A 57,671-nucleotide genomic window follows, 5' to 3' on the forward strand; every position below is an offset into this window, starting at 1 on the left:
AGCGTTCGTCCTGAGCCAGGATCAAACTCTCATCTTATGATGATGGCTTGAATAGCTCATCGATTGTTGTTACTTTTTGTTATAAAAGCGAATTGACTTCGCAAATATTGTTTGGGTTTGATATAAATATCAAACCGCCCTACACATATTTGGTTTGTCGAAACAATGTTCAGTTTTCAAAGGTCTACCTTGTCAGGAGATAACTACCTCGTGACAACTATATTAGAATAACATATCTAACGTTTAGTCGTCAAGAACTAATTTATCTTTTCTTTCAACGCACAACGCTCTGTGCTGTCGTGACAACGTTTATAAATATACCAACAATTGGCCAATGGGTCAAGCGTTTTTTGCATAAAATTTGAAAAAATCGATAAATAACCACTTTTGTAAAAAGACAGTCCCCCAACAAATAGCAAAACGGGCACCAGTCATCTAGCCCCAGTACCCGCTCCTTAAATTAACGATCATTATATCTTACTATCGACGCCTGCTGTGTTCTTGCCGTTAACTGGCTTAAGAAGTCATCCAGCAGCGTCATCATCGTCGTTTCATCCTTAGCATTCGTGACCGCAACCTTCGTCCGAGCCGCATGGGGAATTCCCTTCAGGTAATAAGCCACCTGATTGCAGAAATCCCGGGGACCTTCCTGTGGGCCACGGGCCACACATAATTCATGAAGGTGTGTCTTAGCCAGACTAATCTTATCCGCTGGTGTTGGTTCCGGTAGTAGTTCTCGTGTCTCCAGGTAATGATTGACGCGTTGCAGTAACCAGGGATTCCCCATCACTGCTCGACCAATCATCGCCGCATCGGCGCCAACCTCATGAATCATCTTCCAGGCATCCTCAGGCGTCCGGACATCCCCATTACCCATAAAGGGCACCGTCAACCGTTCGGCAACACGATGGAGAATCTCCCAGTCAGCGTGTCCTTGATACATCTGTTTACGGGTCCGACCGTGCATGGCAATCGCTGAGGCTCCCGCGGACTCTGCCGCCAAAGCATTTTCCACCGCATAGAGGTGGCGGTCATCCCAGCCCGTCCGCATCTTCACCGTAACCGGCTTATCAACCGCAGCGACGACCGCCGCCACCATATGATGCACCTTATCGGGATCCAGGAGCCATTTGGCCCCAGCCTCCGTATTGACGACCTTATTCACCGGGCACCCCATATTGATATCAATAATATCTGCAGCTGTCTGTTGATCAACATACTGGGCTGCTTGCACCAAGGTTTCCTCTGTTCCCCCGAATATCTGAATACTCATGGGGTGTTCATTAGCGGCCACGGCCATCATCTTCAGGGTCCGCTGATTCTGGTAGTGGATTCCTTGGCCCGAGATCATCTCACATTCAACCAGTCCGGCGCCAAATGACTTACAGATCTGGCGAAAGGCCACGTTCGTCACACCAGCCATGGGCGCAACGACAACCTGATTGGCAATCTCGACGTCCCCTATCTTCCAAGTCATCTTGTCAGCCTCCTACTTCTCTTGGGCGTGGGCTAAGATCGCTCTGAGATCATCTTCCGAATATTCATACTTGGTCCCACAGAAGTGACAAACCGCCTCGGCACCATGGTCCTCATCAATCATTTCCTGTAAGGCTTCCGGTTGAATTGAAGCGAGCGAAGCTGCGAACCGGTCCTTGGAGCAGTCACACTTAAAGCCGACAGGCATCTTCTGTAAAATCTTCACCGTCTCGTCCTTAAATAGCAGATTCAAGATATCTTCCGGTGTCTGGCCATCTAATAGAAGTTCCGAGACCATTGGCATTTCCTTGATACGCTTCTCCAAACGGGAAATCGCCTCGTCGGAAGCACCCGGCATGACCTGAATCATGAACCCACCGGCCACTTTAACCGTGTTGTTGGGTTGCACGAACACTGAAACCCCCACGGCACTCGGGATCTGTTCTGATTTAGCCAAGTAGTAGGTAAAGTCTTCACCTAATTCACCGGAAACCAAGGGCACTTGTCCTGTATAGGGTTGACCAAGACCCTGGTCCTTCGTCACCGTTAACATCCCTTGGACCCCCACGGCCTTACGTACGTCAATCTTATGCTTTTCATTTAACGGCAAACTGATGTGGGGGTACTGCAGGTAGCCCTTCACCGTGCCATCGGCATTCCCATCAGCCACAATGGCGCCAACTGGTCCATGACCATTGACCTTAACCGTTAACTTCTCGTCACCCTTCAAGAGCGACGTCGACAGTAACATAGTCCCAATCAGGGTCCGACCTAAAGCGGCGGTTGCTGATGACCACGTGTCGTGTCGTTGTTGGGCTTCCGCTACCGTCTCGGTCGCATCGACCACGTAGGCCCGAAACATCCCATTATCAATCAAACTTTTAATTAAGTAATCTGCCATTCTTAACGTCCTTTCATCTCCGCGACTGCTTCACGCACGCTCCGCGGGACCTTTTTCCATGCCCTACCTTACCAGAAACTGAGCCGTTTGCAAACAGAACCGACAAAAAAGGGCCGAGACCAACGTCTCAGACCCTTTCCTAACGCAATGACTATTCAGAATGGTCGGTATCATCTGGATCATCCGGTGCGGCAGAACTTGCCGGTGCTGCCTCAGGGGCATCACTCGACGCACTCGAAGCCAACTTAGCTTCCGTAGAAGCTTGACGTTCAGCCTCGCGTCGTTCTAATTCGCGCTTGGATTCTTCAAAAGTTGCCGCCTTTTCACTTGGAAATTCGGCGTCGCCGTCCTTATCCGGCATCTTCCCAGTGTTAAACAAGCTGAGAATTTGCTTTTCGTCCAGCGTTTCGTATTTCAGTAAGGCATCTGCAATAATCTTGTGTTCAACCTTGTGTTCTTCCAAGATCTTCCGGGCAGTCTCGTGGGCTTCCCCGATGATCCGGCGAACTTCACTATCAATTAAGTTAGCGGTATGTTCCGAGTAACTTGGTTGGTTATAGTAACCAGCACCTGCGAATGGTTGGCCGCCAGCACTTTCCAGTGCGACAGTCCCCACAGCATCACTCATCCCATATTGGGTAACCATGGAACGGGCAATTTGCGTTGCCTGCTCGAAGTCGTTGGAAGCTCCAGATGATTCGGAATGGAAGATTAACTCTTCAGCAGTCCGACCACCCATCAACCCAGCGATCTGTTCCATAGCATCCTTCTTGGACATCAGCATCTGGTCCTCACGTGGCAACATGATGGCGTAACCGCCCGCACGGCCTCGTGGAACGATGGTAACCTTGTGCACAACCCGCGCATCGTTTAGGACTAACCCAACGATGGTATGGCCAGCTTCATGGTAAGCCACAGTCTTCCGTTCTTCCGAACTGATGACCCGATCCTTCTTAGCAGGCCCGGCGATAACTCGGTCCTCGGCTTCATCTAAGTCAGAAGCGTCAACCTGTGTCTTATTCCGTCGTGCCGCCAATAAGGCAGCTTCGTTCAAGAGGTTTTCCAAGTCAGCCCCAACGAATCCAGGCGTTTGCTTGGCAATTTCCTTCAAATCAACATCGTTAGCCAAAGGCTTGTTCTTGGCGTGAACCTTCAAGATAGCTTCACGACCCTTGACGTCTGGACGGCCAACCAGAATCTTCCGGTCAAACCGACCTGGACGTAGCAAGGCAGGGTCCAAGACGTCGGAACGGTTGGTAGCGGCCATCACAATGACGCCTTCGCTTCCAGTAAACCCGTCCATTTCAACCAGTAATTGGTTCAACGTTTGTTCCCGTTCATCGTGGCCACCACCCATGCCGGCACCACGTTGACGACCAACCGCATCAATTTCATCAATGAAGATGATCGATGGTGCAGCCTTCTTGGCCTGTTCAAACAGATCCCGGACACGACTGGCCCCGACACCAACGAACATTTCCACGAAATCCGAACCGGAAATCGAGAAGAATGGTACCGAAGCTTCACCAGCAACGGCCTTAGCTAGCAACGTCTTACCAGTACCAGGAGGACCCTCCAGTAACACACCGGATGGAATCCGGGCACCTAACGCCACAAATTTACGTGGATTCTTCAAGAACTCGACAACTTCGACCAGTTCTTGTTTCTCTTCTTCCTCACCAGCAACGTCGGCAAAGCGAACCTTGTTCTCTTTGCTATCGGCTGGTTTGGCCTTGCTCTTCCCAAAGTTCATGACACGGCCATTGCCGCCGCCTTGGCCGGCTTGACCCATCATCATGTAGAAGAAGAAGAAAAAGATGACTAGTGGTGCAGCGTACACCAGCAAGTTAATCCAGAAGCCACTTGACTCTTCTGCTTTGGTATTGACTTTTACATTGTGGTTCTTGGCAACCTTATCAATCTCGGAAACCGTCGAATTATTCGTCAAAACTTGAGTGCTAAAGCCAGTCACAGCTGTGCTCTGTGAGCCGCCGAGACTGAAACCGGTATTGGTCGTCCGCTTTTGCGCGTTACGATATTCCCCGGTGATCTTGTAAACTCCTCCTGAAGGTTGAATGGAGAATTTCTTGATCTTATTTGCGTTCAAGTCCTTAACAAATTGACTCGATTGGATTTCTTGGGATTGTGAGCTGCTGTTATTACCATTAAACAGGTAAACAACACCGATGATCAACAAGAAGATCACAATGTAAAACAGACTATTTCTGAACAGTCCATTTCGTCGATTATTCATGTCGTGCCTCCTTACCCACAGTTCCCAGCATTACGATAGGAACAAATTTTAGAGCTTATGCCCCTTTAACTAAATAAGATGTTATCACAATTGACTATCGTTGACTAATTATTTATCTGAATAGACGGATGGCTTTAAAACACCGACATACGGAAGGTTACGATACTTTTCTTCGTAGTCCAAACCATAACCCACGACGAATTCACTTGGCACGTTAAATCCAACGTAATCTGCCTTGGCTTCAACGACCCGGCCACTTGGTTTGTCCATTAAGGTACAAACGCGAATTGAGTTCGCCTTGCGGTCCTTCAGCAGGTCTTCGAGATACTTCAATGTCCGTCCAGTATCAATGATATCTTCGACTAAGATGATATCGCGTCCGGCAACATCCGTGTCCAAGTCCTTCAATAAACGAATGGTTCCAGAAGAAGCGGTACCACCGTTATAACTGGAGACGTCGATGAAATCAATCGTGGCGTAGATGTCCATGTCCCGAATCACATCGGTCATAAACAAAATGGCCCCCTTTAAGACACAGATAATCAAAGGCGTCTTGTCCCGGTAATCCTCCTCAAGCTGCGTCCCTAAACGTCTGCAGGCTGCGGCAATGTCTTCCTCACTATAAAGGACTCTTTCGATATCGTTATTCATGCTGTTCCCCTTTCGCCTATTCATGTTTGATGACTACGTGGTAGTGATTGGTCCGTGGTTGTGCGGCAAGAACCGCCCACTTCACCCCAAGGACTGTCAAAACTTCGTCTCCTGCAGTGACCAAGACTCGCTGACGATCACGCTGATCGCGGGGAACCTTGGCATTGATGAGAATCCGCCGCACCGATTGATGATGACCATCAGCCAGTCGTAGCTGGTCAGATGACCGCCACGGGCGCACCTTTAAAGGTAATTGATCCGCCCGCAACGCCACCTGATCGGCCGGCGACAATTCTTGTTCAGCAGTCACGGTGAAGCAACCGATCTGCCAGCCGTCACCCAACGGTTGCCATTGGTTCAATACTACCATAAATCGCTGGTCTTCCAGCGAATTTTCACGCATTTTTTTAACCTGAGTAAACTGAAATTGTTGATAGCGTTTGCTAAATCGCCAACCGGCCCCAAATTCCACGATACCCGTAGGATGTTGTGGATTCGCCAACAGCTGTAAACACTGGTCCAGCATGGCGGCATTCGTCGCCACCGTGGGTGAAGCTCGCTTCAAAAGTCGGGCCAGTAACAGCCGTTGGTCGGCGATTGAAAAGCTTAACAAACGAGCACCATCCCCCACTAGTGGTTCGGTCTGCGTCAGAATTGTGGCTAACTGCCGATCCAAGACGTGATCCGTCACCTGGAGCGTCGCCGCTAGCTGGTCGGCATACGCAATCAGATGGCGATCAACCTGGGGGTTCTCCCGCCGTAGCAGGGGCATAATCTCATGACGGACGCGGTTACGACTCGCCTCCAACTCCTGATTTGTGACATCCTCGTACCAAGGAATGTGTTGCTCGCGGGCATAGGCTTTGAGTTCCGACTTGCGAAAGGGCAGGAGGGGATGAATCACCGCACCGCCGCGAAACGGCCGCTGAGGCGCCATCCCCGTCAGTTGATCCAATTGCCCCCCACGAATAAGCTTCAATAGAATCGTTTCCGCCTGTTCATCGGCCTGGTGGGCTGTTGCCACCCAATCCGCGGACTGGGCCGTCAGTTGGTCCCCGAAGAACGCATAGCGAAACTCGCGAGCCGCCGCTTCCGTGCCGTGATCCGGGTGCTGGTCAATCGTCCAGTCTGCCACCGTCACCGGAATTTGACGATCCGCACACCATTTTTTCAAAAAAGCTTCTTCTGTGCGGCTCTGCTCACGGAGGTGATGGTTGACATGAACCACGGACAGTTGGGGCCGTTCATTAGCCGGTAACCGCGTAAATAGGGTCAGTAACACCATCGAGTCCACCCCTGTCGACACCGCAATCAGGCCGTGTTGCTTGGGATCGGCCCAGCCCCACCGCTGACAGTTCTGTCGAAATCTCGTTTCTAACGTCACGTCTGTCGCCCCTTCGTTTCTGGTTAACAAAAAAGGCCGCAACAAGTGCGGTCCTTAGTGTTTACAGATTAGCTACGCCGGCCACCACGGCCACCACGTTTGCCTTCTGTGTTACGTTTGATAGTTGCCAGACGATCCTCGCTTTGCTTGAGGAAGCCTGACATCAAGTCGTCAAAACTTTCTTCATGGTTTTCCGAGTGATGTCCTGAGAAACGGCCATTTGCTGACCCTCTGTGGGGCCGGGAACCATTATTCTCGAATCGTCGACCATGACTGTGATTTTCACCACCGTGAGGGGCACTGCTACCGCGACGCGCATGATCACCATGTTCGTTGTGATCACGATGCGTGTTGTGGGCATGATGTTCCTGCTCGCCAGCTGGACGGTCAACGGCCTTTCGAATCGAAAGCCCAATCTTCCCATCGTCACCAACGGTCAGAACCTTCACCGTCACTTCATCACCGACTGATAAGACGTCATGGATATCCTTGACGTACCCATCTGAAATTTCACTAATGTGGACCAAACCGGTCTTGTGGTCGCCTAAATCAACAAATGCACCAAAGTTCGTAATTCCAGAGACCTTTCCGGAAACTTTAGCTCCAACCTCGATTGCCATAAACAAGAAGTTCCTCCTTAAAATAAGTGTTTTCAGTATAACACAATTCCACCCGCTCCCACACGCCAAACGCTAAAAAGAACCCTGGAGCGGCGATCTTTTTTATCGCTTAGAAAAGGGGCTAACTTAACCAGCCCAACAAAGGGTATGCGCTGTTCCCAATCAAAAACCGTCAGTTCTCAATGAACTGGCGGTTAGTCATCATCAATTATTTTGCGGTCACGTCACTGGCGTGGTCCCCAGGGAGACTGTAAATCGTCTCACCGGACTTCGAATAATAATACTTCGAGCGAATCAGCCGACCCAAATAATCTTGGTTGTTCAGCTGTTTAATCTGACCCTGCAGGTCTCGACTCTCAGCCTTCGTCGTCTTCAGCTTCGCTTCGCTAGTGCTCACCTCTTGGCGAACGTGATGCAAACTGGCATTGGTTCGCACCAGTTGCACCCCAAGGAAAATGGCAAAAACAGCAAAACAGGCGAGAATTCGCGTGGCCCGACGCATCCGCCGCTTCCCCAACCACTGTGTGTGTTTGGCAGAAGCCTGCTGGTGGTCTAACCGACGTGTATAGTCGTTCTCTAACCGTTCAATTTTTGCCGGCTTCGGTTTTACATCAGCCATTTCTGCTCACTCCTAAGTTTTCACCAGATAGTTTAACTTGAGTATAGCAAGTTTCGAATTGCCCGTCTAGAGCGTTTGGCATAATGTAAAACATTCGTCATATTTAATCGAAATTACTTCCGAAAATCCTGTGCGTAGTCTTCACTGACGATGGTGTACATCCGTTCAGCGTCGTCCTTCTTCGTCGTTTCCAACAACTCATTAACTTTGACCGTTAATGTTTTGTTACCGAACTTAATAACCAACTCATCATTTGTGGCCACATCAGTCGATGATTTAGCGACCTTACCGTTAATTTCAATCCGACCCTTGTCCGCAATTTCCTTGGCGACAGAGCGCCGTTTGATAATCCGTGAAACTTTCAAATATTTATCTAATCGCATAATTAATTTCCTCCGTGTCGCTTCAGTTGTTGCCATAATCTTAACATACTCTTGGCGTGGGGGATGGCTAACCACTCCCGAATACTCAGGAGATGCCACCAAATGGCCAATCCCAAGAAGAGTGCCACCCCGACCGGAATACCGATCAGGAGGCCGCCACCAGCCGCCAGGCGTCCCGTACCAATCGCGGGCCACCAACGTTCCAGAATGGTCATCGCGAGTCGCACGCCAAACACCATGATCGCCGTGATCCCGGCTAATTTGGGAAGAAACGCCCCGCGCCAAATTCCAGCTCGCAAGTCTCTCTCCGAGCCCCACCAGACGATACCCAGTATCACCAGCAGACTGATGACGGTGAGCCAACTGGCCCCAATGGCCCCCGACTCACGGACTAACCACCCGTTACCGATGATTTTAACTGCTAAACCAGCTAACAAGGCTACCACCGTCAGACGATACTGGTCTTGGCTTTGGAGCACACTGTTATAGGTCTGAATCAGCGTTGCTAAGACGATGCTTAGCATGTACACGGCCAGCATGGTTGACCCCTGCGTGTCGCCAAATAACAGACGGTTAATCCAGGGCATCAGTCCCATGAGACCGGCCGTAGCGGCCACGGCAATCATCATGGCAATTCGCATCATGGTCGTCGTCAGCCGTTTAAAGGTCTGGGGATGTTCTCGCCGGCGCGTGGCAGTCAGTGCAGGTAAGAGGGAGGTAGCAAAGGCCACCGCCACAACCAAACCCAGCTGAACCAGCGGTTGCGCCCGATCGTAGACCCCTTTCAGCGATTTGGCAGCATCGGCACTCATCCCACCGGCGACGAGTCCCTTCATCACCGTGAAGGAATCCACCAGTTGTAACAGCACTAACATAGCTGTCAGGAGGCACAGGGTGCCCCCCTCAACCAGTAGCCGCCGACCAACATGTGGGATCGGACGTCGTGGTTCCACGTCACGTTGTCGCCATTGGGGCAGAACCAACAACGCCGCTAATGCGGCAATGGTCCCCCCACTGAGGGCCCACGCCCCCATAGTATATACCGACCACTGTTGATGCGTGGCCCAGGCCGCCGCGGTCAGAATCACCACCACCCGAACGAGTTGTTCGACCACCTGAGATCGCGCGGTCGGCAGCATTTGAAACCGCCCCTGGTGGTAGCCACGGTTAACCGAGAGGGCTGGCATAAAGAGAAACATTGCCGCCACGACTCGAATCAAAGGGGCCAACTGCGGATCTCCCATCCCCCGAGCTAACGCCGTGGCCGCCAACATCAGAAAACCAAAGATGCCCAGCGCAACCACCCAGAGCCAACGTTCGACCTGACGTGCCACCTGTTGTTGACTTGCCAAGTCTGGCGCTTCAGCCACCAATTTAGAAATAAAAACCGGCAGGCCACTCAATGCAAAGGTCATCCCAATCCCATAGATCGGATAAACCTGCTGATAAACGTAGAACCCCGTATTGCCCACCATGTTCTGGAAGGGCACCCGATACACCGCACTCAAAAGCTTCGCGATAAACGCCGAAATTGAGAGAATGAGGGCCCCCTGCATGGCTGTATTCACATTGCGGTTGCCCATCACTGACCTCCTCAGTCGTCCGTTGCCTTCGCCTTATCGGCGGCTGGCTTCGTGGTCTTGAGAACAATGTCTCGTAAGGCCGCCATGAATTGTTGAACCTGTGGCAACCAGTCTGTCACCGTCATTTGTGGTTGAATAACCAACTTGATATGGAGCCGGTCGTCATTGACGGCCACGGTTGCCTTGAGCTTGGTGGCAGCAAGCGCCTTGAAGACGTCCTCACCACCTAAAATATTGGTGCCGCGCTTAGAGATCGTCACGAAGACATCCCCATTGACCCGCCGAATCTTATCGACCAGCGCCAGGTCTGCGGCTAATTTCAATTGACCAATCGTGAGAAGCTGACCAACTGCCGTTGGGTAATCCCCAAACCGGTCGATCAGATCGGCTTGAATCTCACTGACCTCGTCATCACTCTCCAGTTGGCGAATCCGTTTGTACATTTCAATCTTCTGTTGTTCGTCCGCGATGTAGTCACTTGGCAAGTACGCCTCGACACCCAACTCGACGGTGGTATCCGTCTTCGGCTGCGTCTTCTTACCCCGCTTCTTCGCCACGGCATCACTCAACATCTGGGTATAAAGGTCATACCCTACGGAATTAATGAATCCGTGTTGTTGCTTACCCAAGAGGTTCCCGGCTCCCCGAATGGAGAGATCACGCATGGCGATCTTGAACCCGGAACCTAGTTCGGTAAAGTCCTTGATGGCCTCCAACCGTTTTTCACTGACCTCGGTCAGCACCTTGTTGGGCTGGTAGGTGAAGTAGGCGTAAGCGACCCGATTACTCCGGCCGATCCGTCCCCGCAGTTGATACAGCTGAGAGAGCCCCATACGGTCCGCATTTTCGACGAACAGCGTGTTGGCATTCGGAATATCAATCCCAGTTTCAATGATGGTCGTCGTGACCAAGACATCGTAGTCCCCTCGTAGAAAGTCAAAGAGCACCCCTTCGAGCTGGGCTTCCGTCATCTTCCCATGAATATAGCCCACTTGGGCCTCAGGAACCAACGCCTGAATCTGACTGACGGTCTTCTCAATATCCTCCACCCGATTGTGCAGGTAGAAGACCTGACCGCCCCGCTGCATTTCGCGCCGAATCCCATCCTGAATGGCTCCCGCGTTCTGTTCCATCACATAGGTCTGGATGGGGAAACGGTTAGCCGGTGGCGTTTCGATCACCGACAGATCCCGCACACCCAACATTGACATGTGCAGCGTCCGGGGAATCGGGGTCGCCGTTAGCGTCAGGACATCGACGTTGGCCTTCAACTGCTTGAGGCGTTCCTTATGCTTCACGCCAAATCGTTGTTCCTCATCGACCAACACCAGACCCAGGTTCTTAAACTTCACGTCCTGGGAAAGTAACCGGTGCGTCCCGACCACGATGTCGAGTTGCCCGGCTTCCAGGTCGTCAATCGACTGGCGAATCTGTTTAGCCGTTCTGAAACGCGAGAACATCTCGACGTTAATCGGGTAGCCTTCGAAACGATTCATCATGGTGTCATAGTGTTGTTGGGCCAGAATGGTCGTTGGCACCAGGAAGGCCACCTGTTTACCCGCTTCAACCGCCTTAAAGGCAGCTCGTAAGGCTACTTCGGTCTTCCCATAACCAACATCCCCGACTAAGAGACGGTCCATCGGTCGGGGCTTCTCCATGTCATGTTTCACTTCCTCGATCGTCCGCAATTGATCGGGCGTCTCGGCATAGGGAAAGTCATTTTCAAAATCATGTTGTAGACTGTCATCCTTTGGAAAGGCAAAGCCCTTCTCGGCGGCACGCTTGGCGTAAAGATCCACCAACTCATCGGCAATGTCTTCGATCTTGGCGGCCACTTTACTCTTGGTTTTAGCCCATTCGGACCCACCGAGCTTGTTAATCCGGGGTTTCTTATCCTCAGATGACACATACTTCTGAATCAGATTTAACTGAGTAACCGGGATAAACAACTGCGCGTTGTCCTGGTAATCAATGGTCATGTAATCCTGATGAACCCCATCGACCGTCAACGTCTGCATCCCGATAAACTTCCCAATCCCGTGGTTGACGTGAACGACGTAATCCCCAGGCTTCAGGTCGGTATAACTCTTCAGCCGTTCGGCATTGGCCATCGTTTGACGACGGGCCCGCTTCTTCGTGACCTTCTGGAACATTTCAGCTTCCGTGATGACGACCAAGGAAGCTTCTGGTAATTCAAATCCAGTCCGTAAGCGTTCCGGCACTAACTGGGTCAGGCCACCTTGTAAATTGTCGGCCTTGGTTAACACCGATTGAATTTCAAAGTCATCTAAGGTCTGTTCAATCTTAGCGAGCCGTTCCTCGTCCTGAACTAGCAAGACAATCGTCTGTTTCTGCTTACGCCAGCGGTCAATCTCCGTCTTCATGACGGGGAGTTGGCCGAAGAACTGTTGCATAGCCCGAGTGGTAATGTTCGTTACCGCCTGGAACCGCAGACTCCCCATTCCCTTCTGAAATAGGGCCAGCATGACCTGTGCATGCCCGTCGTCTTTAACAATAGGTCGTAACTCCCCACCGAAGACCTGTTGCGAGAAGATTTGATGATGGGTCAGTTTATCCGTGGCCCAGTTGGCCTCGTCTTCCAGCAATTGCTGTTCGGCATCCTGAAGACGCGAATAGTCCCCAAACAACGCCAACCCATTATCCGGTAAGTAATCCAGCAGTTGGTGATGTTCCGGGAATAAATAGTCCGCGAATTCCATAAGTTGGGGATCAACCGATCCTTTGCGTAACCCATCGATCAGCGGTTTCACTTGATTAGTTAACGTTTCAGTGGCATCCGCATCCAGCTTAGCCACTTGACTGGCCAGCTCCGCGGTTAAGCGATCGGCACCGGCCGTTCGCTCATCTGCGGTGAGAATGAAGTCGGTGGCTGGCAAAATTTCGACAGCGTCCACGTTCTCAATACTCCGTTGGGTGGCAGGGTCAAAATACCGTAAGGAGTCAATCTCGGTGTCGAAGAAATCCAGCCGCACGGGATAGTCGGCGGCTAATGGATAGATATCGACAATCGACCCCCGTACGGCGAAGTCACCGGGACCAGCAACTAATTTCTGGTGGGCATAGCCCATGGCAAACAGCCGTTGTTGCAAGTCCTCGAGGTCGAACTCGCCGCCGACTTTGACACTAAAACGGGCCGCAGCAAAGTTACTTGGGGCCGGCAAGAATCGCCGTAGCCCTGACAGCGACGCCACAATCACGACTGGTCGGTCGCTCTGTAAGGCGCGTAGGGCATCGATCCGATCCGACCGGTATTCTGGTGAACTCGTGGCAACCTCGGCGGCCAGAAGTTCTTCGACAGGAAATTCATACAGCTCATCGTCCCGTAATAAATTGGCGAGATCTTCAACCAACTGCCCCGCATGATACAGGGTATCCGTCACGTAGACAATGGACCGCCGTTGCTCGTGTAGGAGACTGGCAATAAACAAGGTCTCTGCCGACCCATTCAGCCCGGTCACGAGTTGGCGCTGCCCGCGCCCGAGGGTCTGCCGCACCGTTGCATATTGCGTTGTCTGCGTCATAAATGCTTCTAAATTCACGGCTAATGTCCTCTTCCTAATTGTATTGATTCATTAACTGGGTAAACTCGGTACCCCCAATCCAGTCATCCAATGCGGCCACAGCCTGATCGGTTGCCTGGTTAAAAAGTGGGGCCTGTTCCGTGGTAAATTTCCCTAAAACATAATCTACCACAGAATGTTGTTGGGGATGGGCGATGCCCACCCGTAAACGCTTGAATTTCTCGCTAGAAACGTGGGCAATGATACTCTTGATCCCATTGTGCCCACCGGCTGACCCATGGTCTCTGAGGCGGATGCGACCAACTGGCAAGTCCATGTCATCTTGAATGACGAAGATATCTTCCAGGTCAATCTTGAAGTAGTCCATCAGGGGGTGAACTGCTCGACCAGATTCATTCATAAAGGTTGTGGGTTTAACGACCAATACCTTTTCACCGTTGACGAAGCCACTTCCAAAGCGGGCGTCGAACTTCCGAATCGTCATCGTGATCTGGTGTTCCTTGGCAAAGGCATCTGCCACCATAAAGCCGGTGTTATGCCGCGTTCCCGTGTACTGGGGGCCAATGTTGCCTAATCCAACGATCATTTTCATTTTTAACAATTACTCCCTTATATAAATCCTAATTTACTGGTTAGTGACGTCGCTCTCGCCGACCTATCTGGCAGGCCTCCTGGGGCTTCCCCAGGTGAAACAAAATGGCTGGACGGGATCCGGATCCCCGTTCAGCTGGCTCAGTCAATTTCACAAATCTAATCAACGCTCTAGAGTATAGCATAGTCCCACCACCCCTGCACTGATCCGGCCTACAAGCATTGCAATGGTGGCGTTTTCAAGCTAAAAAGTTCACAAATTTAAGGCCGTCACGTAGTCGCTACCTGGTGAACATGGTATACTAAGCACTGGGTATTACTGCGTACCTTGATGTCTAAAATTTATTAGGAGATGAAGGATTTGACTACTAAAAACCATCAAAAAGTCGTTCTCGTTGGTGACGGTGCCGTTGGATCATCATATGCTTACTCAATGATGAACCAAGGTTTAGCTGAAGAATTTGTAATTGTGGATGTTATTAAGGACCGTACTGAAGGAGACGCCTTAGACCTTGAAGATGCTCAAGTCTTCACGGCACCTAAGAAAGTCTACTCCGGTGACTACTCCGACTGTGGCGATGCTGATGTCGTTGTGATCACTGCCGGTGCCCCACAAAAGCCTGGCGAAACCCGTTTGGACCTGGTCAACAAGAACTTGAAGATCTTGTCTTCAATTGTTAAGCCAGTCGTTGATTCTGGCTTCGATGGTATCTTCGTGGTTGCTGCTAACCCAGTTGACATCTTAACTTACGCTACTTGGAAGTTCTCTGGTTTCCCTAAGGAAAAGGTTATTGGTTCCGGGACTTCTTTGGACACGTCTCGTTTACGCGTTGCTTTGGCTAAGAAGTTCAACGTCGACCCACGGAACGTGGACGCCTACATCATGGGTGAACACGGTGACTCCGAATTCGCCGCATACGACGAAGCAACGATCGGCACGAAGCCTTTGAAGGCCCTTGCTAAAGAACAAGGCATCACTGATGATGACTTGGCTAAGATCGAAGACGACACGCGGAACAAGGCTTACGAAATCATCAACAAGAAGGGTGCCACTTTCTACGGTGTTGCCACCTGCTTGATGCGGATTACGAAGGCTATCTTGCGTGACGAAAACGCCATTTTACCAATTGGCGCTGCCTTAGACGGCGAATATGGTTTGAACGACATCTTTATCGGTACCCCAGCTATCATCAATGGTAGTGGGTTAGCCGGTGTGATCGAAGTTCCCCTTTCCGACCGTGAAAAAGACTTAATGGCTAAATCTGCTGCAACCTTGAAGCAGGTTACCAAGGACGGCTTAGCTGCCCTGAAATAGTCAGCTAACTTTTTAAAATGAAGGGCCTGAGACAAAAGTCTCGGGTCCTTTTTGTGCTCCGAACGTCTATAGTCGAAACGTGTGACAAAAGGCAGTCAACTCCGCTTAACCCCGATAGACAAACAATCCAAGCCCGGGATTGTTCGTCTATCGACGTTAATGCTCATTGACTAAGCGCCTTTGGTCACACTCTTTTGTTGGGTAAATCACCTATCTAACAGTTAAACTCGTTATCCCCAGTGACGGTTAACTATATTCGCAGTCAATTAATTTTATAGAAAGCGTTAACAAATGGGCAACTACATTGTTATTTAAGGTTGTTTGAAGTAAGCTGGAGGTATGCTATTCTGTGAGCGAAAGGACGACGACTTTCCTGTCACTGACTTACTTAGGAGGTCACATTAATGAAAAAGAAGAAAGCCTTCACCATCGGGCTCGTGACCGCAATCGTCGCGGTCGGAGCCTTATATGTTGGGCGAGTTTATCACTATGCCAACGCACAAGTCTTCTTCAAAGATACCCAAATTGCTGGCGTTAACGTTGGGGGCAACACTGCCGCTCAGGCCGCTGCAAAACTGAAGTCGACCCTCAAAGATCAACAACTGACGTTAAAGGATGGCCACAAGACCGTGGCTTCCTTTAGAACTCAATCCGTCGATCTCAAGGTCACGTCACAACAGGCGCTGCGCAAACTGATCACGAAACAAAACGCCTGGGCTTGGCCGGTTCACATTACCACGGCCACGGCCGATACCATCAAATTAAATGCTAGCAACGCCAATGAACAGAGTGTTCGGACGCTAGCCAATACCATTACGACTAAAGCCAACCAGACACGGACAGCGTCAACAGACGCTTCGTTCACTTACCAAGATGGCGCCTACGTGGTGACCAAGCAGAAGACCGGTAACCAACTGGACGCAGCCAAGGTCGCGAAGTCCATTACGAATGCGATTGAGGTTGGCGACAGCACCGTCGACGTTTCCGGTGACTATCTGAAGCCTGCCGTCAGCACCACCGATACCAGCTTCAAGCAAGCCAAGACCAAGGCTGAGTCGATTGCCAAGCAAGATTACATCTACAAGCTAAGTGGTCACACCATTGCCATTCCGAATCAAACGTTGGCTTCGTGGCTGACATTTAAGAATGGTAAACTTAGTGCCGACAATCACGCCATGAAGGTTTACCTGACGAAGCTCAGTAAGAAGTACGGAACGATTTACAAGACCCGGAGTTTCAAGTCCACGAAACGTGGAACCGTTTCGGTAGCACCTGGACTGTACGGCTGGAGCATTAAGGTCAAGAGCGAGTTACCAAAGCTCAGCGCCTCGGTTCTAGCCGGTAAAGGCATGTCGCGAACCCCTGTGATTCAGGGGAGTGGTTACCACAATAGTGGAACCGACATCGGTGACTCCTACGTCGAAGTCGACAAGGTTAACCAACACATGTGGGTCTACAAGCACGGCAAGCTCGTCGTCTCGACCGATGTCGTCACTGGTCTGCCAACCACGGCACACCACACGCCAAGTGGTGTCTGGGTCATCTGGAGCAAGCAACGTAACACCACCCTTCGTGGTAAGAACGATAACGGCTCCAAGTATTCTTCCAAAGTGAAGTACTGGATGCCAATCGATGATACTGGTGTTGGGATTCATGACTCGTCATGGCAACCAACCTATGGCGGATCCTGGTACAAGACTCACGGATCACACGGCTGTGTGAACACGCCACCTTCCAAGATTAAGTCGGTCTTCGACAACGTGAGTGTCGGGACCCCCGTCATCGTCTTCTAATGAGATTTTTAATAAGTGGTTATGGGATTGGTAACGACCCCGTAACCACTTTTTTATGGCGACAAATCAGCCCCCAACTTGTTTTCAGTAAGTCCCGCCTTTTCGCTAATTTTCGGAAAATTAACCAAATTTGCCCCCACTTAATTGGGAAACTATGTTATTATGGGAAGAGATTATTAGAAGTTTCTAATTTTAGGAGGTCATCAGCCATGCTGTTAAAATCCCTAGTGAAACCGAAAGAACGCTTAGTTACGGTTCGCGAGGATGTCACCCTGGAACAAGCCCTCAAGATTTTGGAAGACTCGGGCTACCGATGTGTTCCAATCCTGGATGAGACCGGGCAAATCTTCCGCGGAAACATTTATAAGATGCACATTTACCGTCACAAGTCTCGTGGCGGAGACATGCAGCTGCCGGTGACGTCATTACTTAAGAATGCCACCAAGTTTATCTCGGTAAACGCCGCTTTCTTTAACGTCTTCTTCTCCATCAAGGACTTGCCATACATCGCAGTTCTCGATAACAAGAATGCCTTCTACGGCATCTTGACACATACGCGTCTGATGGACATGCTGTCCCAGTCGTGGAACGTTAACATTGGTAGCTACGTGTTGACGGTTGTTTCCGCCGGCGAACGTGGTGACTTAGCTGGAATGGCCAAGGTCATCACCAAGTACACGTCCATTGCTAGTGTCATTAGCCTGGACGCCCAGGAAGGCGAACTGGTTCACCGAACCATGTTCACCCTCCCCGCTGAAGTCAACGAAGAAAAACTCGACCGGATCGTCAAGGCGTTGGAACGAAAAGAATTCCACGTGCCTGAAATTGAAGATTTGCGCCACGAAGGTTAGAGTGTGACAGAAGGCGGTTAGTCGTCGAGCATTAAGGCTGATAAGCAGATAATCCCGTTTTTTGGATTATGTGCTTATCAGGTTTAAGCGGAGTCGACTGCCTTCTTGTGCACGTTTCGACACCGTAAATTCAAAGCGCCACCCAAAAGGTCGTGACCAAGTCACGGCCTTTTCTGATCCCCAAAATTCCGATAAAATCCGATAGACAAAAAAGGCCACGACAAAATTGTCGTGACCTTTCTAAAAGTCTCGCTATTGAGCTATGTAGTGGATCTTCTGGGTTTATTCTTTTTCTTGCGTGACTTATCCACCAGGCCAATACTCGTCGCTAAAGCGGTATCGACTGCTGCCATTGTTTTAACATCCAGGTGGGTCACTTGCTCCCTTAACCGTTGCTTATCAATCGTTCTAATTTGTTCAAGCAAAATGACGGAATCCCGCTCAATACCGGTTCGTTCCGCCGAGATACCGACATGAGTCGGCATCTTTGGTTTCTCGATCCGTGCGGTGATTGCCGCCACGATTACGGTCGGACTGTAATGGTTCCCCACGTTGTTTTGGATAATTAACACGGGGCGCATGCCACCCTGCTCCGAACCAACGACTGGTGATAGGTCGGCGAAGAAAACGTCACCGCGTTTAACTTCAACACGGGCCATGGGCCGCCATCCCCTATCCTCATAAATTAATTACTGTTTAACTTGTTGTGCGTTACGAAAGGTTGTTAACCGCCGTTCTGCTTCCTCTTCACATGGTGTAAATGCTCGGACGAGATCCCGGTTAATCAAAGCCATTGCCTGGTAGCCAACAATGAGTGCCAGCTTCCGGGCTGCCGCGGCGTGCATCGGAATCAATGCCTGTCGCCGAACCGTCTTGGAAATATGCAATCGGATCTGTGGACGTTTGATTTGTTGCGAACGGATCATGTTCACCCTCCTAGGTTGTTAACGTTCTTACCTCATACAGTTTACCACGAATCCCTTAACCTGGACACTATTAACCCGTCCAAATTAGTGAATGTATCGTCGTGGCAACCGGCTGGTAAAGCCGCAAGCAATCTCGTAATGAATTGTCCCACAATAGGTCGCCACGTCTTGCAATGTAATCTCCTGATCGCCATCTTTACCGATCAAAGTGACCTTTGTTCCTCGGGGACAATTGTGTGGTAACCGAACCATTAACTGGTCCATGCAAACCCGGCCAATGATTTCACAGATCTGGCCATCGACCAGCACATGAAAGCCTTGAAGACGGCGTTCGTAGCCATCAGCATAACCAATTGGTACCGTGCCAACCCATTCCGCCTCTTTAGCCGTGTAAGTGGCGCCGTAGCTAACCGATTCACCGGCCGCCAAGCGCTTGGTATAAACCAGCTCACTAGTCAGACTCAGGGCTGGTTGCAGGTGGAAAGGTTCTTGAATGGCCGTTCCTGAAGGATTCAAACCATAGCCCGCGACCCCATACCGCACGAGATTGTCGTTACAAGCCGCGTGCCAGAGGCTCGTCGCCGAGTTCGAGACGTGAACGTAGCGTGGGCGCCTTGGTAAAGCCTTGGTGAGCGTCTGCCATTTGGCAAATTGCTGCTTGAAGTACGTGTCATCCGGATCGTCGGCGGTTGAAAAGTGGGTAAAGACCCCTTCAAACGCAAAGGCCGTCGCGTGCTTTGTCAGGTAATCGACAGCTGCCACTAAGTCTGGGGCGTTGCGGAAGCCAATCCGCCCCATCCCGGTATCGAGTCCCAAGTGAACGCGTAATGGGTCTGGTGTTCCTGCTAACGTCAGATAAGCTTCAGCCTCAGTCAACCAGTCCATCGCGGCTACCGTGGCCGAGAGGTGTTCCTTAGCCATCAGTGGGGCATCGGCCGGATTAGTAACCCCCAAAATCAGAATGGGTTCATTGAATCCAGCGGCCCGTAATTCCAAAGCCTCGTCTAAAATGGCGACACAAAAGCCACGGGCCCCCGCGTCCTTGGCGGCCTGCGCCACCTGAACCGCACCGTGACCGTAACCATTAGCCTTAACCACCATAAACAAATCACACCCAGGGGCCAGACGTTCAACCTCCGCGTGAATGTTTTGGCGTAAAGCTTGTCGATCGATGACCAGCTGTGTTGGTCGATGTTCCCCAATTGCCATGACACTTACCCTCTTTCTAAGATGACTTCCGTCATTACCATGGTATCCGTATGCGAAATGGATACGTGGGCAATCCCCTCAAACGGTTGGCGTGTGACAATTGGTTGCCCTTGATCGTTGTCGCGAATTTCAATATCTTGAAAACCAACTGTGGACCCAATCCCGGTGCCCATGGCCTTGCTATATGACTCCTTAGCCGACCAGCGGCCACCAATAAACTCCACGGCCCGTCGTTGACTGAGTTGACGATAATCCGCCATTTCATTGGGCGTTAGCACCTTTTCTAAAAACTTCGGTTGCTTCGCCACGACTTGGGCGACGCGATCTAAATCTGTAATATCAATGCCGATCCCATAAATCATGACTTCTTCGCTCCTGTCTACTCTCAAGTCTGTCAATTGTCACACCACTGCTGGAATGTCTAGGTTATATTCTAGCACAGGGCAGACCGATTGACCCCCACAACTTGATCGGTTAAGGGAAAACGTAAACTAATTCAAAGAACTTCGTGTGACTTAAATCTAAAAAGAGCGGTAACGCTGAATGCGTTATCCCTCCTGATTATCATTTTAGCTTTAAACTCATACTGTCATTTAGTCCTGACGCTTGTACCAGTGGAAACTCAAGATCCCCAGCATCACTGCACCAATTGCCACCCACAGACTCGACTTCTTTTCGGTCGTCCGCGGTAACGTTGTCTGCTCGGACTGACGGTCCAGGTGACCCGTCGTGGTCGTCGAAGTCGTCTGATTATTAGCTGCATTATGAGTCTGGTCATGCGACTTGTTCAGAACACCCGCTGCCCCCTGACCACTTCCAAACTTCAGTAACTTGTCAGCAGTAGCGGCTGACTCTTTATTGGACTTAACTGGTAATTGTGGGTTCTTAACCGGGTTCTCAGGTTTCTTCTGCGGATTCTTATCAGTTGTCACAGTTCCACCACCATTCTCACCGCCATCAGCGGTAGCGCCATTACCACCGTCCGTGTTCGGATTGGTATCAGGATCAGTTGGTTCAGTCGGGGTGCCGGGGTTATCGGTTGACGACCCGGGGTTTTCCGGGGTCGTACCCGGATCCGTTGGCGTCGAGCCTGGGACTTTCTGCCAAACGTAGGTGTCAGCCTTCATTGCGCTCGTGTTTAACTGTGCGCTGGTGTATGTCTCCCCATTAGGCTTGTCCGCAGTTCCAGTCCCGACAGCTTGCCATAAGCCGGTATACATATCTGTAACTGGAATGTCAGGTAGTGCAACATTACCAGCGTCAGTTCCCTGAAACGTGTTGGGTCCGAGAACCAGTTCATGCAATCCCGTCGTGTTCTCTAAAGCTGAATTGGCTTGACCACTAGAGATCGTATCAAATCCTGACAGATCCAGTGAATTTAAGGATGCGTCATCAAAAAACATTTGGAGCATTTGGAGATCCGTCTTAGGGTGCCAGTTGCTTAAATCAAGAGTCGACAGAAGCGGGTCACCATAGAACATTCTGGTAAATTTTTGTGAGCCAGAGACGTCCCACCGACTAACATCAACGGTCTTCAGTAGCGGATCATTCTCGAAAGTCTGAACAAAAAGCGTCACTTTCCCGGTCTGAAGCCCTGCAACATCGAGTGAGCTCAAATTAGGCATATCCCCAAAAGTCGCCCTCAGGTTCTGCAGTTCAGGTGTCTGCCACTCACTGAGATCTAGGTTACTAATCGCTGTACCTTGAAAGAGACTGTCAGCGGACTTTAAGCTTGAGACATTCCAATCTGCCGCATCGACATCCGTTAAGGATGTATCCCAAGACAACATGTTCGACATATTCGTGGCTTTGTTAGTGCTCGACCCAAGCTTGAAGCTCGTAATGCTCATTGGACGGCTGGCTGAGCCTCCTAGCAAACTTGACAGATTAGTCACATGACTGAGATCCAAAGAACTCAGATCCAGGCTCTCCAATGAAGTATCACCGCTAAACATTTCTGACATGTTTTGTACATTAGAAGCATCTACGTTCTCCCAACCGTCGATTTCGGTGAGATTCGGCATTAGTGCAAACAATAAACTGCTATCTTCTGGAAGCACAGTTACTGAATTATCCGCAAAAACTAACTTTGTGGCACTTTGTATAAGCAACATGCCATCCATGACACCACCAGTAATTGTCACCACACCATTGCTATCTTCGGTCCATTTAGCCTTACCATTTGCACCACGTTTCGTGATCGTTGGAACGGTATCCCGCAACAAACTCATGCGAGACATCATCTTACGTGGCAAATTAGCCATGACTTTCTCCGTCGAATCTGTCAGTTTATCTGCATCTGTTGCCGACTTATCAGTCAACGACTCCAAATCAACCGGAACAACGCTCGATGTCACTGATTCATCTGTCTTCTTCGTTACCGGTGGTGTTACTTTTACCGGTTCAGTCTGGCCTTCTGTTTCCTTAGTTGTTTTCCCAGAGGTGACTGTTTCATCTGACGCACTTGGCTTGGTATCCGTCTCATCAGTCTTGGATTCTGTTTCAGGTGCTGGTGTCCCCTTTGACAGAACGGCTTGCTTGGCCGTCGGGTCGTCAGCCGTAGTCTGAGCTTTCGTGCTACTGTCAGTACCATTGCCCTGATCTGTCGTATCTGCATGGATGGTATCAACCTGTAACCCCATGCCGGCAACAACCCCAAGAATTGTCAATGTCGTTAACTTCTGTTTAGTTGTGATCCTCAACTTTTTTGTCATATGAATAGCCCTCTCAATGTGACATCCCTAGTCTTCTGAGTAAAGTATAATCGTGGCTAATCTCGAAGTCCACAGCTTAGCACAATTATTTTCATGTGAAATTATTCCGGCCATTATATGTCGGCCTCTAAGCTATTCCTACCAACCATCTAGTATTTTATTTGTTTTTTAGCCTGCCAACCACAGCTCAATAGTCAAAGCCGTCACACAAAAAGGACTGGTCACCCCAGTCCTTTCTCGCACTCTGTGAACTAATTCCTCCAAACATCCATTAGCTCACAACGGCCTCACGGAACCGTAACTGGGCAGCGATGATGCTCCGGGTTGGCATTTCAGCCGCTGGCAGGACTTGAATCTTGCCACCTTGCTTGGCCACTAATAGTGCCAAGTCATTGTATAAATTGTTCTCCCGGCTCAACGCCGTGGCAGTCGTCACCTCACCCGTCTCTAGCAGGTGACCCGGATGCTTAGCGCCAGCTTGTAGCCACAGGGTCCCTAGTTGGCCCTGAACCGCAGCTGTTGCCAATGCCCCAACGTCCTGAACCACCCGGTCACGTGAACGGGCCTTGGCATAGGCATCCTGACGAATCTGGGTCGCCTGCTCATGACGCAGGGCATTCACCTTCACCGCCAGTTCTGCCAGGGATTGATTGGCTGCCGCCAGATTGGTTCCTTGAACCAGACGAATCATCGGGTCCAGGTAGGCATTCTGGGAGAGCTTCCGGAAGTTCCCTTGGTCGGCAGCACCCGCCACCAGAATCAATGGCACTTGGTCCACATTTGAGAAATGCTGACTCACATAGTTATCAACGGCCATGAAGTAGTTCCGCTGATCCGCGGCCTTCCCCGCATCGACAGACCCGGTACCACTATAATGTGTCCCAACCCCAGCGGACCGTTGCCAGCGGCCACTGTCACGTAACTCGCTGCCCAACGCTTGTTTCAATGTTACTGGTGCGTCCACCGGTAAGTTCACTAACTCTGCGCGGCCGCCCCGAACTTGCGCGAACTCGAACCCTTCCCCATTGAGCAACAGAAGGTCATAATCCCCAGTCAAGTCCCGTGATTCCAAGATTGGCAAGACATTGGGCCGGGTGGTCACAGTAATGGTTGGCCCAATCGCCGTGTGTAACCAGTAGTGATAACTATCCGTGGCGCCCGCCATAATCACGAGCCCTTGAGCACCACCGTTGGTCAGCGGACCATGTTCGTATGGTTCAAATGCGTCCTCATAAGTCGACCACGCACGGTTAGGGGCGACTGCTATTAACTGTTTCTTCCCAGCTGAGAGTAAGCTATTGAACTGGGTCCGATCAATCGCGGGGACCCCGGTGATGGGTAAGGTCATGGTGACAAAAGGACCTGGCTTAGCGGCGAGCGTCAGTGCAGCGTGTAAGTCGAAGTGATTTGCCATAGTATGAAAACCTCCGTGGTTTTGTGAGTTGAGTTCTTTGCAATAAGTTATTTCATATTGTTTCGATAAGCTAATAATAGCACACAGAATAAACTAATGCAACTAGAATTGTGAATTTAATAACTAAATAACCCTATTACATAAATTATTAGCCGCTTTCAAAGGCCTGTCACCGGCCTTTATCAACCAACTATTAAGAAAATCTAAATCTCAAATCACGTAAAAAAAGCGTTAGCCGACCTGCCTAGTCGACTAACGCTTCCTTCTAATCAATTAACTTTTTAATTTAGTCTTTTTTCCGAATGGTAAACCCACGGCCACCCTCGGAACGCCGACCACCATTATTGCTGTGTCGGTTACGATCGCCGCCACCATGGTTACGTGAATCATGGCTACGAGAACCGTGACGGTCATGATCGCCACCACGACGGTCTTGACGTTGACGGTAGCCGCCACCACCATTACCGCTACGACGATAGTTACTGCCACCACGGTGGTAACCCCCACCGCCGTGACGCTTGCCGCCGCGCTTAGGTAATGGCCGTTCTGGCGTAATCTTAACTGGAACCTGGCTACTGTCATCCTTGGTCAAATCGTTTAACAACGCTGCAACCAAGTCTTCAGCATCAAATTCGTTTAAGAGGCCTTCAGCCGTCTTGGCAAACTTTTCAGTATCCGTTTTGTTCACAAGGTCAGTAACCTTGTCCTTAGCGGCACCTAATTGGCTAACCAATGCTTCTTCATCCGAAGGTGGCTTCAATGGAAGCATACGCACCTTCGTCAGTTTTTCGATTTCACGCAAGTAATCCATTTCGTTAGGCGTCACGAAAGTCATGGAAACCCCATGCTTCCCGGCACGACCGGTACGGCCGACACGGTGAACGTAACTATCTGGATCTTGTGGAATATCGTAGTTATACACGTGGGTCACGTCGTTAATATCGATACCACGAGCAGCGACGTCAGTCGCAACTAAGATATCTAACTTACCGTGACGGAATTGGTTCATGATTTGTGTCCGACGCTTTTGCGTCAAGTCACCATGAATTCCGGCGGCGTTGTAACCCCGGGCTTGTAACCCGCTAGAGATTTCATCCACCCGACGCTTAGTCCGAGTGAACACGATGGTCAAGTCTGGCGACTGAACATCGAAGAAACGCGTCATAACATCGAATTTTTCAAAGTCACGAGCGCGAACGTAGAATTGATCGATCAAGTCGGTCGTTAATTCCTTTGCCTTAATCTTCACGTGCTTAGGGTCTTTCATGAATTGAACCCCAACCCGTTTGATTTCGGGTGGCATCGTTGCGGAGAAGAGCATCGTTTGACGCGCTTCTGGCAATTGCTTGATGATGTCTTCAATATCGTCCAAGAAACCCATGTTTAACATTTCATCGGCTTCATCGAGGACTAACATTTGGACATGGTCCAACTTCAAGGTCCGACGCCGGATGTGGTCGAGTAAACGACCTGGCGTCCCCACAATAACTTGTGGGTGGTTCTTCAGGGATTTAATTTGGCGACGAATGTCCGCCCCACCGTAAACGACTTGGACGTTTGCCCGTTCGTTACGGCCTAATTTATAAATTTCTTCTTGGGTTTGAATGGCTAATTCCCGTGTTGGGGATACAACCAATGCTTGAACATTTGGATTGCTCTTATCAATCTTCTCTAAGATTGGTAAGGCAAATGCCGCAGTCTTCCCTGTCCCGGTTTGGGCTTGTCCAATAACGTCTTGACCAGCCAAAACCATGGGGATTGTCTCGGCTTGAATTGGGGTCGCTTCTTCATAACCTGCTGTCGTAACAGCCTTCAGTAGGTCTTCAGAAAGACCCAGTTCTTTAAACTTCAAAAATAATTTCCTCCTAATGGGTACATCGCCCTAGTGCCTCGCAAATCTTGGAAAAAATCCGTTTTCCGTGAGACGGTTTACGATTGGCTAGAGCGGAGTAAGTTCGTTTCTTCAAATAAGCAACTAAACCATCATACATCGTGCCTACAAAATAAGCAACTCCCACGACTCGTGGAAGTTGCCTTGTTATTGACTTATTCTTGTACCGGATCCTGTAAGGCCGCTAACACTTGCTCCAAATGAATCCCGTGAGATCCCTTTAATAAAATCTGATCGGCAGCAGTTAACGAACCCTGTAAGGTCGCTGAAAGCGATGCCAGGTCATCTGCGGCAAAATGAGTCACGGCGAGGCCTGGATAACGCTGTGCTAAGCGCTCCTGTAGGGCCACCATGTGGGGGCCAACCAGGTAAACGTGGCTGATCGCTTGCGGATCAACCGCATCCGCTAATCCAGCGTGCATGGCGTCGGATTGGTCACCCAGTTCGAGCATGTCACCCAGGACGACAACCCGTTGGCCGGTAACTGGCGTCTTCGAGAAGGCCGCCAATACCTGTTTAACCGCCGTCGGATTAGAGTTGTAGACATCACTCAAGATATCCTCACCATTGCTCCCCTTGAGCCATTCTGCCCGGTTCTCGGTCAGCGTGACGTTAGCCAAGGCCTTCTGGGCGTTTTCGGGACGAATCCGATAGACCGTGGCCACTGCCAACGCAGCCAAGGCGTTGTTGACATTGTAAGTCCCAATCATCGGAATCGTAAAGGTTGTGTCTGGCCACTCATTAGTGGTAAAGGTCGTTGCGGTTGACGTTCCGGCAACGTTAGTAGCAAAGAGATCGTTGTCTTCACCCTGGCCAAAGGTGACTTGGCTTTGACTTAAATCCGTGACCCGTTCACGTAACAGGGGTTCATCCCCGTTGTAAACTAAGGAGCCATCCTCGCTCAGCCCATGGGTAATCTCCATCTTAGCATCCGCAATCTTGTCACGGGTCCCGAAGAATTCGATATGGGCCTCACCAATCATGGTGATGATGGCCAGGTCTGGTGAGACCAATTTACTGAGGAAGTCAAGCTGTCCAGGACGGTCCATCCCCATCTCAACCACTAACATCTCAGTATTGGGTTCCATGGAAAGAACCGTCATGGGGACGCCAATCTCGTTGTTAAAATTGGCATGCGTCTTGGTGACATTGAACTGCGTTGCTAAGATACTGGCAACCATATCCTTAGTCGTCGTCTTCCCATTACTGCCAGTGATGGCAACAACTCGAGGGTTAATCTTCATCAGATAGTATTGCGCCAATGCCTGTAAGGCCTTCAATGAATCCGCAACCTGAATGATTGGAAAATCAGCGGGGGCTGTCGCTAAGTCACGAGCCCAGAGGGTTGCAACTGCGCCATGGTCAATCGCCGATTGAATAAACTGGTGACCATCGTTTTCACCTGTTAAGGGAATAAAGAGTCCCCCCGGTTGGAGGTGGCGACTATCGAACGCCACACTCGTGACGCTCACATTTTCCCATTCTTTATAATCATTGATTGCTCCCACTGCATGAGCAATTTCAGCAAGTTGCATCTTCATGTTATTAAGGCTCCTATATTCCGGGGACAATTGCACCATCCCCGCTTTAGTTTCGAGGGGTCGTCAGCCGCCTCGTTAATCCTGTTTTTGAAATTCTGAAATTCATTATACCATGGATCACTAAGTCCTCGCTTAAACCGACAAATAAAAACCACCGGAAACCTAACGTCCCAGTGGTTTATTCACGGTTAAATTAAATCCATCACGTCGCTAAAGACTTGGTTATCGTGGATACTGAGCGCCCATTCACGGGTGGTCAGATCGTAACGCAGACTAGCTACTTCTCGGGAGTCAGCGTAAACCTCTTCCTGAGAATACCAAGTCGCTTGCCGTTCAGGGTGGGTGATTGCCCGCACCGGAATCACGTAGATCCGATGACGTTCCACCAATTGGTCAAAGGCAATGATCATGCCATCCACCAGGCCCTGAATCAGCTGCAACAGAATTTCCTGAGGCACATCGCTGATGGCTAACGGACGAGCAAAGACCCACCGGTTATTGTGCATCGCCCGCAGGTGACGTTTGATGCTGACTTCCAACACGTGGTCAAAACTGTTGAGGTGCCGGTAGTAGGTCTTATAAAACCCATCGCGTAGCGTCAGATACACATAGTCGTTCTGCAACTTCGCGTAGAACGGCGTTCGGATGTGGGTGTCCATGTGAGCCAGATAGAGCAACTCGGCAATTTCATTAGGCAAGAGAAAATCTAAATCATCGCCATGCGTATAGTCGAGCCACTTGACGGGATGCTCATGCTTGCCCAGTAAATACCGACGAATCTGGGTCTGTCCAGTCAGCGTCTGGAGCCGTGTATGCGGATTAATTTCGGTATCACTGTCGGATTCTGCATTAAGCAAAAGGAGCTGATTGGGAATGGCGGGAACGCCGTTCAAAAAATCAGCTGGTGATATCCCTAACGAATAAATCATATTCGTTACGGGTTCTAAACTTAAGTAAACAAAATTTCCGCGCATACGCTTACACTCTTCCCCTGGTCTCATGTTAATTGTACTACGAAACGGCCAATTAGCCGCGACTATTTTTTACATTTTTTCGAGGCGGGCAATCCGATCGGCAATCGGGGGATGGGTGGCGAACAAGTCACCCATTTTCTTCTTATTCTTAAACGGATCGCCGATGTATAAGGCCGAACTATTTGGATCGGCTGCCTGCATCGGTTGGCTGTCATCAATCTTCCTCAAGGCGCCAATTAGGCCCTGAGGGTTCCGTGTGAGCTCGACACTCGACGCATCAGCCAGATACTCCCGATTACGCGACAAGGCCATCTGCGCGATACTAGCGGCCAATGGTGCCAAGATAATCAAGAGGATCGAGATGACAATACCGATGACGTTGCCACCGGAATCGCGATCGTCACTCCGCCGTCGACTGCCACCCCACCAGAACCAATTGTTGGCAAAGCTGACCAGCAGGCCAATCGCCGCAGAAAGGGCCAGGGCAATCGTTTGTAGCCTGATGTCGTAGTTCCGCACGTGAGAAATCTCATGCCCGATAACCCCTTCAAGTTCCTCACGGTCGAGTCGATCCATAATGCCTGTGGTCACAGCCACTGCAGCATGCTCTGGATCGTTACCCGTCGCAAAGGCATTGGGACTGGGATCATTAATAATGAAGACTCGTGGCATGGGCACCTTGCCCACCATTGCCATGTCTTCAATCATATGCCACAATTGTGGCGCCTGATCCACGCTGGTAATCTCCTTGGCATGGTTCATGCTCATGACCACATTGGTCGACTGGCTAATCATGATCGCCATGTAAACCCCGGCGACCACGGCGGCAATGACCGTGCCAGAAACCCAGTTCGACCAGAACACGTCGCCTAGCGCCGCTCCCAGTGCCAAGACGAGCAGGCCAAAACCAAACATGACGTACCATGTTCGTCGTTTGTTACTGGCAATTTGTTCATACAGCATGTTATCGCCTACTTACCTGTTATTTAAAATCGTCAAAGTTAACCTTAGGTGTTGTCTTTTCTTCTTCAGGGACTTGAAGATATTCGCTACCTTGGAAATTGTGAATTTTGGCAACAATGTTACTTGGGAATGATTGAATCTTAACCGTCATGCTGGCTACGGAACTGTTGTACAGTTGCCGGGAGTAAGCAATCTTGTTTTCAGTGTTCGTCAATTCTTCCATTAAGTTGGTGAATTGGGTGTTCGCCTTCAAGTCCGGATAGTTTTCGGAAAGCGCAAACAATGACCGCAACGTGGTCGACAGCTCGTTAGAAACTTCCATCGTCTTCTGGTGATCATCGGCCGGAACCGCCGTTAACTGATTCCGTAATTCGACAACCTTCTTCAGCGTCCCTTGTTCATAGTTGGCGTAGCCCTTGGTCGTTGAGACCAGGTTCGGAATCAAGTCATTCCGTCGTTTCAATTGCACGTCAATCTGACTCCATGACTCTTGTACGTAAGTCCGCGTCTTAACCAGTCCGTTGTAAGAACTCACATACCAAATTGCTAAAATTGCGATGACCACAATTAAAATTATCCAACCCATTCTAATCACTCCTTGTCCAGTTTCTGGTAAACTCATCATAACAAATGGTTTTGGCCGAGGCCAGTATGTCCGCCTGCCTTAACCAATAATTAGGAGGTTTCCCATGCAACACATTCTATTTGTTTGCCTTGGTAACATTTGCCGTTCTCCCATGGCCGAGGCCATCTTCAATGACTTGCTGGAACAACGTCATCTGACCCAAGAATTCAGTGTCGCTTCTGTGGCAACGAGCACCGAAGAAGAGGGCAATCCCCCACATCCGGGTGCACTAGCCGCTATGCGGGCTCACGGACTGGATGCCAGTGAGCATCGTTCGCGTCCGATCACCGACGAGGACTTCACCTGGGCCGATACCATCATTACCATGGACCATGCCAACGTCGCCAACCTTCAGCGTATGGCCCCAACCGCGGCTGATCAGGCTAAGGTTAAGCTCTGTCTGGATATCTTCCCTGACCGGCAAGGCGAAGCCATCGATGATCCTTGGTACACCCACAAGTTCGAATTAACCTATCAGGAATTAGCCACGGCACTCCCAGCATGGCTGGACGCCCTGGCCTAAAGTGAAGCGGACCCAGCCACCCAGGCTGTGGTCCGCTTGGTTCGTTCTAGGGCGTATTCATTAATAGCCAAGATACCTGACCGGAATAGTCGCCGGAAATGGCGCCACCCTCGACCTGCAACACCAGGCCCTGATTGGTTTCAGAAGAGAGATGCGTCATGGTCGTCACCCCATCATTCGTGTGACTAGCCACCGTTTGTGCGGCATCCAAGGACAAGAATTGACCGTCCTTAAAGTATTGCAAGTCGCCGTCCAGTGATTTACCATCAGCCCGCTTGAGTTGACTGGCTACGGCCTCCAAGTGCCAGCCGTTACCTTTCTCACGCGTGTCGGTAATCGTCAGGTCCAGCGGCTGGGCACAGGCTAGTCGCTGCATCGTTCCCGTTAACTTGCCTTTGAAGGTGACCTGAGGCGTCGCCGAGGTGAAGGCTAACTCTCCAATGTAAATGGTCATCGTTTTCGTCTGTGAGTTGTGCGTCGGATCGGGTCCGGTAGCGGTGACTGTCAGTGTATTGGTTTTCTTAGTAATAAAGGAAGCCGGGAGATCAACATCAATCACACCACGTTCGTCACTATCTTTGAGTGGTTCCTCAAGGGACTGGCCATTGATGCTCATCTGAAGATGCACGTCCGAATTATGCCAAGCGGGATCCCCAATTTGGACTTTACCGGTAATATGCGCTCCTTTACCTGGGTCGACGTACAAGCTGTTCGGTATGGCCAACTTCAGATCGAGGGTTGGATCAACCGTAAATTCCGGCGTCGAAGTCTCTGCCACGGCTTCCTTCCCCCGAAATTGACTTGTCAGTGGTGCTACCGACCCCGTGCCATCCTTAACCTTACCCGTAAAAGAAAACGTTGCCCCGGTTGACGTTGCCGACAAGCCTGCGGTAATCGGACGGGTCACTTCATTGTTTTTCAGATCCGCCTCATCAATAGTTGTGGGATGATCCGGATCACTTGCCAATGTCATCGATCCCGATGATAACGTAATATTCTTGGGAACCTTCAGATCCGCAATCACGTCGTTCCACTGTTCCTTACCGTTTAGGTATTTAACCTGGTAATTCAATTGAACCTGATCACGTTCACGAACCATTTGTGTCTTCGCAACATTAGTTCCCTGGGTGAGATCGGCCATGTGGGTATTTGCTGACACCTCAACTAAATCGGGGACTTGGTCGAACACAACCAAATTATTTTCCGAAAGGGAGCCCGTTGCACCAGTGAATCCCCACTGCGTCTCATGGGTACCATTGTCGACCTTGGACTTGTCCAATTCAACCGTTTGCTTCAGACCTGGGAGTGTGACTCCCGTCTTGGGATCTTTGTCATTAAACGTGTAGCTAATTTGCCCCTTACTTGTATCCGTGCCAACCTGTGGTTCATAACGTAACGTGAAGTGGTGCCACTGGTGGTCAGATAAGAATTGGAAATTGTTTCCTTGAATCAGGCCGTTATGGTTTAGGGACGTAAAATAAGCAGTATTCACTCCCCAGCCTAAGATTCCGCCTTCTCTCAGTTGTTTTTTCTGATAGCTATTGCGATCTCCGGGATAATTGGATGCGATATGAGGGAACTTAATCGGATGATCCGGGTCTTGAGAAACATCAAATGAATTCCACTTGCCGGCACCTCCAAAAGAAGTGTCGTTGTTGATGTACGAGTCGAACTCAACGGCCCAACTCTTCTGAATGGCCGAACTAGCTACCTGACCAGTATTTGAATCTTGGGGTTCGGTATCTGCTCCCCAAACACCTAATGTCTCTCCTAACGGTTTGTCTCCGGGCATTTGGGTCGTCGCACTGACACCCCTCTGATCGTTCTGTAGTACGAATGCCATGCCATCGCCCGTTGGCGCCTTCATGGGGTCAACATTGGTCATCCAACTTGCTGCGCCACCGAAGTATAGCCACATGGAAACCGTCTGTGGTTCATTCAGCTTAAAGGTATTTTTCGGTGTCGACCAAATACTGCCGACCTGACTCTCACTATTCGTCAGCCGAACCGCTTGTGTGTTATGTACCAGTGGGTTCTGACTATCAACGATCTTCGCATGATTATTCAAAGACGTTCCCGGTACAAAGTAATCTTGAAGTTGAATTCCCTGAGGCGTGGTTGCCAACGCATGGTGTAAGTCTTCCGTGTCTCCAGCAAACGCCTGCGTGCTTCGTCCCCAAAGCACACACCCCAATAAAAAGCTGATCATGACGAGCCCGATCGTCTTCATCTATCCCTAACCCCTTTCTCTCCCTAGTCACTCGAGAAAATACTGTCACAGTCTTCTAGCCAAGACCACGAAAGCGCTATTACTATTAAAATTATAGTTTCACTCATTTAATAATAACAGCATGTATTGTTTTAGGATAGTATAACACGATTGTCACCAATTACCAGTAAAAATGCTGATATAACAATATTTATGAGGGGTTATGTTGTGCCTAATTGCCCAATAATCACGCAGTAAGAATTCAAAAATTACCGATAATAAACAAAATAATCTCCATCAACTTTGGGCTCAGGGTGATCGCCACTAGCAAATGGATCATCTACGTCCATTTCATCAAGATCATTATAACTATAGCCATAGTATGTGTTAGCATTGATTTGTTTGTCAGCAATATCAGCTTTAGTCAAAATTGACTCTATTTTGTTATGCTTGACTGGAATGAGATATACCTTGAACTTTTCCCCCTTGATTCAAGCATATATCGCATAGACTGGGATGACCTTTCCCTTGAACGTATAATTAAACACATAGCGCTTGGTCTTGGGATTTTCCATAACTTGAATCGCATCTTCATCATCCATATCTCTGTCAAAACCCGAAGCAATTGTAGATTCATAGCTCATCATAGATTGCTCCATTCCCGCCTCTATTACTTCAGCGTGAGTGGAAACTCCTTTTGGCAGCGGATGTGAAACCTTATGTGGCTTGACGGGAGTGGTAGGTATCTCTGAGCCCGAGATAGCCGATGATAGAACAGAGGTCCCACTGGCCGTCCCAACGCCCACAAGAATGATAAAGACACCAATGCCAATTAATGTCACTTGACGCGGCTTGGCAATCCCGCGCCAAGTAACATATGCCCCTATTGCGATAATTACTGCTGCAATGAAATCCATTATCTTACTCCTCCTAAGTTCCCAGCTGGCCTGTAAAAAAGCGCTTGCATTTTTCTCGATGTCAAAATTGTTTTAGATGTAAATTGAAGCAATAATAAGGAACCCAATAATCTTAAGTATCCACATAAGCGTCTTATTATCATCTCCAACGAGGCCTGAAAATACAAAGACCACGAATGCTAACAAGAACTTCAAAATCATGACGACTGCGCCTCCAAAATCCCAATATTGTTTTCAAAGAACTATCTGTTATTTCTTAAATTCACAGTCGATTATAAATAACTAAAGAAACTAAGCGTTTGCAAAAAAGTTAGAACGGCCCCAACAGCACTAACGGCTACGAACGCACTTACCCCGTTTTTTTGATAAGAACTGTAAGCAAAATATCCCAATAATATCGACAAAAGCAAGTTTCCAATAATATCAATACCCACCATAACCATCGCTCCTTTCACACCAAATTTTTAGTACCAACAGAATTAGGTTCATACCCAAAGTCTAATAATGGCAAAATCAACAAACCTCGCCCCATATTTTGTAAACTTCTTGCAGTCCTAACTACCACTATATTACAGGCTTGAAAGTGTTTCAATAATAACTTTTTTTTAGGCTGAATATTCGATAAAGTCACCATTAGAAGCACTAAGAAGGAAGAGGAACACAAATGAACACATCAGAATACGGCCCATTAGGCGAGCGGATTCGGTCACGGCGGAAACAGCTCGGCATGACCCAAGAGGAACTTGCCGAACAAAGCAATCTGTCCGTAAACTACATTTCAAAAATCGAACGGACGCAGGACCAAAATATCAGTTTTGACGTTCTAGCCAAGATTGCCCACTCATTAAACATCACCATTGCGGAGCTCATTGGGAAACCACCAATTACCCCATCCAATGCGGATATCGAAACGGTTCAGGAACGTAAGCTGTTGACGCGGCTCCGGCAAATGGACCGCGAGTCTCGTGACAAGGCCATCGACGCCATTCTTCAATTGCTCGATCTCCAAACACCACAGCAAAACAATCGTGGGAGCCGTGCGGGCAGACCTTTGGGGCATGACAAAGGCAAAAAAGGCAACGCTCGTCAATAGTCACGTTCCCAACGTTAAAATACACAACAACGCAAAAAGCCAGCCCTTGCAGGCTGGCTTTTAACATACTTCTATTCATTTTAATTACCTGGAGCATCATTCAAGGACCAGTGAACTGTGGTCACGTAGGAGCCCTGAACGGCCCCCGCATTCGCTTTTAGCAAGATCCCATTATCGCTGTTCCAATCACCGGTCACGTTGACCTGATCGTTGTTAGAATCTGTCGTATGCGTATCAATCGTGGCTGAGCCTTGCGTCAGACTTTGTTGCCCATAGATTAAATCACCATCTAAGCTTCCACGAAGCCGACTAATAATCGGATCAGCTGTTGCGGTCAATTTCCATTTGCTCCCAGTCCCCCGAGTATCACTGACCTGAACACCCCAACTACTGTCAGCGGCATAAGTCATCGCAGAACCCGTCAGGTCCTTGGGATGGTCCACGTTAAACGTGGCACTAGGATTAGCGACCAGAGCCAACGTCCCATCCTTCAACGTCACCGTGTAGCCAACATCATTGGAGACAACGCCGTTATTGTCAGTGGCGTACATCACAAATTGATTATCACCCTTAAAAATGTTGGTGATGCTGGACACTGGAATCGTGTAGGTGAAGTCACCAGCAGGATCGGAATCACTCAACATCTGAGTCGGTAAATCAACCCCATTCATTTGTGGGTGCAACCTAATTTGACTGTTAGCTGTGGCAGTTCCAGTCAAATATTTAATATGGCCAGTTATCGTAATATCCTTCTTGGCATTAATGGTTTGACTTCCTGTCGTACCACCAGCATCAATGTTATCACCAGTTAAAGCCATAATCATAGAACCAACAGCTTTTTTAACCGTAAACCCGCTCACATCCGCAGTTGCCATGGCATTCGATCCGTTAAACGTACTATTGGTAGCGGCGACAGTTGCGTCCGAAGTCCCAGAAATTGCCACACCCTTCAGAGTAATATTAGCAGAACCATTTGGTGCCGTTGAGCCATCCTGTTCAGTATTTAAATTTTCAAGTGATTTGCTAAGCGTCTGACCGTTCTGGTTGCTCGTATCGAGCCCATCGATCGTGTCAGTATCACCATTGGCATAGGTGATCTTAGCACTCTTGTAAATGATATTTGATGGCAAGTTCAGCTTAGCAACAATATCTTTCCACGACTCACGTCCACTCGTGTACTTAACATTGTAGTTCAAGGACATCCGATCACCACTATTTACAGTGTCTGAACTATCATTGATTTGTTTGTCAGGCTGTGACTCATCCGTCAAGGTTGCTGAAGCATCCGCATCTACTAATCCTGGAACCTGCTCGAAAACCACAGCATTGGTTTCATAGCTAGTACCAGTCGTACTGGTAAACCCCCACCGAATCATCTTATCGGCCCCTAAACCAAGGTTCTTGGTTTCAACGTCCACAGTTCTAGTTGTACCCGTCTTAGGTTTTCCTGTAGCCGCATCCTTGTCGTCAAATGAATACGTCATCTGACCGACGCTACTACCACTTGGTGCAGGCGTCCACTTCATGGTCAAATGCCGCCAAGAACTACCGTTTAATCCACTCTTCCCCTCACCAATATAACTGCTTGTTGGATGATTTAACGTCGCGTAATAGTGAGACTTTTGGCTAAAAATTAGCCAGCTATATGTTTTCTTTACTAAGTTGTAACTACTTGACTGTCCGGGATAATTGGCTGCAATGTGTTGATCATCAGGTTGGCCTTCATCAAACTGGGTTGACAAGTTGGCCGAATCGTTAAAATAATTATCCCAGTCCGTACCCAGACTCAGTTGGGGTAACCGATTGGCATACGTATCAAATTCCAGTGCCCAACTGTTTTGAATGGCATTTTTAGCTACAGTAGCCGGGTCTGTCTCATCAATACTATCATCCACACCCCAAACACCTAACGTCTGGCCAACCGCTGGGGTTTGAGTTCCTGGAAGAGTCGCACTTGCCCCAAGCCCACGGTCATCATTTTGCATCACAAAAGCCATGCCATCACCACCAGAGCTAGTGTTACCAAAGTACATCCACATCGAAGCAGTTTCTGGCTTTGCCAAACTCATCTTAGCATCGTCTGACGACCATATTGTCCCAATGCTCTTATGATATTCAGTCAATCTTACCGCTTGATTGTCACCTTGATCAGTGTTGACAACAGCAGCAGAGTTAGGCGAAATAGTTCCTTTGCTAAAGTAGTTATCAATTTGAATACCCTTAGGGGCTGTTGATGAGACAGCAGACCAATCTTCTGCTTTAACAGTCAAAGCCTGACTGCATGCTACAATTCCTGCCACGACAGCCAACATCCCTAGTAAAATTGATTTAATCTTCACGTTAATCTCTCCCTCAACCACTAAAAAATCGTCAACTACTAGTCATCGTCGAGTCATTATTAGTATTTATTCGATTCATTTGTAAGCTTTATGCATACAGTCAAGCTAGATTGCGCCGTTAATTAAATAATCTGTGGTGCCCGTAGTTAAGCTCCTGTGCAACCGGTTGAACCCGAATGATTGTTCACATTGAGTATGACCTTCAGAAAAGCCAATACCTATGTACTACTTTTACTATTAATTAAGGTTATTATAGGCTGTTTAGCCCCAAAACTCAACCTTAATGTTTAGAATAGCGGGGAAGTATAACCTTTTACTAACTCTTGCAATGTATAATTTGCCGGTTACCCACTTTACTAGATTTGTCCCAAATGCAGAAAATCGCTAAAAAATATAAATGGAATCGATCTCACACTTCCGTTTAAAATTATGTCAATGTATAATTATCCGAATACTTGAATTTTTATTAGTCATCAAAATTTTTCATTTTCCCCATATGACCTGTGCAATAGTTGATTCTTTAGCCTTCCTAGCACATCGTTTGAGACTGGTCCGAAACCACAAGACTTCTGCCAAAAATACAGCCATTTCGTAACCTTCACAGCAACACAAAAAAGCCGCCAATCATTTCTGATCGACGACCCTCTAAATCCAGTGACGTTTATTTCTTGTCTTCGTCATCCTTGCGACGATTCTTCCACAGTAGGTAGATGATAATCGCAATGAGAATCAGAATGAGCAGACCACCGGCAACGAACCACCAGAAGTAACTCTTCTTTTGTGGCGTGTTGTACTTGTTTTGAAGTTGGCCGATCCGTTTCTGAGTCAGCTTGAAGTTCTTCACAAAGTGCCAGTGGTAACCACCCTTGGCGTAGGCATCCAGCGTTAACGTGTAAGTCCCCGCCTTCATCTGCGTATCACCAAATGGGATAGCATAATCAAAGTTACTGTTTGGCGCCATGGCTAGGTTAGACTTCTCATTACTCAGGACGGTCTTGGTACTACCTTCCTTAGTCACCTTCGTCTTCACCCGGAGTTGGTTCATCAGACCTGGACGTGGGTTCTGTAAGTTAGCTTCAACTTGGTTGTACTTGTTGAATTGGCCGACCTTAACCGTGTTCATCAACATGTCTGGCGCAACGTCGACACTGTCTTCACGCAAACGAACCCCAATCACATAAGCGAAGGCATTCTTGATACTGACACCCTTCTTCGAATTAGAATTATCGTTTGAAGTCAGCTGCTTAACGTTGATCCCACCTAAAATCATCCCATTAATCTTCTTAGCAGGCATCTTGTAGGTAACGTAGACGGTCTTCTTACCCTTGGCAGGAACAGAAACCTTCTGGGTCTTACCCCCGAAAACATCTTTAATACCGACTTTTAACGTACTGTCCCGCTTAGGGTTCTGTTGGCTGTAATCCACGACCCCGTTAGGATTGGTAATCGCTTGATTGACGCCAACCTGATACTCTTTAGTCTTCTTCCCCGTGTTACTGATGACAACCCCTAATTTTTGCTTCTGGTTGGGCTTTACCCGTAAGGCAAAGTACGTGACCTTCTTGTCGTCTTGATTCTTGGGCAAGATAGCACTTACCGTGTATCCAACACTTTCAGCATGGGCAACTTGTGATAAGCCACCGGCTGCGAGGAGTAACGTCCCAACTGCTACTAATAACCGTAACCACTTTTTCATGATTATTTCGGCCTCCATATTCAATTGTTAATAGGTTCATTGTAACAAAGAAAGCGGTGGCTGTCGCCACCGCTTTCTTTAAGATTCGTTTTATGGCGTATCAGTTAACTGCCAAGTGAACTCCCCCGCATATTGCTGCGATTTGGTCACCTGGTCCGCGTTAACAAACAAACGCGTTAATAACTTTGGTTGATAGTTCAGTCGCATGATCCAAGTTCCAAGACCTGTGTCCTTTTGGGCTCGTGCAACCAGTGCTGGAATGCCTAACGGTAACTCTTGGTCACCATCGACAGTCACACTTGGCTTGCCACTCACCGTATCGGCATAGCTTGGTGTAAACTTTGACCGCCCTAAGGTGATCGATGCCGCAGAAATCACTGACCGATCCTTTTGACCAATCATGAGACTTGGTGTGACATAAAGTTTCCACCCATGTCCGTTGTACCGGCGATCACTAACCTGAACGAAAGCCTTGGTATTGACCGCTGTCGCGGTAATTAGCCTTCCGTTCAACCCATCATCCTGCTTAAATTTGATGTTCGACACATAATCCAAGGTCAGAGGACCGGTTGACCCAGTCCCTGGATTATCAGGATCCTCGGGGTCACCCGTGAAGTTGCCACCGGGGTTATCCGGATCGACAGGCTTAACATCAGTATCCGTATCACCAGGCGCTAAGATCGTCGACGTCGTCGTTTTGGACGGATCAGCGGCTGAAGCAACTTCCTGTGGCGACGCAAATGCTAGGCTCGGGCCCAGCACTAAGGCAGCCACAACTGAAGCAAGCGTCTTAGTCACCACACAGCCCTCCTTTGCTTAAAAGCAACGGATCATTGACAACTTAGGCTGGCGTGTTAGTCAACGTCCAAGTCAAATTTGAAGTGTACGTGTCAGCCTTGTTACCAGCGGCAACCACAAAGGATGCATCCTTGGCAGCATAGTTAGCCATCCAAGTTCCGACACCCTCACCAGCTGCTGCCTTGAAGACCAACAGGTTATCATTTTTTTCGTCAGCTGCAAAGGTCAAGGCAGTTCCTGGAGTAGGAGCACCAGTTTGGGTGCTGTCCTTAGGAGAAACAGCTGGGGTTCCAAAAATCATCTGACTGGCATTTAAACTACCCTTCGTGGTGGCACCAACAAAGGGAGTTGATGCAACTTGGACGTTCCAACCAGAAGCAGTACCTGGGTCGTTAACCGTAACAGTACCAGCACTAGCTTTTGTATCTTCTGAACTAGCATTAGTAGTGAATACGCCGTCAGTAAAAGTTTGCTTGTCCCCATTGAGTTGACCACTGAAGGAAACATCAGGAGCTGAAAGTAATTTGATACCACCAGCACCAGTAGTCGTGTCTCCAGGGGTTAAGTTAACAGTTGCCACAGTGTCTGATGACGTTGACGCGGCATTAGCCGTAACGGTAGTGAAACCAAATCCAGCAACGATAGCAGCAGTAGCAAGTAATTGTAAAGTCTTCTTAGTCATAATAAATTTCTCCCTCAACTTAGTTATTTTGTTTTTTCATCCTAGTTTTAATAAAGCCTATCCAAACCAACAACATTAAGATAATTCCTGCCATGGCCCCTAGACCAAGCGTGGTCTCAAAAGTCTGAGGCAACCGACCGGTCAGGCCATGGTTGGTTGAAACTGGTTGACTTGAGCCGTTAGCAGTCTGTGTAACGGTCGCTCCGGCACCGCCGGAGTTGTTATGGGAATGACTTGGTGTTGTAATCAAGTCCCCATCCCCACCGGAACTCGGCGGGGTTAACGTTACTGAATAATTCGACTGTTGAACGTCACCGGTCTGGGTTGATGCCCGAGCAGCTGTTGGGAAACCCCAACCGATGATGAGTAGGCTCAGTACCAGCAATCTCATTTTCCGTAATTGCATCACTGTCCATCCACACATCCTGTTCTCGCAAACCTAAAGCCAATCGCAACAGAACACCTACATGAAGCTTGTTCAAATAAAAAGTTCATATCAGCTGATTACAGATAGTATCTTAGCATGTTTTTTAAGTTCTGTCCACAATTAATGATGTGTGGGGAAGAATATTTACTTGGAAACCGTTACATAGTCTGTACTTCTGTTTACAGGGTGGAAATATAACACATAAAAATCCCGTCACATGGCGGTTTAGAGACCGATTTTCTTTCAGAAACATTTTATGTGTTTGGGTAATAATTGTCGATCACATTTTATGAAACCGCATCCGTAATAACCGTTCATACCGTGATTTCTTACACAATCCCATCATGGGATGAACGAGATACAGCATTCAAACCCTTGTGAACCCTACGTTTCCCGCCACTGTAGCCGCTTCCGATTTTACTGAACTTTCACAATCTCATTTTTCGAAAAAAAAAGCACTTTTTACAATTTTTTTGTAAAAAGTGCTTGGAACGCCTTAATTTTTATTATTGAACCCACTGTGGAAGCCCTTTTGAACTGAAACTGGGGCATCCTTGTACGCCATCTGCTTCACGTATTTACCCCGAATCATCAACCGGTTGGCACCGGTGGCATCACAGGTAATCAGTGTGACCAGCTTCTGCTTGGTCTGATCGACCACCTGAACGTCCGTAGCCGGAATGAATTTCCGAACGCTAACCTTGTAGACAAAGACCTTCTTGGCATTCGTCAGATAAATAGTCTGGCCAACCCGTGTCTTCCAATAGAGTGGACTGAAGAGAATCGTCTGCGAGGTCATATGGTGTCCCGCTAACGGATAGTTTCCCTCACCCATCTTCTGGTCGGCCCGCATCGTCCCGGCGGTCAGCGCCAAGACCTCATTGCTGACCCCTTTAGCGATCGGCAAATGAATCTTAGATTGCGGCATCAGGATCTCCCCGACCACGTGAATGTTGGCGGTGTTCCATCGGGCATTCGCGACCGTTGAGAAGTCCAAGGACTTCACTTTACTAAAGTCGTAGGAGGCCTTCTTACCTTCATTTTTCTTCACTGACTTCTTGGTGATCTGTGGTTGATAGGAAGAAATTAACCAGTTCTTGATCTGCTCATTAAAGATTAAGCCGAGCGAAATGATAATTAAGATGATAAAAATCGTTGTCCAGAACCAGCGCCAGCGATGCTTCTTGGGTTGCTGCTGCTTTTTCTCTGCCATAGTGATTACTCCATTCCCCAAACTCGTAGTCTTCGTTATCGAATTTTACCCCAAATGCTGACAAAAACAAAGTAAAACAGACTTCTCAACAAAGGATGATTACCCAATAATGCCAACTCTGGACAACATTTCTAATAGAAAAGGCATGACTGTTAGCTAGTCGTCATTCCGGACAATCTAGCAGTCACACCTTTAAAAATTCACTTCTTAATCGATACTTCTAGCCACTAATGGTTAAAAGTCCCGTTTCCGAAAACCAAATAGGCCAGCTAATAGACTCAACAACATTAACCCCAGCAACACGAACCCATGCGCAGACTTTTCACTGGTCTGTGGTAATTCGGTACGCTGTGCTTGCTTTGAAGCCGTCGCCAAATTTTGAACCTTGGCTCCCTGCCCACCAGCAACAACGTCCGGTGTCTTGACTGGTTCTTGGCCATTGGTACCTGGCTTACCAGGCTTGCTAGGCTTCTTATCTGGCTTTACTTGTGCCCCCTTAGCACCTGTCGATGGCTTATCTGGCTCTTTTGGTGGTGTCACTGTGCCGCCACCATTATCACCGTTGCCCCCAGCTGTCACATTAGGCGCATAGGTCACAACAACTGCCAAATCCGTACTTTCAGGCGTTACTGACTGCGCCGTCGTCTGTGTCAGATCGTTAGCAGCATCAGTCGTTGCCTTGACGTGCATCCCCGAAACAGCCGGATCGGCGACAGCGTCAAATGCCACTGCATCACCATCTTTGTAGGCAGCCCAACTGCTATCAGTTGGTTGTCCCGTCGTACTCAACTCAGTGTCCGCCGTTGTATCTGCCTTCCAGTAAGTTAAGGCTTCATTGGTCACTTGATCGGTCACCGTTGCGAAAGAAATCGTCTTGGAAACCGGGTCCGCCACAGATTGTTGTTGGGCATTCTGATAATTAATCTGCTCGTGAACCACCTTGGTAGCCGTCTTGAAGGCATGCGCCAAGGTAATCGTGTAGTCGAGACTAGCCGAGGGATCATCGGTAAACGTGATGGCACTGGTGCCATCGGCCTTCTTCGTGGTGTCACTGACCAAGGTGTACCCCTTGGCAAGCGCAGGATTAATCACCGTCGCTGAATCGAAGGTACTCGTGGTACCCAAAGCACCCTTCAACTCCGGATTAGACTGATCGTCTAAGACCTGAATTGTCTTACCCGTCGTGGCATCCTTCACTGTAACAGTGGCATGTGCGGCTTTCTTATAGACCATCAGCAACATCTGCTTTGGCCCAGCGAAAGGCACATTCGTGTCCTGACTAATATCCGTCCAAGACTGACCATCATCCACACTGGTTTGAGCACTAGTGTATACATAATCAGGTAAGTCCTTTTGGTAACTACTCAATACTAATTGTTCATCTGACGTTCCATTATGACTATCGGTCATTGGTGTCCCATCAGCATTTGTTAGCTGTGTCACGGTCCCATCAGCATTCTGCACGCCATAAACCACTGAAAGATTCCAAGGCATAACATCTTTATAGAGTAGAATTGTCCAGCTCTTTGAATCTTGGTCGAGAGTAGTCGTCCACGACTGCGGTTTAGCCTTACCATTATCAGCCAAATAATCGGAATAGAGTCCGGTACCATCCAGGATCCCCAAGAAGGTGTACCCCTTAGATATTTCTTGGTTCAGGAAGGTCATCACCGTTGCATTTTGCTGGACGTCAACGGTAGACCCAATCTCCCCCGAAATTAAGGTTGATGGCGCCAACGTGAGCTGCTGTCCATCAGCCTGAAGAAGTTGGATGTTCACATTCAAATCACTGACATTTTCAGCTAAATCATAAGGCTGAATGATGTACCCCGCGAAGGAACTGTTGGGATCAGACCAGATTGTCGATAAACTCCCATAGTCTGTGTTGGTACTATCTTTTTGGAGGTTGTACCAAGATAACGTATTGTCGTTAACATTACCGGCATCTGCACTTGATGGAAACAGGCATGGGTACAAAGTCTTATCTGGATTATCAAATCCCTTGATTGGTAAATTACTAGAAGTCAAATCCTTAATAATAAACGAGGGTGTGACGTAAGCCAAGTCTTCACTAGGAGTTGTACTTTGATCTTTTCCAACTTTGTTGCTAATCGTAATTGGCGTTAACAGAACGTGTTGATCATTCAAACCTACTTTACTGATATCCAAGTTTTTATCGGTTGCTAATGGTGAAATATCTGTAATCTGGTTATATCCCAAATCCGCTGAAATTAAACTATCTTTATTACCAAGTGCTGAAATATCGTTGACTGAAGACATGGTGATGGTGACGTGCTGTAGGTTTTTCAATTCACTTAATGCTCGAATATCCCATAGATTTCCATTTTTCAGCCCTGTTCCAAGGTTGTTCATACTAACCATTGGATCGGGATAGAGGTAAAGGGTTTGAAGATTAGTGGCATTTTGTAGCCCTTCCAAAGTGTGCATTCCCATCAATGCGCTGTAGTAACTGGTCGGGGTTACTCCATTCCCATTTTCGGATTGTAACTTTTCATCCGTCACGATACTAGTGACCGCCGCTAATTGCGCTTTCGTAAAGTTATTCCGGAAGTCAGCAAATGTCGCATATTCTTTGGAAAAGTTGTTTTGCCACAGAAGAAACTGAAGAGCTCCATCTGGTAACCATTGGTCGATATAATATCTAAAAGTTCCATCAGGATATTTGGCCTGCGGATTGACGCCCTTGGCATCCTGAGCAATACTATCCGCATACCTCTTACCAATCCAAGAATAAGCTGATCCTGGAACCTGATAATCCGAGGAATAACCATCAATAGCTCTTAGATCGGTGTTTAACCATTTGCCAGCGGCTTGGTCGTAAACCGTATGGTCGTATGTATATTGAAGCTGGTCCGTCTTACTAACATTAAATACTGGTTGACCGGAGACCTTGTCCGTCAGGTTCGTTGGATCTTGAACAGTGACCCCCGTCTGTACGTTAGTCTTAGGAGCAGTCTGAGTCTGTTCAGCGCTGACATCTAAGTTCTCCACTTCGGGTGTTGTCACACGAGCCGCGGGCTTTTTCTCACCCTTATCAGGAGAATCTGTAGTTTGCGACGTAGTCTCCTCATTTTGAGGTGCTTGGGGTACTGGGGCCGGTGCCTTCTCAGTTGTTGTCTTCGACGGTGTAGGCACAGCGGTTGTCTTCAAAGAAACCTTTTGTTGGTCACTCGTCGATTGCTTCTGATCAACAGATTCTGTTCCCGGTGTGTCGTCGGCCGCCTTGGCAGTCTGTGTTGCCTGTGGTCCAGCAATCATCCCCACTGCCAAACTCGCGACGGTAACACCCGCAACCAGCCAGCCTTTATGTGATTTGTACATCTTATAATGTGTCTTACGCTCAAAGTCTCTTATCATTGGTCCCTCCTCAAAATATGACCAAATAACAACCTAACAGCGAACAAATCCTCGTTATTAATGCGAAAGTTATCCTGTTACTATCCAGTATAGTCAAGTTGTGAGAAACAATCAACGTCCTACATCTTTGGAGGGAATAAAGATTTTTATGAGCAATTACATCCGTTGGTCTATCAATGATTGTACCAACTTATTTCACAATTTTATTTTGATATATATTCTTGTGAAAGCCCTTCATAAGCGTTTCATCGTACACGATCTGAACGACTTTTCATCAATTTTGGAGACACCTCAATTGCTTTAAAAATGGGCGTCTAGAATACTATTCCTACCTCACAGAATGTGGCTTCGTCATATCAAAGTGCGCTCATCACCAAAAAAAACGGCACAAAAAAACCGGCGACAATCAAGCCACCGGCGACAAATCATATTTTTTATAATTAGTCGTTTGATAAACCATACTTCTTGTTGAAACGGTCCACGGCACCATCGGCCTGAGTAAACTTTTGCTTACCAGTGTAGAATGGGTGTGAATCTGAAGAAATTTCGACACGGATCAATGGGTAGGTGTTACCATCTTCCCATTCAACCGTTTCGTCAGAAGTTGCAGTCGAACCAGACAAGAACTTGAAACCAGTACTTGAGTCTTGGAAGACAACTTCATGGTAATCTGGATGAATTCCTTGCTTCATAATGTATTTCGCTCCTTTGCCCTGGTCCATTGACTGAACCAGAGATTGATTTAATCGTCAACCGTTGAATTATACCATGAATTTCGATACTCATCAATGACTAATCTTGGCCGTTTTCCACCAAACTGGCGTCGCCAACAATTTCGACATCCGCATTTAAGGCGGTGAGCTTCCCCGCAATCCGGTCATAGCCCCGTAAGATGTTGTCAGCATGGGTGATCACGGTGTCCCCGTCGGCCATCAAACCGGCGATAACTAACGCGGCGCCGGCCCGGATTTCTCCAGCCTGAACCTCGCTGCCTACCAGTTCCGTCGAAGGATCAACCACAATGGTGTCATCCTCCGAGCGAATGCTGGCACCCATCTTCCGCAATTCGGAGATGTGCTTGATGCGTTTGGGATAGATCGTATCGATCACCACGCTACTCCCGGAAGCCCGGAACAACAGCGGTGTTAAGGGCTGCTGAAGATCCGTAGCGAAACCTGGAAATGGCATCGTTTTAATCTTAATTGGTTTTAAATTATCGGTATGTGGCACGTAGATGCTGTCTTCGTTAATCTCTAACGGCACACCCATCTCGATCATCTTGGCGGTAAAAGCCTCCAAGTGTTCTGGGATCACGTTCTTAATCGTGATCCCATCCCCAACGGCCGCTGCCATTGACAGGTAAGTGCCGGCTTCGATCCGGTCAGGGATAATCGTGTGGGTATTCATTGCCCGCAACGTTGGCACCCCTTCGATCCGGATGACGTCGGTCCCGGCACCCCGGACATGCGCCCCCATGTTGTTCAGGAAGGTGGCGATGTCGATGATTTCTGGTTCCTTGGCGGCATTTTCAATCACTGTCGTCCCGACGGCCTTAACGGCTGCCAAGATGGAATTGATTGTGGCCCCGACGGAAACCATGTCGAGAAAGATCGTGGCCCCGTGCAACCCGGTTGGTCCGGTGGTAATCCGCACAGTTCCGTCCTCTTCTTCCACATTGGCACCCAAGGCTTCGAAGGCCTTGATGTGCTGGTCAATCGGCCGTGGGCCAATATTGTCACCACCAGGGAAACTCAGCGTGGCCCGTTGGAACCGCCCCAACAAGGACCCCATAAAATAATAAGATGCGCGCAAGCTCTTGATAGCCTTACTTGGTAGTGGTGCTTCAACAATTTCAGTTGGATCGATAGTCAGCACGCCATCCTCGAAGGTGGAGTGCACGTTCATTGATTTCAAAATTAACATTAAGTTGTGAACATCCAGAATATCCGGCACCATATCAAAACGAACCGGTGTATCAGCGAGAATTGCTGCCGGAATTAAAGCTACGGTACTATTTTTAGCGCCGCCGATCGTTACTTCTCCAGAGAGACGTCGGCCGCCATGAATTATCATTTTTTTCATTATGAAGCGATCCTCACTTATTCTAACTTCCATTATAATTCCATACAGTCAGATACCATGATAAATAAATCGGCGGTAAAAGACAACTGTTTCACGGTATTTCGGGCAAAATGTAATATTTGCCTCCCTTATAAGGGGGTCGTACGCAAGTTATCCAGGTTACGAGCCAAAATGGTGTCGATAATAATCTGGGTCATTTCATGGGGAGATTCGACCATGCCGCCCTTCACCCAGGTCTTCAACACGCTCTGAATACCGGCACCAATATAGGCACCCTGATAAGCCGTAATCTCTGGTGGTCGGGATCCGCTCTGGTTCATCAGCTCCTGCATCCGATCCAGAACTTTGGTCTTCCCTTCTACAAAGACTAAGTTACTAAGCTTCTTATCCCGGTAGAAGGCCGTCAATAGATGTTCTAGGGCCTTGCTAGGGGTCGACTCCTGAAATGGCTGTAGCGACGCCACAAAGGCCTTCTCGATGCTAGCCACGCAGTCGTAAACGTCCGTGTAGTAGCGATAAAAGGTCGTGCGATTCACGTCCGCCAGTTCACAGACCGCCGTCACGGAGATGGCTGTAATCGGTTGATTCTCCAATAACGACAGGACCGTCTCCTGAATGACGCGCTGGGTATATTGTGCGCGTCGATTATTCTTAACGCCAACCATCCTTCACACTCCTAAACTCTCAAGTCTGCCGCCGCGGGTGGTCAGGGACGCCATCCTGTGGGGCACGGTCGAAGCCAAAGAACGGTCTTCAACCTCGCCTCCAAGCCCCACCAAAACCGTGGGTCTTGCAGACGTCCCGTGCTGTAACCCCGGAAGAACACCGGGCTAACACCACCGACACAGGATTCTGCCCTAACCACCCACGGCTAACTTATCGGAACGTCTTTCCCGACAGCACGTATATTCTAAAACATGCATAACCAACCCAGCCACAGACAAACAGGGGTGGAACCCCGTGTCGGTGGTGTTAGGTTGGCGAACTTTCCAACCTTACAGCAGGGGACGCTTTGAAGACCACAATCTTAGACCTTCAAAACGACTTCGAAGACCGCTCTTTAGCTTCGAACGGACCCCACAAGGTGGAATCCCCCGGTTGTCTCCGGCTAGTACTTCATAATCTTAAAACTTCGGATATCTAAATCATGACACCTCATCACCTACTAATTTTCAATAGCTGGTGATGGTTCGGGACGGAGTCCTGTGTCGGTGGTGTTAGGTCGGCGATTTGCCGGCCTTACAGCACGGGACGTCTTCAAGACCCACGGACTTTGTGGGGCTTGGAGGCGAGACCGAAGACCGCCTTTTGGCTTCGGCCGTGCCCCACAGGATGGAGACCCGAGCCACCACCGGCGATCACGAAAACTTTCAGGTGAGATTACGTGCCGTTAGGCAGCTGGTCTGGTAAAGTAATAGCCGACAGTTAGCCGGGCACCCGCCATGTTTGCAACACCCTGTTGAAATGTGTTGCATTCACAACAGTTCTGTTGACATTGGCGGTTGCCAACTGACAGTACAATTTTTATGATATAAGACACAGTGTTGCAGTAATGACAATTTTACCAGAAAAAGCCCTGTAACACCAACACTAGTCAAATAATGAAAGGATTATTTCGAATGCTGGAACTCAAACATATTAAAAAATATTACTACGTGGGGGATTCCGTCACCAAGGCACTTGATGACGTCTCCGTCGCCTTCCGTTCCCAGGAGTTCGTGGCCATTCTCGGACCTAGTGGTTCCGGGAAGACCACCATGCTGAATGGTATTGGTGGCTTAGACATCTACGACTCCGGTGATCTTGCCATCGAAGGGAAATCCACCAAGGACTTCTCCGCTTCCGATTGGGATGCCTACCGAAACAATTCCGTCGGGTTCATCTTCCAAAGCTATAACATTATCGGTCACCTCAGTATCCTCGATAACGTGGAAATGGGGATGACACTGAGTGGTGTACCTAACGCCGAGAAGAAGGAAAAGGCCCGCAAGGCTCTCGACCGGGTTGGCCTGACGCCTCACATTAATAAGAAACCCAACCAACTTTCCGGGGGTCAACTTCAACGGGTCGCTATCGCGCGAGCCATTGCCAACGAACCCGAAATTCTTTTGTGTGACGAACCCACCGGTGCCCTCGATACCGAGACCAGTGAAGAAATCATGCAACTGATCAAGGAACTTTCCGCAGAGCGCCTGGTGATCATGGTCACCCATAACCCTGACCTGGCTCACCAATATGCGGACCGGATCATCGAATTTGCCGATGGGAAGATTCAACACGACTCGAACCCTTACGACGACCATGCCGATGCCGAACAATTCAAATTAAAAAAGACCAAGATGACCTTCTGGACGGCCTTGAAGCTATCCTTTAACAACATCCGAACCAAGAAGGGTCGGACCGCGTTAACGGCCTTCGCCTCCAGTATTGGGATCATCGGCATCGCCGTGGTCTTGGCGTTATCCAACGGTTTCCAAACACAAATCAACAAGACTCAGGCCAACACACTGGCTCAGTTCCCCGTCACCATTTCACAGACGGCGACGAGTACCACGGGAGCTCAGAACAGTAATGACAAGGTCAAGTCGTCTAACGCCAAGCAAGTCACGGCTAAGGTCAGTGACCAAGATAAGGCAACTCATACCAACAAGCTTACCAAGGATTACTTAAACTATGTTAAAAAACTCGATCCAAAATTAAGTAAGAACGTCACTTACACCTACTCCACTGGGATGAACCTCCTGCGGCAAGTCGATGGCAAGACCAAGACGGTCTCCTTCTCCAACGCCGACAGCAACAATAACTCCGGTGCCATGCAGGCCGCGATGTCCGCCTCAACTGGAGTCGGCGGTTCCGTTTATCCCAGTGCTAATGATGGCGGCTTAAACTTCCTGAAGAAACACTACAAGCTCGTTTCCGGAAGCTATCCTAAGAAGGCCACCGATGTCATCCTGATCGTCGATCGCGATGGGTCAACCAACATCAATGCCCTGAAGAACTTAGGGTATTCAGTGAAGGCCAACCAAAAGTTTAGCTACAACAAGATTGTTGGCACATCGATTAAAATTGTGAACAACAATGACTACTACCAGAGCCTTCCTACTGGAAACTACGTGCCAAATAAGGCCACGAACTCCCTGTACAACAACAGTAATAACACCACGCTGAAGGTTGCCGGGATCGTGAAGGTGAAGTCCAAGTCTTCCGAAAATGTTTTGGCTTCAGGGATTGCCTACAGCGACAAGCTCACCCAAGACATTATCCAGAAGAACAAAGATTCCAAGATTGTGAAGGCCCAGAAGAAGGCCAGTGACAACGTGATGACCGGCCAAAGCGTCGACAGCACCACGAAGAAGTCCCTGGTCAGCTACCTTGGTGGGTCCACCACGCCAGCTAGCATCCTAATCTACCCGAACACCTTCAAGAACAAGGACAAGGTTCTCTCTTACCTCGACAAGTACAACAAGGGTAAGTCCAAATCGGACAAAGTCATCTATACCGATATGGCCGGTACCGTGTCTGACCTGACCGGTGGCCTGATGGACGCGATTACCTACGTCCTCGTTGCCTTTGCTGGTATCTCGTTGGTAACCAGTATGATTATGATTGCCATCATCACCTACACGTCAGTTCTCGAACGGACCAAGGAAATCGGGATTCTCAAGGCCTTAGGTGCCCGGAAGAAAGATATCACCCGCGTCTTTGATGCCGAAACATTCATTCTTGGGGTTGGTTCCGGGGTCTTAGGGGTCGTCATTGCCTGGCTCCTGACGTTCCCAATCAACGTCGTTTTGAAGAATATTACCGACCTGAGCAACGTCGCCCACCTCAACCCGGTTCACGGGATTATCCTGATTATCATCAGTACGGTTCTGACCATGTTGGGTGGCCACATTCCAGCACGGATGGCTGCGAAGAAGGACGCCGCTACGGCCTTACGTTCTGAATAATCTCTAAACTAGAATTTCTAAAGGGACTGCTAACCTGTGAGTTAGTAGTCCCTTTTGTTTTGGAGATCGGCAACCGTGGTGGTACTGGACGCCTTACCGGCCGGCAGCTAGGGGCTGGAACGGTGCGAACACAACTTGAAGCCTCGAAGCCCACGAGTCTTCAAGCTTGGTTTTCTCCTAAGCCAGTGAGAAGCTCACTCACTGACTAAGGAGAACGACGCGCCTGAGCCCCTATCTGCCGACCTCACGGCTTAGGTGGAAGCACCGAAGCAACTTCTATCGACACCATTGAAACGAGTAGGATAGTCCTGTTTAAACATTTGGAACCACTGTTCTCCTTCCCCACTAACGATGATTTCGACAATCACTAGACACTGAGACACTCGAATATACTGGACAACCTCAATTAGAACGCCGCCAAGCTCTGAATAATTAAGAAACGCAACTTCGTTATTGTCGAGTACTAACCTAGCCGGAGGAGGCCAGGGATGGAGCCGGCCGTGGCGGTGGTGTTAGCCGAGTGCTTTTCTCGGCCTTACACCACGGGCGGCTTTGAAGACTCGCGCCTCTGGCGGGGCTTCAAACCGAGCGAGAAGCCCACAGGGCTGAAGCGTCCCCACAGCAGGCGGAATCCCTGGCAGCCGCAGGCGGCCAATCTAATTCAATCCATAAAAAAACTCGCAGTCCAAAATGGATTGCGAGTTTTGAATTCTAAGTCATTAACCCTCGGCCTGATGCAGATCGCCCATGATGTCATCTTGTGAGAAATCATGTTGTTGGTAATCAGTATCACCGACGGGTAAGTGTTGTTCCAGGGTGTCGAAGATCTGAATCTGAACCTCTCCAGTCACGCGACCGCAACCCAGGAGGTGACCCCCAAAGGTATGGTCGTCATCCAAGAAGTGGTCGTGATAGCCCCCGACCGCAACGCCGTCAAATATCTGTGGGGAGTAGTATCCCAACAAGGTCCCCTTCACCGTGTCGCGAGTGAAGATACTCTGGTTCTCAGCGGTTTCAGCCAAGGACTTGAATGGTCGACTGGATTTGGCTACCGCGCGGGTTTTCACATCCGTAAAGGTCCCGGTCACCATGATCGAGAAAAATGTATTCGCGCCGTGAGTCAGGGCCAAGACTTGGTCATGGACCTCTTCACGCGTGGCATTTTCCACCGTGAGTAATGGCCGATAGTCGGCGAAGTGACTGTTGGCAAATGGCAACGTAAAGTCGTCACCAACGACCGTCACTTTCCCCGCGCTGTTAACCTGGTAAGGCTTGCCGTCTAAGATAATCAGCTCACCATCCAGGCCTTCACCCGTCCCAATTCCGGTATCCCCGTGGGCCAATAGGGTCCGCATTGGCAAGGTTCCCGTCAATAATCCTGGCACCAATAAGGCCAGCGTTCCGTGTTGATATAAGGTTGTTGTCTTCATCGTCATGACTTCCTTTTAGCTTAAGACATCTTCGAGTAACAAGGACTTTAATTGTAAATTGTCGCGGTAATCCACGGGGATTTCCACCACGACTGGGCCATTGGCGGCCGTCGTAAAGGCTTCACTCAGGGTGCTTGCCAGATCGGCGGCGTGATCCACGCGCAACCCAGTAGCGCCAAAGCTTTCGGCATACTTCACGTAGTCCACGGGACCAAAGCTAACCGCGGCATCATGACCGTATTTGGCAATTTCTTGGAACCGGACCATGTCATAGTAACCGTCAGTCCAAATGATCTGCACAATCGGCAAGTTCAACCGCACAGCCGTCTCGAGTTCCTGGCTGGAGAACAGGAAACCACCGTCACCGGCAACCGAAACAATCGGCTGGCCGGGTCGTTCGAGTGCGGCCGCAATCGCCCATGGAAAAGCGACGCCCAACGTTTGCATCCCGTTACTGAATAGCAGGTGCCGAGGTTGGTAGCTCCGGAAGTAACGCGCCATCCAAATGTAGAAACTCCCGACGTCTACCGTCACGGTTGTCTCGTCATTCACTTGAGCCTGTAAGGCCTGGATGATCGCTAATGGGTGAATCCCATGGTCGTCATCTGGTGTTGGGGCTTCCGCCTGGGCAGCTAATTTGTCACCCAAATCGGTCAATTTTGCTTGAACCTCACTGGATAAGGCCCAGTCGCTTGGCAAGGCCTGACCCAACGCATGCAGGGTCTTGGCAATGTCGGCGTGAATCACTAATCCTGGTTGGTAATCGGTGGTAATTTCTGGGGCAACGCTATCGAGACTGACCACTTCGCCCGTCCGATCGGCATTCCAGATCCGCGCTTCGTATTCCACGGGATCGTAGCCCACCGTGATCACCAGGTCACTTTCCTTTAGAAGGTTATCCCCGATTTGGTTTCTGAAGAGACCCACGCGCCCAAAGTAGTTGCGAACCAGGTCACGAGAAACAACACCGGCCCCCTGGAACGTTTCAACCACTGGGATCTCGGCGTGACCTAACAACTCGCGAATCGCGGTCGTCACGTCACTGGCTGAGGCCCGCATACCGGCTAAAATCACTGGTAATTTGGCATGCGTCATCTTGTCAACCAGCGCACTGATCGTTGCGGGATCGGCAACCCCCTGGTCAATAGTTGGTACGGCCTTAATTTCTGGGCGGTCAACCTCACCGTTTAACACGTTTTGTGGTAAGGAGATGAACGTTGCCCCCGCCTTAGGTGCTCGCGCCGTTTGATAGGCGTTGGCAAAGGCTTCGGAGAGGCTGTTAGCGTTCTGAACTTCGACACTGGACTTGGTGGCCGAACTCAGGAGTTCCTTACTAGGAATACTCTGGTGCGTCAGACGGCCAATGTCGTCTTGGGGAACCTGTCCACCCAGGGCAACGACGGGATCGCCTTCCGCGGTCGCCGTAATCAAACTAGTGGTCAAGTTGGAAACCCCAGGACCCGAGGTGGTTGCCACCACACCAGGTTCCCCGGTGATCCGACCAATCCCGGACGCAATCAAGGCGGCATTCTGTTCGTGCCGAGTCACAATGACCTTTGGTGCTCGTGGGTCCTTGCTGTACGCCAGGCCTTCGAAGAGTTGGTCAACCTTCGCGCCCGGAATACCGAACACGTACTTGATACCCTGATTAATCATGCTTTGAATTAACGCTTGTGCGCCAGTCTTGGTTTTTGTCATCGGTGGGTCCCCCGTTTTCATTTTTTAGTTTAATTGTGTTGACAAGTCAACTTAGAATCATCATAATAGCCTTAAGTTGTTTTGTCAACATAGAACCTTTTTCACAACAGAAAGGAGTGCGCCATGATCGATTTAGGTTATCTGGCTCAGGATATTTCTATCCTCCACCGTAAATATTACAAGGACACCAGCCCGATATTTAAGGACTTGGGGCTGAATCCAACGGCCGCCTGTGTCCTACTGACGGTCCACGAGCACCCGGCCATCAATCAAAGCCAAGTTGCCAAGACGCTGGTCATTGATAAAGGCCTCACCACCCGTGAGGTCAACAAGATTCAGGGTCTCGGCTACCTGACCAAGACTGCCGGGAGTGGCAAAACGCAACTCCTCAGCCTCACCCCGGATGGTGAAGCCGTCGTGGCCCAGGTTCAAGACATTCGTCGTAGCTGGTGGCAAGCCCGCTTCGACCAAACGGGCATCGATGCCAACAGCCCGTTGATCCCCGCGATCCAAGCCGCGGTGACCAACATCATCGACGATCCCAACGTTCCAGCAAAATAGAAGATTAACGCCTGTCGCCATTCCTTTTTGGGAGTGCGGACAGGCGTTTTATTTTACTTGTATAAATGTGTCCACTAACAGGCAACCATGGTGGTACGATTCGCCTTACCGGCCGGCAGTTCGGGGCTGGAACGGTGCGAACACAACTTGAAGCCTCGAAATCCCCGAGTCTTCAAGCTTGGTTTTCTCCTAAGCCAGCGAGAAAAACACTCACTGACTAAGGAGAACGACGCGCCTGAGCCCCGAACTGCCGGCCTCACGGCTTAGTATAGTAACATTATGGCAACAATTATCGATACCAACGCAGTTAAGTCAGATTGAAGTTACCTCGGATCATTTCAACTCAAACAACTTGAAACATCACTTCAGAGCAGCTGATAGTAGCCTGTCCGACGTATCTAAGAATCAAATTGTTAGATACTAAAAACGGGTAAGCACCACTTGGCCTCAGCCAGGTGATACTTACCCGTTCAGTACTTCAATTCAGTTATCTTTAGTTATGGTAAAGCACAGTCCTAGCCGGAGGAGGCCAGGGATGGAGCCGGCCGTGGTGGTGATGTTAGACCGAGTGCTTTTCTCGGCCTTACATCACGGGCGACTTTGAAGACCCGCGCCCCTGGCGGGGCTTCAAATCGAGCGAGAAGCCCGGGTCTCAGGCTGAAGCGTCCCCACAGCAGGCGGAATCCCTGGCAGCCGCAGGCGGCCAACTTGAACTAACCTAGAAAATTAGTCCTTAACTTCATCACTAGCAGCAGCGATAAAGTCGCGGAACAAGCCTTCTGGACGGTTTGGCCGGGACAGGAATTCTGGGTGATATTGTGAGGCCACGAAGAACTTCTTTTCAGGCAATTCAATCACTTCAACCAAGTGGTCATCAGGTGATGTCCCGGAGAAGACCAAGCCCTTAGCGGCCATTTCTGCCCGGTACTGGTTGTTGAATTCGTAACGGTGACGGTGACGTTCCTGAACAATCTCTTGATTGTCGTAGGCAGCAGCAGCGCGGCTACCAGCCTTCAACTTGCAAGGGTACAGACCCAGCCGTTGGGTCCCACCCATTTCGTGGACGTCAGCCTGATCGGCCATCAGGTCAATGATCTTGTGGCTAGTCTCAGGGTCCATTTCCGTAGAGTTAGCGTCCTTGTAACCGAGAATGTCGCGGGCAAATTCGATGCTGGCCACTTGCATCCCCAGACAAATTCCTAGGAATGGCACGTCTTGTTCCCGCACATACTTGATTGCCGTAATCATACCTTCGATCCCACGGTCACCGAACCCACCGGGAACGATCACACCGTCGGCATCGCCTAAGATATCCGCCACGTTATCTGGCGTAATCTTTTCGGCATCGATCATGTCCAAGTCAATCTTAGCATCGACTGGATAACCGGCGTGTTGTAAGGCTTCGGCTACGGAGATGTAGGCATCATGCAAGCCGACGTACTTTCCAACCAGGGCAATCTTAATCGTCCGTTTCAAGTTCTGCATGTGGTCTACCATCTTGGCCCATTGTGCCATGTCAGACTTAGGTGCATCTACCTTGAAGTGATCCAAGACAATCTGGTCCAAACCTTGTTCTTGTAACCGTAATGGGATGGAGTAGATCGTTGGCACGTCCATGGATTCGATGACGGCTGAAGGTTGAACGTCACAGAACAACGCAATCTTCTGACGCATATCCTCCGTAATGTGATTCTCAGTCCGGACAACCAAGATGTTTGGTTGAATCCCAATGCTCCGGAGTTCGCGAACAGAGTGTTGTGTTGGCTTCGTCTTCATTTCGTGAGCCGCATGCAACGTTGGCACAAGAGTCGTGTGAATGTAAACGACATTCTCGTCACCCACTTCAGACTTCATTTGCCGAATGGCTTCCAGGAAGGGTTGGGATTCAATATCCCCAACAGTCCCTCCGATTTCAGTAATCACGAAGTCGGCACCCAAAGTCTTGCCGGCCCGCATGATCTTTTCCTTAATCATACCGGTGATGTGAGGGATCACTTGCACAGTTGCTCCCAGATAATCACCGCGTCGTTCCTTTTCCAGAACTTCCGAATAAATCTTACCAGTCGTCACGTTTGAGAACTTGTTCAGATTGTTGTCGATGAAACGTTCGTAATGACCCAAGTCCAAATCAGTCTCGGTCCCATCATCGGTCACGAAGACTTCCCCGTGTTGATACGGGTTCATCGTGCCGGGATCCACGTTGATGTAGGGATCGAATTTTTGAATGGTTACGTTTAACCCACGGTTCTTTAATAACCGTCCTAGGGAAGCAGCTACGATTCCCTTACCTAGTGATGAAACCACGCCGCCAGTCACAAAAATATATTTGGTCATGTGCAAACTCCTTGTAAGATTATTTAGGGTGTAAAACTATAAAAAAACTCCCTATTCATTCGGAATAGGGAGCTACTTCACCGTTCAGTTGTCCTCACTACAAGTAGCAAGGAGCCCAAAA

Annotated in this window: 45 protein-coding genes; 7 read left to right on the forward strand and 38 right to left on the reverse strand. The window is 49.2% G+C overall.

Annotated elements, in window-relative coordinates:
- Positions 1-460 precede the first annotated feature (460 nt).
- The 11 genes from dusB to pth all read right to left on the reverse strand — a co-directional run bounded on the left by dusB (position 461) and on the right by pth (position 14,005).
- Positions 461-1,477, reverse strand: coding sequence for a tRNA dihydrouridine synthase DusB (gene dusB / locus OCU14_RS04375; RefSeq protein ID WP_261809966.1), 1,017 nt, complete (start codon positions 1,475-1,477; stop codon positions 461-463).
- A 12-nt stretch (positions 1,478-1,489) separates the two neighbouring features.
- On the reverse strand, positions 1,490-2,377 hold the full coding sequence (hslO, locus tag OCU14_RS04380) for an Hsp33 family molecular chaperone HslO (RefSeq protein WP_261809967.1): 888 nt from the start codon (positions 2,375-2,377) through the stop codon (positions 1,490-1,492).
- A gap of 151 nt (positions 2,378-2,528) precedes the next feature.
- Positions 2,529-4,631 carry an ATP-dependent zinc metalloprotease FtsH gene (gene ftsH, locus OCU14_RS04385; RefSeq protein WP_261809968.1) on the reverse strand — a complete coding sequence of 701 codons (2,103 nt, stop codon included), beginning with the start codon at positions 4,629-4,631 and terminating at the stop codon, positions 2,529-2,531.
- A gap of 108 nt (positions 4,632-4,739) precedes the next feature.
- Positions 4,740-5,282: a hypoxanthine phosphoribosyltransferase gene (hpt, locus tag OCU14_RS04390; RefSeq protein ID WP_057878819.1), complete on the reverse strand. Its 543-nt coding sequence runs from the start codon at positions 5,280-5,282 to the stop codon at positions 4,740-4,742.
- Positions 5,283-5,298: 16 nt separating this feature from the next.
- Positions 5,299-6,666: a tRNA lysidine(34) synthetase TilS gene (gene tilS, locus OCU14_RS04395; RefSeq protein WP_261809969.1), complete on the reverse strand. Its 1,368-nt coding sequence runs from the start codon at positions 6,664-6,666 to the stop codon at positions 5,299-5,301.
- Between the two features lie 68 nt (positions 6,667-6,734).
- On the reverse strand, positions 6,735-7,286 hold the full coding sequence (locus OCU14_RS04400; protein ID WP_261809970.1) for a S1 domain-containing RNA-binding protein: 552 nt from the start codon (positions 7,284-7,286) through the stop codon (positions 6,735-6,737).
- 208 nt (positions 7,287-7,494) lie between these two features.
- The gene (locus OCU14_RS04405) at positions 7,495-7,905 is read right to left on the reverse strand and encodes an FtsB family cell division protein (RefSeq protein WP_261809971.1); all 411 of its coding nucleotides are present in this window, start codon (positions 7,903-7,905) and stop codon (positions 7,495-7,497) included.
- A gap of 113 nt (positions 7,906-8,018) precedes the next feature.
- The gene (locus OCU14_RS04410) at positions 8,019-8,288 is read right to left on the reverse strand and encodes an RNA-binding S4 domain-containing protein (protein WP_125574071.1); all 270 of its coding nucleotides are present in this window, start codon (positions 8,286-8,288) and stop codon (positions 8,019-8,021) included.
- Between the two features lie 2 nt (positions 8,289-8,290).
- Positions 8,291-9,871: a putative polysaccharide biosynthesis protein gene (locus OCU14_RS04415; protein ID WP_261809972.1), complete on the reverse strand. Its 1,581-nt coding sequence runs from the start codon at positions 9,869-9,871 to the stop codon at positions 8,291-8,293.
- An 11-nt stretch (positions 9,872-9,882) separates the two neighbouring features.
- Positions 9,883-13,431, reverse strand: a complete 3,549-nt coding sequence (gene mfd, locus OCU14_RS04420) for a transcription-repair coupling factor (RefSeq protein WP_373875072.1) — start codon at positions 13,429-13,431, stop codon at positions 9,883-9,885.
- 16 nt (positions 13,432-13,447) lie between these two features.
- Positions 13,448-14,005 (reverse strand): aminoacyl-tRNA hydrolase, encoded by a 558-nt coding sequence (gene pth / locus OCU14_RS04425; RefSeq protein WP_261809973.1) that lies wholly within the window; start codon positions 14,003-14,005, stop codon positions 13,448-13,450.
- A gap of 351 nt (positions 14,006-14,356) precedes the next feature.
- On the opposite strand from pth, the gene OCU14_RS04430 reads away from it, so the two are divergent.
- From OCU14_RS04430 to cbpA, 3 genes are all read left to right on the forward strand, one after another.
- The gene (locus OCU14_RS04430; protein ID WP_125547081.1) at positions 14,357-15,319 is read left to right on the forward strand and encodes an L-lactate dehydrogenase; all 963 of its coding nucleotides are present in this window, start codon (positions 14,357-14,359) and stop codon (positions 15,317-15,319) included.
- A gap of 404 nt (positions 15,320-15,723) precedes the next feature.
- Complete coding sequence (locus OCU14_RS04435) at positions 15,724-17,112, forward strand: L,D-transpeptidase family protein (RefSeq protein ID WP_261809974.1); 1,389 nt, start codon at positions 15,724-15,726, stop codon at positions 17,110-17,112.
- Positions 17,113-17,321: 209 nt separating this feature from the next.
- On the forward strand, positions 17,322-17,963 hold the full coding sequence (cbpA, locus tag OCU14_RS04440) for a cyclic di-AMP binding protein CbpA (protein ID WP_057878828.1): 642 nt from the start codon (positions 17,322-17,324) through the stop codon (positions 17,961-17,963).
- A 260-nt stretch (positions 17,964-18,223) separates the two neighbouring features.
- Here the strand turns inward: cbpA and OCU14_RS04445 are convergent, their stop codons facing one another.
- The 11 genes from OCU14_RS04445 to OCU14_RS04495 form a co-directional block, all read right to left on the reverse strand.
- Positions 18,224-18,622 carry a type II toxin-antitoxin system PemK/MazF family toxin gene (locus tag OCU14_RS04445; protein WP_057878829.1) on the reverse strand — a complete coding sequence of 133 codons (399 nt, stop codon included), beginning with the start codon at positions 18,620-18,622 and terminating at the stop codon, positions 18,224-18,226.
- Positions 18,623-18,652: 30 nt separating this feature from the next.
- On the reverse strand, positions 18,653-18,889 hold the full coding sequence (locus OCU14_RS04450) for a hypothetical protein (RefSeq protein ID WP_057878830.1): 237 nt from the start codon (positions 18,887-18,889) through the stop codon (positions 18,653-18,655).
- Positions 18,890-18,973: 84 nt separating this feature from the next.
- The gene (gene alr / locus OCU14_RS04455; RefSeq protein ID WP_261809975.1) at positions 18,974-20,098 is read right to left on the reverse strand and encodes an alanine racemase; all 1,125 of its coding nucleotides are present in this window, start codon (positions 20,096-20,098) and stop codon (positions 18,974-18,976) included.
- Positions 20,099-20,103: 5 nt separating this feature from the next.
- The gene (gene acpS, locus OCU14_RS04460; protein ID WP_261809976.1) at positions 20,104-20,460 is read right to left on the reverse strand and encodes a holo-ACP synthase; all 357 of its coding nucleotides are present in this window, start codon (positions 20,458-20,460) and stop codon (positions 20,104-20,106) included.
- A gap of 231 nt (positions 20,461-20,691) precedes the next feature.
- Positions 20,692-22,812, reverse strand: coding sequence for a BspA family leucine-rich repeat surface protein (locus tag OCU14_RS04465; RefSeq protein ID WP_261809977.1), 2,121 nt, complete (start codon positions 22,810-22,812; stop codon positions 20,692-20,694).
- A 271-nt stretch (positions 22,813-23,083) separates the two neighbouring features.
- The gene (locus OCU14_RS04470) at positions 23,084-24,226 is read right to left on the reverse strand and encodes a baeRF6 domain-containing protein (protein ID WP_261809978.1); all 1,143 of its coding nucleotides are present in this window, start codon (positions 24,224-24,226) and stop codon (positions 23,084-23,086) included.
- 286 nt (positions 24,227-24,512) lie between these two features.
- Entirely contained in the window at positions 24,513-26,078 is a 1,566-nt protein-coding gene (cshA, locus tag OCU14_RS04475; protein WP_261809979.1) for a degradosome RNA helicase CshA, read from the reverse strand.
- A gap of 194 nt (positions 26,079-26,272) precedes the next feature.
- A complete protein-coding gene (locus tag OCU14_RS04480; protein ID WP_261809980.1) occupies positions 26,273-27,658 on the reverse strand; it encodes a UDP-N-acetylmuramoyl-tripeptide--D-alanyl-D-alanine ligase in 1,386 nt (461 codons plus the stop codon).
- Between the two features lie 188 nt (positions 27,659-27,846).
- Entirely contained in the window at positions 27,847-28,632 is a 786-nt protein-coding gene (locus OCU14_RS04485; protein WP_261809981.1) for a hypothetical protein, read from the reverse strand.
- Between the two features lie 69 nt (positions 28,633-28,701).
- A complete protein-coding gene (gene htpX, locus OCU14_RS04490) occupies positions 28,702-29,595 on the reverse strand; it encodes a zinc metalloprotease HtpX (protein WP_261809982.1) in 894 nt (297 codons plus the stop codon).
- A gap of 19 nt (positions 29,596-29,614) precedes the next feature.
- Positions 29,615-30,181, reverse strand: coding sequence for a LemA family protein (locus OCU14_RS04495; RefSeq protein WP_057878839.1), 567 nt, complete (start codon positions 30,179-30,181; stop codon positions 29,615-29,617).
- Between the two features lie 103 nt (positions 30,182-30,284).
- On the opposite strand from OCU14_RS04495, the gene OCU14_RS04500 reads away from it, so the two are divergent.
- Positions 30,285-30,743: a low molecular weight protein-tyrosine-phosphatase gene (locus OCU14_RS04500; protein ID WP_261809983.1), complete on the forward strand. Its 459-nt coding sequence runs from the start codon at positions 30,285-30,287 to the stop codon at positions 30,741-30,743.
- A gap of 46 nt (positions 30,744-30,789) precedes the next feature.
- Here OCU14_RS04500 and OCU14_RS04505 read toward each other — a convergent pair whose 3' ends face one another.
- From OCU14_RS04505 to OCU14_RS04515, 3 genes are all read right to left on the reverse strand, one after another.
- Positions 30,790-32,973, reverse strand: a complete 2,184-nt coding sequence (locus OCU14_RS04505; RefSeq protein WP_261809984.1) for a lectin-like domain-containing protein — start codon at positions 32,971-32,973, stop codon at positions 30,790-30,792.
- Between the two features lie 248 nt (positions 32,974-33,221).
- Complete coding sequence (locus OCU14_RS04510) at positions 33,222-33,380, reverse strand: hypothetical protein (protein WP_261809985.1); 159 nt, start codon at positions 33,378-33,380, stop codon at positions 33,222-33,224.
- 63 nt (positions 33,381-33,443) lie between these two features.
- Positions 33,444-33,869, reverse strand: a complete 426-nt coding sequence (locus tag OCU14_RS04515) for a hypothetical protein (RefSeq protein ID WP_261809986.1) — start codon at positions 33,867-33,869, stop codon at positions 33,444-33,446.
- A 664-nt stretch (positions 33,870-34,533) separates the two neighbouring features.
- Between OCU14_RS04515 and OCU14_RS04520 the strand changes: the two genes are divergently transcribed.
- Positions 34,534-34,962, forward strand: a complete 429-nt coding sequence (locus tag OCU14_RS04520) for a helix-turn-helix domain-containing protein (protein WP_261809987.1) — start codon at positions 34,534-34,536, stop codon at positions 34,960-34,962.
- Between the two features lie 80 nt (positions 34,963-35,042).
- On the opposite strand, the gene OCU14_RS04525 is transcribed toward OCU14_RS04520, so the two are convergent.
- The 10 genes from OCU14_RS04525 to OCU14_RS04570 form a co-directional block, all read right to left on the reverse strand.
- On the reverse strand, positions 35,043-37,301 hold the full coding sequence (locus OCU14_RS04525; RefSeq protein ID WP_261809988.1) for a lectin-like domain-containing protein: 2,259 nt from the start codon (positions 37,299-37,301) through the stop codon (positions 35,043-35,045).
- Positions 37,302-37,962: 661 nt separating this feature from the next.
- Positions 37,963-38,997 (reverse strand): WxLIP family cell surface protein, encoded by a 1,035-nt coding sequence (locus OCU14_RS04530; RefSeq protein WP_261809989.1) that lies wholly within the window; start codon positions 38,995-38,997, stop codon positions 37,963-37,965.
- Between the two features lie 90 nt (positions 38,998-39,087).
- The gene (locus OCU14_RS04535; protein WP_261809990.1) at positions 39,088-39,795 is read right to left on the reverse strand and encodes a WxL domain-containing protein; all 708 of its coding nucleotides are present in this window, start codon (positions 39,793-39,795) and stop codon (positions 39,088-39,090) included.
- A gap of 43 nt (positions 39,796-39,838) precedes the next feature.
- Positions 39,839-40,477: a WxL domain-containing protein gene (locus OCU14_RS04540; protein WP_261809991.1), complete on the reverse strand. Its 639-nt coding sequence runs from the start codon at positions 40,475-40,477 to the stop codon at positions 39,839-39,841.
- A 19-nt stretch (positions 40,478-40,496) separates the two neighbouring features.
- Positions 40,497-40,883, reverse strand: a complete 387-nt coding sequence (locus tag OCU14_RS04545) for a hypothetical protein (RefSeq protein ID WP_261809992.1) — start codon at positions 40,881-40,883, stop codon at positions 40,497-40,499.
- A 517-nt stretch (positions 40,884-41,400) separates the two neighbouring features.
- On the reverse strand, positions 41,401-42,117 hold the full coding sequence (locus tag OCU14_RS04550; protein WP_261809993.1) for a class A sortase: 717 nt from the start codon (positions 42,115-42,117) through the stop codon (positions 41,401-41,403).
- Positions 42,118-42,351: 234 nt separating this feature from the next.
- Positions 42,352-45,495, reverse strand: coding sequence for a mucin-binding protein (locus OCU14_RS04555; RefSeq protein ID WP_261809994.1), 3,144 nt, complete (start codon positions 45,493-45,495; stop codon positions 42,352-42,354).
- A gap of 440 nt (positions 45,496-45,935) precedes the next feature.
- On the reverse strand, positions 45,936-46,187 hold the full coding sequence (locus OCU14_RS04560; protein ID WP_057878851.1) for a type B 50S ribosomal protein L31: 252 nt from the start codon (positions 46,185-46,187) through the stop codon (positions 45,936-45,938).
- Positions 46,188-46,287: 100 nt separating this feature from the next.
- Positions 46,288-47,577, reverse strand: coding sequence for a UDP-N-acetylglucosamine 1-carboxyvinyltransferase (gene murA, locus OCU14_RS04565; RefSeq protein WP_057878852.1), 1,290 nt, complete (start codon positions 47,575-47,577; stop codon positions 46,288-46,290).
- A 128-nt stretch (positions 47,578-47,705) separates the two neighbouring features.
- Positions 47,706-48,242, reverse strand: coding sequence for a TetR/AcrR family transcriptional regulator (locus tag OCU14_RS04570; RefSeq protein WP_261809995.1), 537 nt, complete (start codon positions 48,240-48,242; stop codon positions 47,706-47,708).
- A gap of 954 nt (positions 48,243-49,196) precedes the next feature.
- Here OCU14_RS04570 and OCU14_RS04575 point away from each other — a divergent pair.
- Positions 49,197-51,527, forward strand: a complete 2,331-nt coding sequence (locus OCU14_RS04575; RefSeq protein ID WP_261809996.1) for an ABC transporter ATP-binding protein/permease — start codon at positions 49,197-49,199, stop codon at positions 51,525-51,527.
- Positions 51,528-52,246: 719 nt separating this feature from the next.
- On the opposite strand, the gene budA is transcribed toward OCU14_RS04575, so the two are convergent.
- Together budA and alsS are read right to left on the reverse strand one after the other, a co-directional pair.
- Entirely contained in the window at positions 52,247-52,957 is a 711-nt protein-coding gene (budA, locus tag OCU14_RS04580) for an acetolactate decarboxylase (RefSeq protein WP_373875073.1), read from the reverse strand.
- Between the two features lie 15 nt (positions 52,958-52,972).
- Complete coding sequence (gene alsS, locus OCU14_RS04585; protein ID WP_261809998.1) at positions 52,973-54,655, reverse strand: acetolactate synthase AlsS; 1,683 nt, start codon at positions 54,653-54,655, stop codon at positions 52,973-52,975.
- 123 nt (positions 54,656-54,778) lie between these two features.
- Here alsS and OCU14_RS04590 point away from each other — a divergent pair, with 123 nt between their 5' ends.
- Positions 54,779-55,216, forward strand: a complete 438-nt coding sequence (locus OCU14_RS04590) for a MarR family winged helix-turn-helix transcriptional regulator (protein WP_261809999.1) — start codon at positions 54,779-54,781, stop codon at positions 55,214-55,216.
- A gap of 726 nt (positions 55,217-55,942) precedes the next feature.
- Here OCU14_RS04590 and pyrG read toward each other — a convergent pair.
- Positions 55,943-57,550, reverse strand: a complete 1,608-nt coding sequence (gene pyrG, locus OCU14_RS04595; RefSeq protein WP_261810000.1) for a CTP synthase — start codon at positions 57,548-57,550, stop codon at positions 55,943-55,945.
- Positions 57,551-57,671 lie beyond the last annotated feature (121 nt).

Source organism: Levilactobacillus humaensis, from assembly GCF_024345185.1.
GTDB classification, from domain to species: Bacteria; Bacillota; Bacilli; order Lactobacillales; family Lactobacillaceae; genus Levilactobacillus; species Levilactobacillus humaensis.

Coding starts and splice junctions, on each gene's coding strand:
- dusB (WP_261809966.1), bottom strand. CDS start 1,477: ATGACTTGGAAGATAGGGGACGTCGAGATTGCCAATCAGGTTGTCGTT.
- hslO (WP_261809967.1), bottom strand. CDS start 2,377: ATGGCAGATTACTTAATTAAAAGTTTGATTGATAATGGGATGTTTCGG.
- ftsH (WP_261809968.1), bottom strand. CDS start 4,631: ATGAATAATCGACGAAATGGACTGTTCAGAAATAGTCTGTTTTACATT.
- hpt (WP_057878819.1), bottom strand. CDS start 5,282: ATGAATAACGATATCGAAAGAGTCCTTTATAGTGAGGAAGACATTGCC.
- OCU14_RS04400 (WP_261809970.1), bottom strand. CDS start 7,286: ATGGCAATCGAGGTTGGAGCTAAAGTTTCCGGAAAGGTCTCTGGAATT.
- OCU14_RS04405 (WP_261809971.1), bottom strand. CDS start 7,905: ATGGCTGATGTAAAACCGAAGCCGGCAAAAATTGAACGGTTAGAGAAC.
- OCU14_RS04410 (WP_125574071.1), bottom strand. CDS start 8,288: ATGCGATTAGATAAATATTTGAAAGTTTCACGGATTATCAAACGGCGC.
- OCU14_RS04415 (WP_261809972.1), bottom strand. CDS start 9,871: ATGGGCAACCGCAATGTGAATACAGCCATGCAGGGGGCCCTCATTCTC.
- pth (WP_261809973.1), bottom strand. CDS start 14,005: ATGAAAATGATCGTTGGATTAGGCAACATTGGCCCCCAGTACACGGGA.
- OCU14_RS04430 (WP_125547081.1), top strand. CDS start 14,357: ATGAAGGATTTGACTACTAAAAACCATCAAAAAGTCGTTCTCGTTGGT.
- OCU14_RS04435 (WP_261809974.1), top strand. CDS start 15,724: ATGAAAAAGAAGAAAGCCTTCACCATCGGGCTCGTGACCGCAATCGTC.
- cbpA (WP_057878828.1), top strand. CDS start 17,322: ATGCTGTTAAAATCCCTAGTGAAACCGAAAGAACGCTTAGTTACGGTT.
- OCU14_RS04445 (WP_057878829.1), bottom strand. CDS start 18,622: ATGGCCCGTGTTGAAGTTAAACGCGGTGACGTTTTCTTCGCCGACCTA.
- OCU14_RS04450 (WP_057878830.1), bottom strand. CDS start 18,889: ATGATCCGTTCGCAACAAATCAAACGTCCACAGATCCGATTGCATATT.
- alr (WP_261809975.1), bottom strand. CDS start 20,098: ATGGCAATTGGGGAACATCGACCAACACAGCTGGTCATCGATCGACAA.
- acpS (WP_261809976.1), bottom strand. CDS start 20,460: ATGATTTATGGGATCGGCATTGATATTACAGATTTAGATCGCGTCGCC.
- OCU14_RS04465 (WP_261809977.1), bottom strand. CDS start 22,812: ATGACAAAAAAGTTGAGGATCACAACTAAACAGAAGTTAACGACATTG.
- OCU14_RS04470 (WP_261809978.1), bottom strand. CDS start 24,226: ATGGCAAATCACTTCGACTTACACGCTGCACTGACGCTCGCCGCTAAG.
- OCU14_RS04480 (WP_261809980.1), bottom strand. CDS start 27,658: ATGAAGATGCAACTTGCTGAAATTGCTCATGCAGTGGGAGCAATCAAT.
- OCU14_RS04485 (WP_261809981.1), bottom strand. CDS start 28,632: ATGCGCGGAAATTTTGTTTACTTAAGTTTAGAACCCGTAACGAATATG.
- htpX (WP_261809982.1), bottom strand. CDS start 29,595: ATGCTGTATGAACAAATTGCCAGTAACAAACGACGAACATGGTACGTC.
- OCU14_RS04495 (WP_057878839.1), bottom strand. CDS start 30,181: ATGGGTTGGATAATTTTAATTGTGGTCATCGCAATTTTAGCAATTTGG.
- OCU14_RS04500 (WP_261809983.1), top strand. CDS start 30,285: ATGCAACACATTCTATTTGTTTGCCTTGGTAACATTTGCCGTTCTCCC.
- OCU14_RS04505 (WP_261809984.1), bottom strand. CDS start 32,973: ATGAAGACGATCGGGCTCGTCATGATCAGCTTTTTATTGGGGTGTGTG.
- OCU14_RS04515 (WP_261809986.1), bottom strand. CDS start 33,869: ATGGATTTCATTGCAGCAGTAATTATCGCAATAGGGGCATATGTTACT.
- OCU14_RS04520 (WP_261809987.1), top strand. CDS start 34,534: ATGAACACATCAGAATACGGCCCATTAGGCGAGCGGATTCGGTCACGG.
- OCU14_RS04530 (WP_261809989.1), bottom strand. CDS start 38,997: ATGAAAAAGTGGTTACGGTTATTAGTAGCAGTTGGGACGTTACTCCTC.
- OCU14_RS04540 (WP_261809991.1), bottom strand. CDS start 40,477: ATGACTAAGAAGACTTTACAATTACTTGCTACTGCTGCTATCGTTGCT.
- OCU14_RS04545 (WP_261809992.1), bottom strand. CDS start 40,883: ATGCAATTACGGAAAATGAGATTGCTGGTACTGAGCCTACTCATCATC.
- OCU14_RS04550 (WP_261809993.1), bottom strand. CDS start 42,117: ATGGCAGAGAAAAAGCAGCAGCAACCCAAGAAGCATCGCTGGCGCTGG.
- OCU14_RS04555 (WP_261809994.1), bottom strand. CDS start 45,495: ATGATAAGAGACTTTGAGCGTAAGACACATTATAAGATGTACAAATCA.
- OCU14_RS04560 (WP_057878851.1), bottom strand. CDS start 46,187: ATGAAGCAAGGAATTCATCCAGATTACCATGAAGTTGTCTTCCAAGAC.
- murA (WP_057878852.1), bottom strand. CDS start 47,577: ATGAAAAAAATGATAATTCATGGCGGCCGACGTCTCTCTGGAGAAGTA.
- OCU14_RS04570 (WP_261809995.1), bottom strand. CDS start 48,242: ATGGTTGGCGTTAAGAATAATCGACGCGCACAATATACCCAGCGCGTC.
- OCU14_RS04575 (WP_261809996.1), top strand. CDS start 49,197: ATGCTGGAACTCAAACATATTAAAAAATATTACTACGTGGGGGATTCC.
- budA (WP_373875073.1), bottom strand. CDS start 52,957: ATGAAGACAACAACCTTATATCAACACGGAACGCTGGCCTTATTGGTG.
- alsS (WP_261809998.1), bottom strand. CDS start 54,655: ATGACAAAAACCAAGACTGGCGCACAAGCGTTAATTCAAAGCATGATT.
- OCU14_RS04590 (WP_261809999.1), top strand. CDS start 54,779: ATGATCGATTTAGGTTATCTGGCTCAGGATATTTCTATCCTCCACCGT.
- pyrG (WP_261810000.1), bottom strand. CDS start 57,550: ATGACCAAATATATTTTTGTGACTGGCGGCGTGGTTTCATCACTAGGT.